This window comes from Curtobacterium sp. 'Ferrero' (genome assembly GCF_002412165.1).
Lineage (GTDB): Bacteria > Actinomycetota > Actinomycetes > Actinomycetales > Microbacteriaceae > Curtobacterium.
On the sequence record NZ_NXIA01000008.1, the window covers coordinates 1 to 55767 of the forward strand.

Consider the following 55767-nt stretch of genomic DNA (forward strand, 5'->3'; position numbering starts at 1 on the left):
CGACCGTGCCGGCGCCGTGCCGGGTCGGCATCGCCTTGCCGCGGTCACCGAAGTAGAGGACGGCGCGCCAGTCCTCGACGACGGTCTCCGGCTCGGGCTGCAGCCCCTTGCGGGCACGCCGGCGGTCCTGCTTCGCCTGCTTCCGGGCACTCCGGCGGGCGGCCCGCGCGGACGGGTCGTAGTACATCCACGCCGTCGCCCACAGCCAGACGTCCACCACCGAGTTCCAGATGCCGATGTAGGCGACGATGGCGTACATCGCGAGCAGGGCGTTGAAGGCGGCGAAGACCGCGTTGCCCCAGTTCTGCGCCTGGTAGTCGCGGACGAACGTGAAGACCGAGAACGCGACCATCGCGTACGGCGCCAGGACGTACAGCGCCGGCGAGGCGGTCCGGTCGCGGACCTTCGGCGTGCGGGCGAACGGGATCTTCTTCGCGGTCAGTGCCTGCTGGATGCTCTTCAGCACGCCCGCCACGTTGACGGGCATGAGGATGAGGTTGAAGCCGTAGATCCGGAAGATGTCCGTGCGCTTGTAGCCGCAGTACTTCAGGTCGGAGGCGAACAGCCAGAAGTAGGGCAGCGCTGCGAGGAGCACCATCGGGCTGAGCAGCCGCGAGTCGTACGGGTAGGCCAGCAGGAAGATCAGGCCGAGCGAACCCCACGCGATCGACGCCATGTAGTTGACGCGCAGCGACATCTCGACGATGCCGACCCGCTCCCCCCGCTGCCGACGCTCGCGCACCTGGCGCAGGTACTTCGGCAGGATGAGCAGGCCACCGTTCGCCCAGCGTCGGCGCTGCACGATCAGCGAGCCGAAGTCCGGCGGCGTGGCGCTGTAGGACAGGCGTTCCGGGTAGTTCACGAGGGTCCAGCCGTGCATGCCGAGGTCGACGCTGGACTCGGTGTCCTCGATGACGGTGCGGTCCTGCACGTAGCGCTTCACCTCGAAGCCGCCGACGGTCTCGACCTCCTCGATGTCCTGCAGCGCCCGCGTCCGGATGACCGCGTTCGCGCCGACCCAGAAGGTGGCGTTGTGGCGCGACATGCCCTGGTGGAGGATGTGCTGGATGTCGGTCGTCGCACCGGCGAGCCGCTCGATGCGCGTCGCGGCGCCGCGGAACGACGAGTACGGCGTCTGGGTGACGGCGACGTTCGCGTTCTCCGGCTGCTCGAGGAAGTACACGAGCCGCAGGCAGTAGTCGCGGAGCAGCACCGAGTCGGCGTCGAGCGTCAGGACGTAGTCGGACGCCGGGACCACGAGGTCGGCCTCCTCGGACGACGGGACCGTGCGCAGCACCGTGCCGCTCGCGGTCTCCTCGAACGCGTAGGCCCCGCCCAGCAGGCCGATGTACGAGTTGAGGTTCATCGCCTTGTTCGCCTCGTCCGAGAGGTTCACGAAGCGCTTCCGCTCGAACGTGGTGATCTCGGCCGTGAAGGTCCACGCCAGTCGGCGGGTGAGCTCGAGCGCCCGACGGCTCGTCACCTCGGTGAACGCGGCACCGGCGCCGACGGCGTCGACGATCGCGGCCTCGAGCGCCTCGGAGGTCAGGCGGAGCTCGTCGGCGAGGCCGATGAGCACCTGGTCGTGGAAGAAGTGGTCGACGTGGTCGACGACGTCGTGCTCGCGGGCGTGACGCCGGAGCCAGGCGTCGGCCCAGCGGTGGTGCTCGACGAGCGTGCGGAGTGCGTCCACCGAGGCCAGCGGCGAGTGCTCGGCGTCGACCTCGGCGGAGAGCAGGGCCTCCTGGAAGCGGCGCGACGGCGCGGCGAGCTGGTTCTGGATGGTCGACGCGACGGCCCGGGTGCGCTCGAGCTTGTCGAGGACCTCGGGGTCGGTCGGGAACGGGTTGTCGTCGACGAGCAGCACCACGCGCAGCGACGGGTACTCCTGCAGCGCGGCGGACCAGAGCGTGGTCGCGACGACGTCCGGCTCCTCCGCGTAGCTCGGCACCAAGACGGTCATCGGCGCCTCGTGCCCCTCGCCGAAGTGGCGGTCGAGCTCGGCACGCGGGACGCGGACGTGGGTGGCGAACCGCTCCATCGCGCCCTGCCGGGCGATGAGGTGCATGAGGGCCGAGAAGGTCAGGAACGTGACGACGACCAGGTACGAGATCGCCTCGGTCGTGAAGCGGAAGCTCTCGGTGCCGTAGTCGAGGAACTGGCGGATCACCGTGTAGACGACGTAGGCGAGCCAGAACGCGATGGTGAGGATGATGGCGACGCGGCCGGAGACGAGCTTCCGGTCGGACGGGCGTGCGTGGAGGGTGTCGAGCGGGCGGGTACGACGCTCGGAACCCCACTGCCTGCGGCGCGCTGGAGCGCCGTCGAGCTGGTTGGGCATGACGGTCCTTCATCCGCCGGTGCCAGCGCGCCATCGGGTCGGCGCGCTTTCGGGTGGCCCCTGCGGTCGCCTCCGAACCTATGGGGACAGAACGGACGGTGCAGACACCCGGACGGGGGGTCCGGGGCGGGTCGTGCGGGAAACCGCACGATGTTGCGGGAGGGCCGATCCGCGGCGTGTCGCTACCGGGTCGACGGGGCGCTCAGCGACACGCCGTTCACGTTGCGCGGCCGGTGGTCCCGGTGCGCACGTCCGGCGGTCGGGTCACCCCACACCCGGCCTGGAGGCGCGGCCTGTCTCCCCGAGTCGGCTCGCGCCGACGGGGTGGTCGCGTCCGTCCGTTCCGAGGGCGCTCTCGTCCAGCCTGCTCGATCAGGAGTGCTCGATCAGGATCGCTTCGGTGAAGGCGACGATCGCGGCGGTGAGGGCGTCGGGTGCTTCGAGCGGGATGAGGTGCCCGGTGTCCGGCAGCTCGAGGAACTCGCCGTCGGCCAGGTACGAGAGGAGGTTCTCCCGCAGGACGTCGACGGGCTCGACGCGGTCGTGCTGGCCGGCGATGACGAGTGTCCGGACCGTGATCGCTCGAGTGGCTGTGGTGATGTCCTCGGCGATCCCCTGCATCGGCCACGCGGTCCGCGCTTCGACGCTCCCGCTGGCGAGCGAGTCGACGACCACCTGTTCGGCGAGATCGACGGGCAACCGCGTCGCCGTGAGCACGGCATCCCGCGCGCCGATGACCGACTCCGACGAGTCGTAGGCGTGGGACAGCCCTGCCTGGTACTCCGGGGTGACCATCGCGGCAGGCTTCGCCGGGCCGGAACCGACGAGCACGAGGCCGCGCAGTCCGGCGGGTCGGCTCGCGGCGATCAGCTGCGCGACCTTGCCGCCCAGGGAATGTCCGACCAGGACGAAGTCGGTGATCCCCTCCGTCCGGAGGACGGCCGTCGTGTCGGCCGCGAGCTGCGCCAGTGAGAACGGCCCCGGCAGGTCTCGCGAGCGCCCCCACCCACGATGGTCGATGGCGATGCTGTCCCGGCCGGCGAGCCGGTCCCGGACGGGCCCCCACGTGCGGCCGGAACCGCCCCAGTAGTGCAGGAACACCAGGGTCGGGCCGTTCCCGTGTCGGCGGTCGGATGCGGGAAGGACGGTGTCGTGCGGCATGGTGGTGCTGCTCCTCGGTCGGTGGAAGTGGGTCGAGTCCATGCAACTTCCGGACCGGCGGGAACACATCCCGACGAGTGGACGGGTCCTGGTGGATGCTGGACAGGTGGCGACCGTCCAACAGATGACGTACCAGCTGTCGGGTCCAGCGCCGAGGTCGATCGAGCTGATGACGTTCGACGACCTGCGAGTACGGAACGACCGAGGCACGCAGCGAGCCGACTTCACCGTCCTCGGCTTCGTGGACTCGGGTGCGGGGGTGCTCGCCGCCGACTTCGCCGAGCACGCCGTCCGGGCTGGTTCCGTCGTGGTGCTCACACCCGGGGTGGTCCACCGGTGGCAGGACATCGACAGCGTGGAGGGTCTCCTCGTCGTGTTCCTCCCGACGGCGCCTGCGACGGCGTCGACCCGGGCCGTGGCGACCGACCTCGGCGGACGCACGGTGTGGCAGCTCCCCGAGGAGCATCGTCCCTTCATCGACACGGCCCGCGCGCACCTCGTCCTCGAGAGCGGTGCACCACCGTCCCCCGTCTCGGACGAGGCGATCCGACTCGCGCTCACCTTGTTGCTCGTTCGCCTGGAACCCGCGTCCGCCGACCCGGACCCCGGTCAGCCGCTGTTCCGCTCGTTCCGGGAGGCGGTCGAGCGAGATCTCCGGTCGCACCACGATGCGGCGCACTACGCCCGGGTCCTCGGCTACTCCCCTCGGACCCTGACCAGAGCCGTCCAGCAGGCCACCGGCGTGACCCCGAAGACGTTCATCAGCGAGCGGTTGGTCCTGGAAGCCAAGCGACTGCTCGCGCACGACCAGCTGACGGCCACCGCGTGCGCGGCGCGTCTGGGGTTCCTCGATGCCTCCAACTTCAGCGCGATGTTCCGCACGAGGACGGGGCAGACTCCCGGCGCGTGGCAGCGGCAATCCGCGGCGGGGCGTTCCTGACCTGGACCAGACGCGAACATCGGCGTTGGTCTCCTGCTCCTGGTCGGATCGGTCGCGCGACATGCCGCTCGTGTCCACGGCGGTCGCAGAACGTGTCGCCGCTGGGCGCTCCCGACGGCATGTCGTGCGGGGGGCGGTCAGCGACCGCGTGCGAGCAGCCAGAGCAGGTACGGCGCGCCGACCACCCCGGTGACGACGCCGACCGGCAGCGCGGTCCCGGGGATCGCGTACTGGGCGAGGAGGTCCCCGCCGAGCACGATCACCGCGCCGACCGCCGCCGACGGCCCCAGGGCGACCCGACCTCCCCCGACGAGCCGCCGGGCGATCGGTGCCGACATCAGCGCCACGAACGACACCGGTCCGGCGGTCGCGACGGCGGCGGCGGTCAGGCACACGGCGGTGAGCAGGAGCAGCACCTTCGCGCGGTCCGGCCGGAGTCCGAGGGCGGATGCGACCTCGTCACCGAGCGCGAGGATCGTCAGGCGCGGCGACTGCACGAGCGCGAGCACCATGAGCACGACGAAGGCGACGCCGAGCACGACGACGCTGCCCCGGTCGACCGCGTTCAGGGAACCGGAGAGCCAGAGCAGCGCCGTCCCGGCCTGCGTGACCGTGCCGCTCGTGAGCATCCACCCGGTGACGGCGAGGCAGATCGCGGCGACGCCGATGCCGACGAGCACGACACGGTTCCCGGAGATCCCGCGCTGCCACGCGAGGAGCGCGACCGCGAGGGCGACCACCACCGCACCGACGAGCACGGCGCCGAAGAGCGGGCCGCCGGACGCGCCGAACAGCACGATCGCGGTGATCCCCGCCGCCGACGCACCCGACGAGACGCCGATGACGTCGGGGCTCGCGATCGGGTTCCGCACGACGCTCTGCACGATCGCCCCGGCGACGCCGAGCGCCGCGCCGACGAACAGCGCGCCGAACACCCGCGGGCCACGGAGCTGCCCGATGACGAAGTCCGCGATCGCGTCGCCGTGGCCGAACGCCGCGCCGACGACCTGCGCCGGTGTCAGCGGGATCTCGCCGACGCCGAGGCCGGTCAGCACGAGCGCGACGAGCAGCACGAGGACGGCCCCGAGCACGGCGGCCTCGCGGCGAGCGCCGACGAGCCGGCGACGGGTGGGTACGACGGTCACAGTCCCCGCACCGCCCGGGACCGCACGAGGGCGATGAACACCGGTGCGCCGATGAGCGCCGTCACGATGCCGACCTGGAGCTCGCCGGGGTAGGCCACGACGCGGCCGATGACGTCGGCGACGAGCAGGAGCGCCGGGGCGACGATCGCGGAGAGCAGGATCGTCCAGCGGTTGTCGGGTCCGGTCAGGCGTCGGACGGCGTGCGGCACCGCGAGGCCGACGAAGGCGACCGGGCCGGCGGCGGCGACGGCGGAACCGGCGAGCAGCACGGTGACGACCCCGCCGACGACCCGCACCAGGACCACGCGCTGGCCGAGCGAGGCGGCGAGCTCGTCGCCGAGCGCGAGGGTGTTCAGCGAGCGTCCGAGGCCGAGCGCGACGACGAGGCCGACGAGCACGGGCGCGGTGATGACCGCGGCGGTGCCGAGGTCCTTGCCGGCGAGCGCCCCCACCTGCCAGAAGCGCAGCTGGTCGAGCAGGGACTGGTTCGTGACGAGCACCGCGGTGGTGATCGACGACAGCGCGGCCGCGACGACGGCACCGGAGAGCGCGAGGCCGACCGGGGTGAGGCCGCGGCGGGCGACGGCGGCGATGCCGTAGACGAGGAGCGCGGCGAGTCCGGCGCCGACGAACGCGAACGGCAGGTAGGACGCGGTGCCGCTGATCCCGAACACCGCGATGCCGACGACGACCGCGAGGGAGGCGCCGGCGTTCACCCCGAGGATGCTCGGGTCGGCGAGCGGGTTCCGGGTGACCCCTTGCATGACGGCGCCGGCGACCCCGAGCGCCGCCCCGGCGAGGAGCCCGACGACGGTCCGCGGGACCCGGTTGCCGAGCACGATGAGCCCGATCTCGTCGGTGCGTCCCGGGTGCAGCACGGTGTCGAGGACGGTGCCGAGCGGGATGGGCCGCGAGCCGAACGCCACCGACAGGCCGACGGCGACGAGGAGGACCACGACCGCCAGCACGGTTGCCCGGACGAGACGGGCGACGGAGCTGGGCGCGGGCGCGGTGACGGGAGTGGCCATGGGGACTGGGGCAACCCTAACGCGCGGCGTTGCCAGCCTCCCGGGAGCCGGCTGTCGGCGTTCGGCACCCGCCGAGCGAGCCGTGAGCGGACGCAGTGCTCGTTCATAGGGTCTCCTTTGGGAACGGGCCTGTACTGGACTCCGTCGACGCCCCGTCCGGGTCGTCGAGGGACGACCGGAGAGCACCGATGAACGAGACCCCGAACCCCGCCGCCGACGACACGACCGGCGAGGCGCACCGCACCGCCGCCGACGCTGCGCAGGGCCAGGCCCAGCCGCAGCCGCAGGCCGGGACGTCGTGGGAGGCACCGCACGCCGATCCCGCGACGCTGCGTCCCGCCTACGCGTTCGACGGGAGCGGCCCGTACCTGTACGGACCCGACGGCTCCGGCCCCTACGCCTACGCCGCGGACGGCCGCGGTCCGTACCTGATCGGCAGCCCGGCGCTGGCGGGACAGCACTGGGCGCACGGCGCCGCGGCGCTGAACCACCCGGGGTACGCCTCCGCATCGGCGACCACGAAGCGTCCGCGTCGGCTGGGACTCATGATCGGCTCCGGTGTCGCCGCACTGGCGATCCTCGGTGCGGCCGGCGGCACCGCACTCGGGCTGTCGTCGATGCACACCACGACGACGTCGACCCAGTCGCAGGGCACGACCACGCTGCCCGGCTCGGGATCGGGCAGCAGCGACGGCAGCAGCAGCGACGGCAGCGGCACGAACGGATTCACCGTGCCCGGCAGCGGGACCGGCAGCGGCAGCAGCAGCGGCAGCAGCGGGACGGCCACCGAGTCGGCGGCGACCGCGGCCACGGCGGCGCAGAAGAAGGGCGTCGTGACGATCAACACGATCCTGAACTACGACGAGTCGTCCCAGGCGGCCGGGACCGGCATGATCCTGACGTCGAACGGCACCGTCCTCACGAACAACCACGTCATCCAGGGCGCGACGAGCATCACCGTCACGGACGAGACCACCGGCAAGCAGTACAAGGCGGACGTCGTCGGCACGGACGCCACGCACGACGTCGCCGTGCTGAAGCTCGAGGACGCGTCGGGCCTGTCGACGGTGACCCTCGACGACGACGGCGAACCGTCCACGGGCGACACCGTCACCGACGTCGGCAACGCCGAGGGCACGGGCAACCTCGTGGCCGCCGAGGGCACGGTGACCGCCACCGACCAGGACATCCAGGTGCAGAGCGAGTCCGGCACGGGCACCGAGTCGCTGCAGGGCCTCATCGAGGTCGCGGCGGACATCGTCTCGGGCGACTCGGGCGGTCCGGTGCTCGACAGCGAGGGCGAGGTCGTCGGCATGGCCACCGCCGCGTCGTCCGGTTCGGCGCAGGTCACCGGGTACGCGATCCCGATCACGACGGCCAAGTCGATCGCGGACAAGATCCTCGCGGGTGAGTCGTCGAGCACGATCACCATCGGGCTGCCCGCGTTCCTCGGGGTCGAGGTCAGCCAGGACCAGTCCGCGACGACCGGTGTGACGGTGGCCGGGACGGTCGAGGGTTCGGGTGCGGCTGCGGCCGGCCTGGAGTCGGGTGACGTCATCACCGCCGTCGACGGCACCGCGATCGCGTCCTCGGACCAGCTCACCCAGGAGATCCAGGCGCACTCGGTCGGTGAGAAGGTCACCGTGACCTACACCGACAGCGCGGGCACCGCCCACACGGTGACGGTCACGCTGACCGCGGGACCCGCGGCCTAGTCGGGGCGGGCGCTCAGCCGAGCACGGCCCGCACGACCGACCGGTACACGTTGGCCGGGGACTCCGCCGAGAAGGCGGTCTCCCCGGCTTCCGTGCGTCCGACGCGGGCGAACCCGTATCCGTCGGCGTGCACGAACGTGACGGGCTCCGGTCGTCCGGGTCGGCGCAGGTGGGACACGGTCCAGGGTGCGGCCCAGAACCGGGCGAGGCGCGGATCGGCCTCGGCGACGGCCGTCGGCAGGTCGGGTGCGTCGGCGTCGCCGCCGAGCCGGCGCGCGAGCACGTCCGCCCGGAGCGACCCCGTGCGGAAGGGGAACGTCCACTGCGGGCCGACGCCGAGCCTCCCGGCCAGCAGCGCGGTGACGCGCTCCGGCGTCGCCGACGCGACCACCGCGTCGTCCGTCCCGTCGACGACGGTGCGGTCCCAGGCCTGGAGGCGCGTCTCGCGCCCGTCGGGCAGCCGCTGTTCCAGCGTGGTCGGCCTGGTGTCGTCGCCCCAGGGGGCGAGCAGCGCCTGCGTCGACTCGGGCAGGGTGCCGAGTCTGCCGACGAGGCCGGCGTCGATGAGTTCGCGGCCCGCCGGGCTGCGCAGGAGCGACGGGTTCCACCGGCGTCCAGCGAGGCTGCGCAGCGTGGTCGTCGCGGCGGCGCTCAGCCGGGGCCCGTCGAGCTCCGCGGCCGCGGGCGGGTCCGGCAGTGGTTCGAGGTCGCGTGCCGGCCGGCCCGGTGTCGGTTCGGTGGCACGGACGGACTCGAGGACGGTGAGGACGAGGTCGTCGGTGGCGAGCATGCGCGCGAGCGGACGTTCGATCGTGAGGTCGACGCGGTGCCGACCGGTGACGAAGAGCAGGTGGGCGCCGGTGACGTCCCCGCCGTCGTCGTCGGCGTCGGGCCGCACGTACTCGACGAGGCGGGCCGGGGCCCCTGCGGTGGTCCAGACGTCGGCACCGACGAGCAGCAGCCCCTCGACGGCCCCGGGCAGGCGTTCGAGGAGGCTCGTGTGCTCCTCGGCGATCGTGCGGTCGCTCGGGCGGGAGCGGACCGTGAGCACGGCGTCGTCGCCGGCGAGGCGGAGGTCGGCCTGCGGGTCGTCCTCCCGGCGCCAGTGGTCCGGGCGCCGGAGGGTGAGGCGTGCGGTGCGGTCCTCGGTGCCGGGGTGGACTGGGACTGCCATGCTCCGAGGCTACGGCGGCGGTCCCGGGAGCCGGGGTCGGCACGCCGCGCCAGGGTGTTCGTCCCCTCGGCCGTCGCGAGCGCCCGTGGTCAGTGCCGGCGGGGCGGGGCCGGCGGCACGGGCTTCGCGGCGACGACGTCGGCGAGCGCCACCTCCACCGGACCGCGGCGCGTGTCGATCGTCACGGTGTCCGCGCCACGTGCGGTCAGCACGCCGAGGGAGTCCCGGGCACCGTCGCCGTGGTGGGCCCGGACGACGAGCCGGTCGCCGATCGCCGCGGCGCGCAGCACCAGGAGCGCGCGGGTGCGGGCGACGGCGGCGGCGGGGTCGGTGGTCACGGTGTCCAGGCTAGGACCGCCGGACGGCGTCGTAGGGTGTCCGGATGGAGAAGGCACGGGTCGACAGCTGGATCTGGGCCGTCCGGATCACGAAGACCCGGTCGGCGGCGACGGCGGCGTGCAAGGCCGGGCACGTGCGGGTGAACGGCGAGCGCGCCAAGCCCGCGCAGCCGATCGCGCCCGGTGACGAGGTGCGGGTCCGGCAGAACGGGTTCGACCGGATCGTCGTGGTCCGCGGCATCATCCTGAAGCGGACGAGCGCGCCCGAGGCGGCGAAGCACTTCGAGGACCGGACGCCGCCGCGCCTGCCGCGCGAGGAGGCCGGCTTCGTGCCCCAGCGCGACCGCGGTGCGGGGCGCCCGAGCAAGCGGGAGCGCCGCGACCTCGAGAAGCTCCGCGGCTACTGACGCTCCTGGCGGGTCAGACGAAGCGGACGGTCTGCTGCAGGCGGTCGCGGACGTCGAACACGTCGACCGACCCGACCGGCGAGAGCGCCCCGGACAGCACGTACGCCAGGGCGCTGCGCTTGACGATGAACGCCGTGGGCTTCCTCTGGGGTCCGACGAGCTGAACGTCCTCGTCGACGGCGGAGTCCGGCACGACGAGGATCCGTCCGGTGAACCGCACCCGCGTCTGCTTCTGGACGGCCCGGGCGGCGCGGACGAGCTCCTTGACGGGGCGCTCCCCCGGCGCGAGGGTCTCCCCGACGATCTCACCGCCCTCGACCCGGACGGGCCCGCCCCAGTCGATGGACTCGAGCGCCCAGAGCCCCGAGTTCGTGAGCACGGCGTGGTCGAGCTTGCCCTCCGGTCCGGCGTCGAGGTCGTGCCAGACGGTGACGCCGATGCCCATGTCCGCGACGATGCTCGCGGTCGCCTCCTCGGCCAGTGCCTCGCCGAGGAGCCGGCGGATGTGCCGCGGCGCGGACCGGACGAGGGCGGGGTCGTACGGGTCCTCGATGGGGTCCCCGAGGCCGACCCACTCGCGCTCGGCCTGCAGGAAGACCTCCCGCGAGCGTCCACCGGGGTGTCCGTGGGAACGTGCTCGTGGCCGGGAGTCACGGCGTGCGGTCGGTGGCGCGTAGGCGTCGCGCGGCGACCCGTGGCCCCACGCCGAGGAACCGGACGGGGACGCACCGTGCTCCCGCGCGGGCGGCGACGTGGGACGGGACCCGGCGTCGTAGGCGCGCCGAGCGGCCGGTGTGCCGATGCGCTCCCAGGCGAGCTGGACGCGTCGGAAGGACTGTGCGTCGCCGCCGAGGTCGGGGTGGGACTCCCGCGCGGCCCTGCGGTAGGCGCGGCGGAGTTCCTCGTCGTCGGCGGTCGAGGGGACGCCGAGCACCTCGTAGGGGGTGGCGTCGGCCGGGCTGTCGGTCATGGCCCTCCGACGTTACCCGAGGGAGCGTCGGTGTCCGCCGCACGCGGGCTGGACGCGCGCTGGGATCGGCCTGCGCCGCCGACCCGCGGACACACGCATCCGTCCCGCGGACCACCCGTCGGGGCTCCGGTGCCTCGGCCTCACCCGGGGGCTCCGGTGCGGCGCAGCAATGCGGTCAGCGCGCCACCGACGCCCGACGTCCCGCGACCACGGTTCAGCCGATCGCGGCCCGGATCGCGTCCGCGTGCTCCTCGATCCACGCCACGTCCGCCCGGTAGAGCTCGACGTGCCCGTGCGCGAGGTCGCTGACGAACTTCGGGTCGCCGGCGGCCGCCTCGGTCTCGATCGTGGTGACGAGGGCGACGAGCGAGGCGAGCATCGTGTCGACGAGCACCGAACGGGAGCGTTCGTCGAGCCCGTAGGCACGGCAGAACTCGGCCGCGCGGGCGAGCCGCGCGTCGAGCGGCGCCGATCCGCCCTCGACCCCGCCCGTGGTGAAGGGTGCGAAGCGGTAGACCGCACTCGCGACGTCCCAGACCCGCGGACCGGGGTGGGCGGTGTCGAAGTCGATGATGCCGACCGCGGCGATGCCGTCGTACACGCAGTTGTAGGGCGCGAAGTCACCGTGCACGATCGTCTCGACCGGCAGCCGCTCGGCCTGGGACCACACGTCCGTGTCCGAACGGGGGAAGTCGGCGGCGGCGTCGTGGTAGTGCCGGAGCATCCTGGCCGTGGTGACGAGCGCCGCCTCGCTGGCGATGTCCTGGTTCCACGGGTAGTCCCCGGCCGTGCCCGCGACGAACGTGACCGTCTCGACCGTCTCGCCGATCGCGATCGGCTCCGGCACCCCGACGAACCCCCGGCCGTGGACGTGCTCGAGCAGGCGGTGGACCGTGGGCGTCCACGGACCCGCCGGGCGGTGGACCCGGTCGTCTGCCCTGGTGATGCGTTCCATGGTGGAACCTCCTGTTGCCGTCTCCGTTGACGTTCGGCCCAGCGTATCCGTGCACGCTCGGCATCGCCGCACCGGACGACGAGCGTCACACGACCGTCACGTGTGCGAAACCCGTCCTGCGCCGTGTGGACGAGGCTCGCGCCCCTCCCGCCCGTCGGGGGCCGGGCGGGTCCGGTGCGCACCTCCGCACCCGCGCACGGGGAACGAAGACGCCTCCGAGCCGCTGGCCGATCCGGTCGGCGTTCCTCGGCATTCGCGAACCGGATCGGCCACCACGCAGAACGCGGACGTTCTCCGCATCCGCGCACGGGGAACGAAGACGCCTCCGAGCCGCTGGCCGATCCGGTGGGCCTTCCTCGGCATTCGCGAACCGGATCGGCCACCACGCAGAACGCGGACGTGGGGCGGCACGATGGCAGACCCGGCACGCCCGCCGGACCCTGCGCGCGCGCCAGACCCGGCACGCCCGGCAGTCGTGTCCGGGACACGCAGTGCGAGGCGCCCGCAGCAGACGCTCACCGCAGCGCGCGTCCTCCGCCGCACCGGCGCACCTCAGCGCGCAGGTCACCTGCGCACCTCAGCGCGCAGGTCACCTGCGCACCGGCGCACCTCAGCGCCCGGGTCACCTGCGCACCGGCGCACCTCGGCGCGCAGGTCACCGCCGCACCTCGGCGCGCGCGTCACCGCCGCACCCGCGCAGCTCAGCTCGCGAACGCGTCCCGCAGCCACGACGGCCCCCGCACCGCCGCGCCGAGCGCCTCGACCCGTGACCGCAGCTCCCGGTCCGCCGTGATGACCACGACCGGCGCGTCGCCGGAAGCGCGCGCGGAGTCGGCGGCGGCGACGATCGCGTCGTCGCCCGCTCCGGGTGCCCGCACGACATCGATCCCGCGGGCCGACCCGGCGGAGGCGAGCCGGGCCTCCCCCTCGAGCACCACGGTCCAGCGCGGCCACCAGCGGGCGAACGGCAGATCGAGGTCCCTCGCGGGGACCCCGTCCGCGGCGAGCGCCGTGACGCCGCCGACCAGCCGGTCGGCCGCGCCCGGCCGGTCGCGCCACCAGCCGTCGGGCACGCTGCCGACGACGTTCGCGGCGTCGACGACGACGTGCGGGGTGGTCGGGAGCGCGGCGCGGAGCGACGGCCAGGAGGCGCCGAAGCCGGGGTGCAGCGGCAGGTCGTCGACCTGGTCGGCGGGGATCCAGGCCAGCTCGAGACTCTCGCGGTCGGCGATGATCGGCTCGAACGGCCGGGAGGCACGCCCCACGACGGTCGTGTAGGTCCAGAACCCGAGGTCGAGGACCGCGGTGTGGCGCAGGTCGATGCCGTCCTCGGGGACCCCGGCTTCCTCCGCGGACTCGCGGAGGGCTCCGGTGACGGCGTCCTCGCCCTGGTGCCGGGCCCCGCCGGGGATGCCCCAGGTGCCGCCGTGGTGGCTCCACTCGACGCGGTGCTGCAGCAGGACCCGCCCGGCGCCGTCGTCGACGAGCAGGCCGGCCGCGCCGAAGCGTCCCCAGGCCCGGGTGCCGTCGGGACCGACCGCCCATGCGTCGCCGGGGTCGCGCGGTCCGGGCGGCGGACCGGGAGGCGTCGCGCGGTTCACACCAGGGAGGTCGGGCACGGTCCCAGCCTCCCACACCACCCCCGACAGCGACCCGGAGCGGGTCACGGGACGTCGTGTACGGTGACCATCGAGACACGGGGTGCCGCGACCGCGGCTGAGATCACACCCGTCGAACCTGCTCGAGCTCGTACTCGCGAAGGGATCGTCCATGAACACCGCTGCGCCCTCCTCCCCCTGGGTCGACCGCACCGCCGAACTCCTCGAAGCCGTCCGTGCCCGGGCTCCGCTCGTGCAGTGCATCACGAACACGGTCGTGCAGAACGTGACCGCGAACGTGCTGCTCGCCGTCGGTGCCTCGCCGGCGATGGTCGACGTCCGCACGGAGGCCGGACCGTTCGCCCGGGTCGCCGACGCCCTGCTCGTGAACACCGGGACGCCGCACGCCGAGCAGGTCGAGGCCGCGCTCGAGGCGGCCGACGCGGCGGTCGACGCCGGCGCCCCGTGGGTGCTCGACCCCGTCGCCGTCGGCGCGCTCCCCGTCCGGACGGCGCTCGCCGGGGGGCTGCTCGCACGGCGGCCGACGGTGCTCCGCGGCAACGCCTCCGAGGTGCTCGCCCTGCTCAGCGACACGGCCGGTGGCCGTGGCACGGACGCGACGGCGTCGGCCGACGACGCGCGGACGGTCGCGACGGCGGCGGCCGGGAGGCACGTGGGCGCGGTCGCCGTGTCGGGTCCGGTCGACCTGCTGGTCACCCCGGGCGGGGCCGTCGTGCGGGTCGCGAACGGCACGGAGCTGCTGACGCGGATCACCGGCGGCGGGTGCGCCCTCGGAGCGGTCGTCGCCGCGTTCGCCGCCGTGGTGCCGGACGACCCCGGTGCCGCCGCCGTCGCCGCCACGGTCGTGCACACCGTGGCTGCGGAGCTCGCCGCGCAGGAGGCGGGCGGTCCGGGGACGTTCCAGCCGCTGTTCCTCGACCGGCTCGCCGCGCTCGTCCCGGAGGACGTCGTCCGCACGGCACGGGTGCACGTCGAGTCCGCCGCGGACCCGGTGGCGGTGACGGCGTGACGGACCTCGGCGTGTACCTCGTGACCGACCCGGAGCTGTGCGATCGGCACGGCGTCGGCGTGCTCGGCGTGGTCCGCGCAGCCGTCGACGCGGGCGTGCGCCTCGTGCAGGTGCGGGACAAGGAGGCGACGGCACGGGACCTCCTCGCGCTGACGGCGGCGGTGGCCGACGCGGTGGGCGACCGTGCGACGGTGGTGGTCGACGACCGGCTCGACGTCGCCCTCGCCGCTCGGCACGCCGGACACCGGGTCGCCGGGGTGCACCTCGGCCAGTCCGACGTCCCGGCGGCTGCCGCGCGGGCGCTGCTCGGCCCGGCCGCGCACGTCGGACTGACCGCGAACACACCTGAGCACCTCGCCGCCGTCGCCGCGCTGCCCGAGGGCACGGTGGACCTGCTCGGCGTGGGCGTCGTCCGACCGACGTCCACCAAGCCCGACCACCCGGCGCCCCTCGGCGTCGACGGCTTCGCCCGCATCGCCGCGGCCACGACGGTGCCGTGCGTCGCGATCGGCGGCGTCCGGCTCGACGACGTCGGCGCCCTGCGCGCCGCCGGCGCGTCCGGTGTCGCGGTCGTGTCGGGGATCTGCGCGGCGCCCGACCCGGGTGTGGCCGCCGCCGCCCACGTGACCGCCTGGCGGGCCGCGGGTGCCCTGTCACCGGAGCCGCGCCTCCAGGCCGACGCGTCGCGCCGACGGGAGGCGACGCGGTGACCGCCGTGCCCCGCGTGCTGTCCATCGCCGGGACCGACCCCACTGGTGGTGCCGGGATGCAGGCGGACCTCAAGGCGATCGCCGCCCACGACGGCTACGGCATGGGCGTCGTGACCGCGCTCGTCGCCCAGAACACCCGCGGCGTGCGGTCGGTGCACGTGCCGGACACGCGGTTCCTCCGTGCCCAGCTCGACGCGGTGTCCGACGACGTGACGATCGACGCGGTGAAGGTCGGCATGCTCGCCGACGCCGCGGTCGTGCGGACCGTGACGGAATGGCTCGCCGAGCACCGTCCGCCCGTCGTGGTGGTCGACCCGGTGATGGTGGCGACGAGCGGCGACCGGCTGCTCTCCCCCGACGCCGAGGCCGCCCTCACCGGACTGTTCGCGCACGCCGACCTCGTGACCCCGAACCGGGCCGAGCTCGCGGTCCTGGCCGGGCTCGCGGGCGGTGGGTCGTCAGCGGCTCCGGTCGAGCGCGCGGCGGTCGAGCGCGCGGCGGTCGTGGCGCGGGCCTGGGACGTGCACGTCCTCGCGAAGGGTGGACACGACGACGGCCCGGTCGCCGAGGACGTCCTCGTCGCGCCGGACGGGAGCGTCCGGGTGTTCACCGCGCCACGGGTGGCGACGACGAACACGCACGGCACCGGTTGCTCGCTGTCGAGCGCCGTCGCCACCCTCGCCGCGCAGCACGGCGACTGGGAGCTCGCCGTCGGCCGGGCGAAGGCGTGGCTGACGACGGCGCTCGAGCACGCCGACGCCCTCGAGGTCGGCCGCGGACACGGCCCCGTCGACCACGGCGCCGCCCTCCGGGACGCGCTGCCCCCGGTGCGGTGGACCGACGCGTGGTGGGACGACGCCGCCGACACGCTCGAGGCGGTGCTCCGCTGCCGGTTCCTCACCGGGCTCGCCGACGGCACCCTCGACGCCGGTGTGTTCGAGCGCTACCTGGCGCAGGACGTGCACTACCTGCTGGCGTACGAACGGCACCTGTCCGCCCTCGCCGCCGCCACCACCGGCGAGACGTCCCAGGCATGGGCGGCCGCAGCCGCGGGCTGTGCGGTCGAGGCCGAGGCCCTGCACCACCGACGCCTGGCGGGCTCGCACGCCGACGACCCCGTCGACCCCGTGTGCGCCGGCTACCTGGCACACCTGCAGGCGGCAGCCGACAGCGGGTCGCCTGCGGTCCTCGCGGCCGCGGTGCTGCCGTGCTTCCGGGTGTACGCCTGGGTCGGGACCCGGCTCGGCCACGCGCCGGAGGGGCACCCGTTCGCGGACTGGCTCGGGGCGTACGGCGACCCGGGGTTCGCGGCGGCGAGCGCGGCGGCCACCGAGCGGGTGGAGGCGATGGCGGCCGCGGCGGCGCCGAACGAGCGGGGACGGATGGCGCGGGCGTTCCGGACGTCGACGGCGTGGGAGGCGGCGTTCTTCGCGATGCCGTTCGGCTCAGGGGCGAGCGCGGTTGCGGATGCCGGGGCGGGCGCTGCGGCGGTTCCCGGTGACGGCGCTGACGTGCGCACGAGCTGAGCGCGGGCGGGTCGGCTCCGTCAGCGGGGCGGCAGCCGCACCAGCTCGACCGACAGCTCGTCCCCGTCGACGGTGCCGCGCATCCAGGTGTGGTCCGGCTGGCGGCGGCGGTCGGTCGGTGAGCCCGGGTTGAGCAGGCGGAGCCCGTTCCCGGCGACGGTGTCCCAGGGGATGTGCGAGTGGCCGAAGACGAGCACGTCGACGTCGGGGAACGCCGCGGCGGCCCGACGTTCCCGCCCCGTCACCGCCCCGGTCTCGTGCACGGCCGCGAACCGGAGGCCCTCCACGTCGAAGCGCGCCTCGAGCGGCAGCCGGTCGTCGAACTCGGGCCCGTCGTTGTTGCCGCGGACCCCGACGAACCGACGGGCCCGCCCGGACACGGCGTCGAGCGTGGCGAGGTCGACCCAGTCGCCGGCGTGCACCACGAGGTCGGCCGCGTCGATGTCGTCCCAGAGCCCGGGCGGCAGGTCCTTCGCCCGCTTCGGCAGGTGCGTGTCGGACAGCAGGACGAACGACGTCGTCACGGGGTCGTCGTCGCCCGGCCGGGCATCGGCAGACCGGACTCGTCCGCTGCCCCGAGCCGCTCGAGCAGCCCGGCGAGCAGGGCGACGTCGTCGTCGGACCAGGCGGCGAGGCGTTCCTCGAGGGCATCGCGGTGCAGGCGGACGGACCGTTCGAGCGCGGTGCAGCCGGCGGGGGTGGCCTCGAGCGGTTTGGCGTTCCCGGTGCCGCCGTCGGTCGTCCGCACCAGCCCGGCGGCGAGCAGGCCGGACAGCTGCCGCGAGATCGTCGACCGGTTCAACCGCAGGTACCGGGCGATGTCGATGGCCATGCACCCCGGGTGCTGCACCACGAAGTCCACCAGGGACTGGTCGACGACGCTCAGCACCTCGTCCGACCCGCGCGCCCGGATGCTCGCCCGTCGCGTGATCCGCGAGAGCTCGGTGTAGGCACGTCCGATGTCCGCGTTCCGGACGTCGGACCCCGGGTGGTCCATGGTGGCTCCAACCTGTCGTGCCGGACGGTCCCGCTGTGCGGTGGACCGAAGGCGTGTTGACGACCGAGGATACCCACCGGGCTCCCCGGCCGGGGTCAGTGACCCGCGGCCGCCGCTCGCAGCGCGCCGATGTCGAGCTTGACCATGTCCATCATCGCGGCGTACACGCGGGCGTTCGCCCCGGGGTCACCGGAGCCGGACATCAGCTCGCCCATCATCGACGGCGTCACCTGCCAGGCGACGCCCCAGCGGTCGAACAGCCACCCGCACGCGGTCGGCCGGCCCCCGTCGGCGAGCAGGGCGTCCCAGACGCGGTCGAGCTCCTCCTGGGTGTCGACGTCGACCTGGAACGAGACCGCGTCGGTGTGCGGGTGCCCCGGTCCGCCGTTCATGGCGCGGTAGGGCCGGCCGAGCAGCGTGAACTCGACCACCAGGACGGGGCCGTCGGGCATCCGGGCGACGCTGTCGATCCGCGAGTCCGGGAACAGGGAGACGTAGTGCTCGGCCGCCTGCTCAGCCTGGTCGTCGTACCAGAGGAAGGGGGTGATGGTGGACACGGTCTCGCCTCTCTGCTCGGTCGCCCGGTCAGTCCGCGACGCCGCGGCTGAGCAGGCCGGCCCGCTCGGGGTGCTCGTCGAACCACTGGCCGACGAACCAGCACATGGGCACGACGCGCTTGTCGGTCGTGGACTCGACCTCGCCGAGCGCGTGCTCGACGAGGGCGGCCGCGTAGCCGTGCCCGCGGTGCTTCGGCACGGTGTACGTGTGCGGGAACGCGATCGCGTCGTCGTTCTCCCGGTAGTCCAGGACGCTCACCAGCTCGCCGTCGACGTACATCGCGTAGCGGTTCTGGTCGGTCTCGTTGCGGAACTCCTGGGCCATGCCGCCATCATGCTCCGACACGCGGCCGGGCGCGACGGGAATGTCCGCCGACCGGGAGCGTTCCCTCCGGCATGACCACGATCGGCATCATCGGAGCAGGCAACATCGGATCCCAGCTGGCACGCCTCGCCGTGCAGCACGGCCACGAGGTGGTGATCGCCAACTCCCGCGGCCCGGAGACGCTGACCGACCTGGTGTCGGAGCTCGGCACGGCCGCCCGTGCCGGCACGCGTGACGAGGCCGCCGCCGCGGGCGACATCGTCGTGGTGACCGTGCCGCTCGCCGCGATCGAGACCATCCCCGTCGAGCCCCTCGTCGGCAAGGTCGTGATCGACACGGACAACTACTACCCGCAGCGCGACGGGCAGATCGCGGCGCTCGACGACGAGACGACCACGACGGCGGAGATGCTGCAGGACCACCTGCGCGGCGCGAAGGTCGTGAAGGCGTTCAACCACATCGGCGCCGCGGACCTCACCGGGCACGCGACCCCGAGCGGCACGGCGGACCGCCGTGCACTCGTCATCGCCGGCGACGACGAGGACGCCAAGCGCACCGTCGCCGACCTCATCGACGAGTTCGGGTTCGACGTCGTCGACGCGGGCCCGCTCGCCGAGGGCTGGCGCATCCAGCGCGACACCCCCGGGTACGGCCCGCGGCTGACCGCGTCGGAGCTGCGCGACGCGCTGGCCGCGGCGAAGCGCTACCGCGACATGTAGGTCGTCACCAAACGGACGGACGGGAGGCGCGGGACCAGCTGGTCCCGCGCCTCCCGTCCGTCCGTCGTCGCCTACGCGACCGCGGCCGAGACTCGGCCTCGCAGGTTCAGGCAGATTCAGGCGCCGTCGAAGATGACCGTCATCTCGGCGACGTCGTCCTCTGACGGCGTCCACGCCGACCCGGCCTCGGCGTTCTGTGTGATCTGCTCCGGCTTCGTCGCACCCGCGATCACGCTCGACAGTCCGGGCTGCGCGAGGAGCCAGGCGAACGTGGCCTGCAGCATCGTCACGCCACGGTCGTCGCAGAAGCGCTGGAACTCCTCGAGGACGTCCCACGGCGCGTCCTGGAGCAGCTGCGGCTTCGAGGTGGTGATGCGCCCGTCGGCCGGTCCGCCCGCACGCGTGTACTTGCCGGTGAGGAGCCCGTTGTACAGCGGGAAGTACGGCAGGAACCCGAGGGCGTAGGCGCGCACGGCCGGGAGGACCTCCGCCTCGACCCCGCGCGCGAGCGGGCTGTACTCGTTCTGCGCCGACACGAACTGCGTGGTGCCCGCGATCGAGGCGGTGAGCTCGGCCTCGGCGATCTGCCACCCCGCGAAGTTCGAGTGGCCGACGTAGCGGATCTTGCCCTCGCGGACGAGGTCGTCGAGGACCGAGAGCGTCTCCTCGATCGGCGTCACCGTGTCCGGTCGGTGCATCTGGTACAGGTCGATCCAGTCGGTCCCGAGCCGCCGCAGCGACGCCTCCACGGCCAACCGGATGTAGCGGCGTGACCCGCGGACGCCCCAGTCGGGCCCGTTCGTGCCCTGCATGTCGAGGCCGAACTTGGTCGCGAGCACGACCTCGTCCCGACGGCCCGCGATGGCCTTGCCGAGCATCTCCTCGCTGCGCCCGGGCTGACCGCCGTAGACGTCGGCGGTGTCGAAGAGGGTGATCCCGGCGTCGAGCGCCGCGTGCACGACGGCGTCGGTGCCGTCCTGGGTCTCGGAGGCGGTGCCGGCCCGCCCGAAGTTGTTGCAGCCGAGGCCGACGGTCGAGACGACGAGCCCCGAGGGGCCGAGTGGACGGTGTTCGATCACGGTCATGCCCCGACCGTACCCACGCGGTCCTGCCCGCGACCCCGGAACTGGGGCTGCGCAGCTGCTCCGGCGCCCCGGTACAACTGATCGCGGATCAGACCACCGGAGGGAGCCACAGTGGCGTCGCATCGCATGCCGGATTCCGACCGGCCGCGTCGGCCGGTCCCCGCCTGGGTGACGGCTCCGCCGGTGGACGGCCAGGAGGCCCGCCCCGCGTCCGCCTCGTCCCCGGCGGTCGCACCCGTGGCTGAGTCGGTCGCACCGGTGGCCGGGTCGGCCGCGCCGGTGGCCAGCCCCGTCGGGTCCGTCGCCGGGCCCGCCGCCGCGGCTCCCACGCCCACCGTCGCCGGGCCGGCGTCCGCGGCCCCTCCCGTCGCCGGTCCTCCCGTGGCCGGTCCCGTCGCCGGCGGTGCATCCTCCGTCACGGATGCCGCGCTGACGCCCCCGGCCGGCGAGCCCGTCGCCGTCCCGGACCCGGCGGCCGACGTCCTCGTACCGGACTTCCCGCCCGAGGAGCACCTGCTCCCGCCGGCCCCGACCTCGCCAGCCGTGCACACCCTGCCGTTCGACCGCCTCATCGCCGAGGCCATGTCGTCCGCCCCGGCACCGGTGTCCCCGATCGACGCCGCACCGGCGCCGCGGCCGAAGCCCACGGGTCCGGTCGTCCCGGCCGTCGGGCAACCGCGGTTCTCCGTCCCCGGCCTCGAGCACGTCGTCGTGCAGGGCACCGAGCCGGAGCCCTCCGGCCCGGTCGGGTTCCGGACGCCGGCCCGGTTCGCCCAGCACCAGGCGCAGTCCACCCGGCCGCCGGCACCCGCCCCGACGCCGGACGCGGCCGACGCAGCAGCGGCCCTCACCCTGCCGAGCGCACCCACCCCAGCCGCACCGGCACCGACGACTCCCGCAGCGACCGACGCTCCGCCCGCTCCCGTCGACCCGGCGTCCGGCCACGCCGCCACGGAGCCCGGTGCGCGCCCGACGAAGCGTGCGCCGCGGTCCCGGGGCGCAGCGCGGACGAAGCCCGCGCGGCGGACCAGGGGCGCGGCGGGCAGCGGTGTCCTGGCGACCGTCCCGCCGGAGGCGACCGTTCCCACCCAGACCGAGTCGAGCCTCCCGGCCGGCGGTGTGGACGCACCGGAGGCGGGTCGCGCACCCGCGGCGACCACGCGCCGACTCGGCGTGACGCCCGGCGCCGTCCTCGGGGCGGTGGCCGGCGTCGGCACGCTCGGACTCGCGGCGTGGTGGTTCACCGCTCCGGCGACCGTGCACGCGGTCGGGGTCGTGCTGGGACTCCTGGCCCTCGTGCTGTCGATCGCGACGCTGCGGGACCGGGCGGCCACGTGGCAGCGGCCGGTGGCGCTCCTCGGTGCCGTGCTCGGTGCCGTGGGGACGCTCGTGCTGCTGTGGGCGGTCGCGTCGGCGGTGCTGCCCGCCGCCGGGGTCACGCTGCCGGACCTCACCGGGTCGGGCACGGTGTCGACGATCGCTCCGTAGGGGCCGGACGAGCCGCTGGCCGCCCGAGGGGGCGGCCCGTGCTCCCGTGGCGCCGCGGAAGCGCTCCGCGGGTCGCCGGCCGTCAGACAGCGCGGATGACGCCGCGCGAGAGGATGGCGTTCGTCAGCGCGTCGATCGGTTCGCGTTGCACGGTCGGGTTCGCGATGAGCACGTAGTCGACCGCGGGCAGGTCCGGCAGCGCGAGCCGCTGCGAGACCTTCACGAGGTCGGCGGGGATCAGCGAGTGCGGGAACACCGCCACCCCGATGCCCGCCCGTACCGCCGCGAGGACCCCGTTCACGTCGCGGGTGTTGCACGTGATCCGCCACGTGCGGCCGGCGGCCTCGAGGGCGTCGATCGCCATCTGGCGGCTGATGCTCGGCGCCTGGTAGACGATGAGCGGGACGGGCTCCCCCGCTTCGAGCGCGATGCCGTCCTGCGCCATCCACACCATCTGGTCCGTGGCGACCCGGGTGCCCTCGGCCGACTCCCCCGCGGTCTGCTTGATGAACACGAGGTCGAGCTGGCCCGCGTGCACCCGGCGGAGGAGCGGCGCGGACTGGTTCACCGTGAGCTCGAGGTTGACCTGCGGGTGCAGTCGACGGAAGTCCCGGAGGATGCGCGGCAGCTGCGTGATCGCGAGGTCGTCGGCCGCACCGAACCGGAGTCGACCCCGCGTCGCCGCACCCGAGAAGTACGCGTCGGCGGTGGCGTGGGCCGCGAGGATGGTCCGCGCGAACCCGGCCATCGCGTCCCCGTTGTCGGTGAGCGTCACACCTCGGGTGTCGCGGGCGACGAGGGTCCTGGCCACGGCGGTCTCCAGGCGACGGACGTGTTGGGACACCGTCGGCTGACTGATCCCGAGCCGCGCACCGGCCGCGGTGAAGCTCCGGGTCTCGGCGACGGCGAGGAAGGTCTGCAACAGCACCGGGTCGAGCACGTCAGGATCCCTCTCATTCGACATCGCAATGGAGTGATAGCAACCATACGGGGATCGAATGGGCGGCGGAAGACTAGTTTCGAGCGGGTACCGTTCCGCCCCGACGTCCGGAGACCCCCGCAGTGAGTGCGTCATCGACGACCCTCCCCCCGCCCACCGAACCCCTCCCCGTCGTCGCCGAGCGGCCGCCGTGGCGGCACACGCTCATCGCACTGTCGGTGCCGAACTTCCGGATCTTCACCGCGACGAACCTCGTCGCGATGACCGCGGGCTGGATGCAGCGCATCGCCCAGGACTGGCTCGTGCTGCAGCTGACCGGCTCCGTGGCGCAGGTCGGCATCACGGTCGCGTGCCAGTTCGCGCCGATGCTGTTCTTCGGGCTGTTCGGCGGGGTCATCGTCGACCGGTTCTCGAAGCGGGCGCTGATGATGATCACGCAGGGCGCCTTCGCCGTCCTGTCGCTGGTGCTCGCCGTGCTCACGCTGACCGGGGTCGTGCAGGCGTGGCACATCTGGGTGATCGCGTTCCTCGTCGGCATGGTGACCGTGATCGACAACCCGGCGCGGCAGGTCTTCGTCACGGAGATCGTCGGGCACCAGCACCTCCGGAACGCGATCAGCGTGAACTCGAGCGTCTTCCAGCTCGGCGGCATGATCGGTCCGGCCCTGTCCGGTGCCCTGCTCGTCGCGGTCGGCGCCGGCTGGTCGTTCGGGGTCAACGCCGTCGCGTGCGCCGCCGTCGTCGTGACGCTCGGGTTCCTCCGGGTGTCCGAGCTGCACCGGACACCGCCTGCCCCGAGGACCAAGGGACAGCTCGTCGAGGGCCTGCACTACGCGATGCGCAAGCCGACGATCCTGGTGCCGGTCGTGCTCATGGCGTTCTTCTCGGTCTTCGCACTGACCATGCCGGTGCTGCTCTCGGCGTTCGCGTCCGAGGTGTACGACGTCGGCGCGGGCGGCTACGGCGTGTTCAACTCCGCCGTCGCGATCGGGGCGCTCGCGGGCGCGCTGCTGTCGACGCGCCGCGCGGTGGTGCGGCTCCGGACGATCGTCGGCGGGGTGTTCTGGACGGGGGTGCTGCTCGTCGCCACCGGAGCCGTCCCGGTCATCGCGCCCTTCACCGTCGCGCTCGTGGCCGTCGGGATGTCGCAGCTGCTGTTCATGACCGCGTCGAACTCGCTCGTGCAGCTCTCGTCGAACGTCGCGATCCGGGGCCGGGTGATGTCGCTGTACGTCCTCGTGCTGCTCGGCGGGCAGGCGATCGGCGGTCCGGTCATGGGGCAGGTCGTCGACCACTTCGGTGCCCACGTCGGGATGGTCGTCGCCGGGGGCGTGCCCGCGCTCGCGGCTGCGGTCGTCGGGCTCGTGCTCGCGCGGCGCGGCGGGCTGCACCTGGCGGTGCGGATGCGGCACCACGTGCCGGTCCCCGCGATCGTCGGGCACCGCTGACGCGCCGGCGTGACGCCGGAACCAGGTTCCGGACACCGCACCACGCTTTTCCATGGTGCTGTGTCCGGAACCTGGTTCCGCGAGCCGCGCGCGGAACCCGGTGCGCGACGGAGCTTGGTCGCGTCAGTACGCGACGCCGAAGCGCGCCCGGTGGTGCGCCGGGGTGACGATCTCGTCGACGAAGGCGATCGCGAAGTCCTCGCCGGAGATGTCCGAGTTGCCCTCGGCGTCGGTGAGGAGCACGTCGTCCGTGGTGCGGTAGGTGCCCTTCCGCTCGCCCGGGTTGTAGCTGCCGAACGCCGCGGCCGGGCTGACGTAGAACCAGTCGACGTCGGTGTCCGACGCCTGGAGCGCCTCGAGGATCGCCGCGTGGCTCTTCGCCTCGCCCGTGAAGGCGTCCGGGAAGTCCGGGGTGTCGAACAGGCGCGGGCCGCCCTCGGCGACGAACAGCGAGCCGGCACCGCCGACGATGCCGAGCCGGGCGCCCGCAGCCGCCGCGGCGTCGACGAAGTGCTGGAAGCGGTCCTTCAGCTCGGAGCCGTCGGCCTGGACGGCGTGCAGCGCCACGACGACGACGTCCGCGCCCTTCGTGACCTCGGCGACGAACGCCTCGTCGAACGCATCGCCCTGTGCGAGCGTCAGGCCCTCGGCGGGTTCGAGCTTCGACGTGTCGCGCGCGACGGCGGTGACGGCGATGCCGCGGGAGAGCGCCTCGCGGGTGATGGCGGAGCCGGCGTACCCGGTGCCGCCGAAGACGACGATGCTGGTCATGGCAGTCCTTTCGTGGAGGTCGTGGAGCCCGCCGGGCGGTCCCGAGGGCTGCGCTGCTCACTGTACGGGTGTTACTCTCCCTCGGTAAGTAGGCACCTCGCAGTGCGTAGGGAGGTCGACGTGTCGGCTCTGGAGTACACCCCGTACGCGGCGGACTGTCCGTCGCGACAGCTCCTCGACCGGATCGGCGACCGGTGGAGCGTCCTGACGATCGGGTCGCTCGTCGACGGTCCCCAGCGGTACTCGGCCATCGCGCAGCGCATCCAGGGCGTGTCGCAGAAGATGCTCACCCAGACGTTGCGTGCGCTCGAACGGGACGGGCTCGTGACCCGCACCGTGTTCCCGGAGATCCCGCCGCACGTCGAGTACGAGCTCACCGACCGGGGCCGCTCCCTCCGTGCGGTCCTGGAGCCGCTCGAGCACTGGGCCACGGACCACATGGACGACGTCGCCGCGTCCCGGGTGGAGTACGACGCCCGGTGACCCGGTCCTGACGCTCGGCTGGAATCGGGGCGGAGACGCGGTGGTTGCCTGGGGTCATGCGATCTGTCGTCTACTCGAAGCCCGGTGACTCGTCCGTCCTGACCCTCGAGGAGCGCCCGCTCCCCGAACCCGGACCCGGCGAGGTCCGCGTGCGCGTCGTCGTCTCCGGCGTCAACCCGACCGACTGGAAGGCCCGCACCGGCGGGACGTACGGTGACGACCTGCCGTTCCCGGAGATCACCCCGGACCAGGACGGTTCCGGCGTCGTCGACGCCGTCGGCGAAAGGGTGGACGGCCTCGCCCCCGGTGACCGCGTCTGGCTGTTCATGTCCGCGTCCGGTCGACCCACCGGCACCGCTCAGGAGTACACCGTCGTCCCCTCCGAGCGTGCCGTCCGTCTGCCGGACGGGGTCGGGCACGACGTCGGCGCCTCGCTCGGCGTCCCCGCGATGACGGCCCACCGTGCCCTGACGACGCACGAGCACGGGCCCGCGCGACTCTCGCCCGGAGCGCTCGACGGCCGGACCGTGCTCGTCGCGGGCGGCGCGGGGGCGGTCGGCCACGCCGCGATCCAGCTCGCCCGCTGGGCCGGCGCGACGGTCGTGACGACGATCAGCTCGGACGAGAAGGCGGCACTCGCGACGGCCGCGGGCGCGCACCACACCGTGAACTACCGGGACGACGACGCCGCGGAGCAGATCCGGCACATCGCCCCCGACGGCGTCGACATCGTCGTCGAGGTCTCCATCCCGCAGAACGCCGGGCTCGTCGCCGAGGTGCTCGCGAACCACGGGGTGGTGTCGATCTACGCGAACAACGGCGGCGACGAGGCGACCCTGCCGATCCGCCCGAACATGAGCATCAACGCGCGGTACCAGTTCCTGCTGCTCTACACGATCGGCGACGAGGCCCTGTCGGCGGCCGCCGAGGACATCACGGCGGCGCTCCGCGACGGGGCACTGCCGGTCGGCGAGGAGGCCGGACTGCCGCTGACGCGGTTCCCGCTCGAGCAGACCGCGGCCGCGCACGACGCCGTCGAGGGAGATGCGGTCGGCAAGGTGCTCATCGACGTGCAGCCCGAGTGAGCGCCGCGGCGGGGCCGGAGCGGTCCTGCCCGGCGCCGGCCGACCCGGCCCAGTCCGCCACCCACGTTCGGCCGACCACGTTCGGCCGACCACGGGCACCGGCCACGTTCGGCCGACCACGGGCTTCGGCCACCGGCACCGTCCACCGCCCGCCGGCCGCCCGCCCGATCCCAGTGGGCACACCCGCCGCCCACAACAGGCGATCCCGGCACCCGCGTCGGCGTACCGTGCCGACCCGGGACCGGGATCGTGGAGGGTCCGGGCGCGCGCCCGGCGACGGGCTCGGGTCAGCGAGCCAGCACAGCGGCGAGGCGTTGCTCGAACCGGCGTCGGGCCGCGGCCCGCTCGCGCTCGATGTTCGCAGCGATGACCTCGGGGTCGTCGTAGTCGGCGTCGGTGGTGTCGTCGGTCCAGTTCGGGGTGTACACCCGGGACCGACCGAAGGGCTTCGGTTCGGGGGTCACGATGGTCATGTGGGGATCGTACGTCGAGCGTCCGACAAATCGTGCGAGCATCACGGGCCTTTCCTGGGGTTGCGGTCCCGTTCCGGGAACGGTGACGCGAGCGAGAACGCGACGGCCATGAACGACGCCATCAGCGCGACGACCTTGGCGTCGAGTTCGGTGAACGCGTCCGGCGCGGGCGAGTCCACGGTGAGCATCCCGAACGAGTACTCCTCGGACCGGATGACGACGGAGACGTACGACCGGTAGCGCGGCTCGAACCCCGGCACGTCCTGGTCGACGTCGACGTCGGCGGTGCGGTCCCCCACGACCCGGGGCCCGCCGCCGACCAGGACCCAGTCGAGGTTCCGGTCGCCGTAGGGCGTCCCCGCGTGGAAGACGCCGGCGGTGTCGTCGGCCCCGCCGTGCCCGATCGGTTCGAGGGCGCGGAGGTCGTCCGACAACTGGTACACGTTGGCGCGGACGTCCGGCACGTCGGGCAGCAGGTAGAACGCGAGCGCGACGGCGATCCGGTCGGCGAACATCGGCAGCTCACGACGACGCTCCCACCGCCGCAGCTCCGAGAACCGGACGAGCCGCGTGGCGAGCTGACCGAAGGCGTAGCGGACCGCTGTGCCGTGCTCGATCTCGGCCGCACGGGCGACCGCAGCCGCATCGGCCACCGACGACTGCTGCCGCCGTGCCCGGACGATCTGCACGACGACCGCGGCCGCGAGCACGACGAGCCCGAGGACGACGAGCGCCACCCGCACCCCCGGTGCGGCGACGAGGTTCGGCAGCTGGAACGCCGCGGTCGGTGCGGTCGCGACGAGGATCGGCCAGACCACCGCTCCGGCGCGGCGCCGTCTCCGCCCGCCGCGCGTCCGCCCACCGTTCGCGGGACCACCGAGCACGTGCCCGCGCGCGCCGTCGGGCCCACCGCCCGGAGCACCGCCCCGCAGCCCACGGTCCCGGGCAGAGCGGTCACCCGCCGCGCGGTCACGAGCCGCCTGGTCACCGGCCGCCTGGTCACCGGCGCCACGCGCTCCGTCCGAACGGACGTCGGCTCCTCGTTCCCCTGTCATGCCGCCGACGGTAGGGCACCCCACCGACGCCAGGACGGTTGTCCACAGGGCTGCGGACAGGGTACGGATGTTGTCCCCTGCAACGCCGACTTGTCCCCTGAACGGGGGCGGAAGAGCATCGACCCATGAAGCAGCGATCAACGATCAGAGCAACGGCGCTCATCGCGACGGCAGCCCTCGCACTCCTCGGCGGCACCCTCGGCACGACTGCGGCGAACGCGGCCACGGTCTCCCCGCAGGTCATCGGCGGCGAACCCGCACCGAGCACCCCGTGGGAGGTCCAGCTCGTCTTCCAGCAGGGCGGCACCGCGACCTACGGCTGCACGGGCGAGCAGATCAACGCCTCGTGGGTCCTCACCGCGAACCACTGCGTCGACGGCACCACGGCGATGAACGTCTACCACTCGAACAGCACCACGAACCGTGGCACCGCCATCGCCGCGGACCGCCTCTACTCCGCACCCGCGGGCGACATCGCACTCGTCCACATGCGCACCGCGAAGACCCTGTCCTCGTACGCGCCGCTCAACCTGTCGTACACGACGAAGTCGTCCGGCTCCGGCGTCATCATGGGCTACGGCAACCGGGCGAACAGCGTCCCGAGCACGGGCCTCTACCAGGCCACGGTGAACCTCACGGGTCGCTCCTACGACGCGTACGACGGCACCGCCCAGCACGTCACGGGCGTCTCCGGCGCGTCGAACCACGGCGACTCCGGCGGCCCCCTGCTCGTGAACGGGCAGGTCGTGGGCGTCTGCTCCACGGGCGACGTGGCCGACCCGGGCGCGAACACGAACGCCGGGTCGAACTACGCGGTGCTCACGCAGAGCGCGAGCTGGATCCGCTCGACCGCAGGCGTCTGACCGACGCGCCGCCCGCAGGGCGGCCCACCATCCGACGCCCCACAGCGCGGACGGGAGGCCCGTGGCGACCCCGCCACGGGCCTCCCGTCCGTCTCTGCCACCATTCCTGCACAGGCGGCCCGACGCGGCCGCGATCCACAGGACGGGCGCGCCCCGGCGCGGTGTCGGGCACCGGTTGGTAAGCATGGAGCCATGACCGACGTCTCCACGCCCGTTCCCGGTTCCCGAGCACTCGTCCTGGGGGGCGGCGGCGTCGCCGGCATCGCCTGGGAGCTCGGCGTGCTCACCGCCCTGCAGGAAGCCGGGGTCGACCTCGACGCCGCCGACCTCGTGATCGGCTCGAGCGCCGGCAGCGTCGTCGGCGCGTTCGTCCGCGCCGGAGCGGTCGCCGACGCCTACGCACAGCAGCACGACCCGGTGCCCTCCACGTACGAGGAGCCCGCTGCGATCGACCCGGAGGCCTTCCAGGACCGCCTCGTGCAGGCACTCGCGGGCGCGTCGGACGAGCAGGACGCCCGTGCTCGGCTCGGGGCCGCGGCGCAGCGGGTGACGCACGGGCAGACGGACGAGCAGCGCATCGCCACGTTCGAGCACACGCTCCCGAGCACCGAGTGGCCGGAGAAGCCCTTCGGCGTGACGACCATCGACGCCACCGACGGCACCTTCCGGGTCCTCACCGCCTCCACGGGCGTCCCGCTCCCCCGCGCCGTCGCGGCGAGCTGCTCGGTGCCGTTCGTGTGGTCGCCGGTGGCCATCGACGGCGTTCCGCACATCGACGGCGGGCTCCGCTCGTCGACCAACGCCGACGTGGCGGCCGGACACGAGCGTGTGCTCGTCGTCGCGTGCGGGCCGGAGGCGTCGTCGCCGCTCGGCCCCTGGCTCGACCTCGCCGTCGAGCGGCTGCGTGCCGCCGGCAGCTCGGTCGAGACGATCGTCGCGGACAGCTCGTCGCAGCACGCCTTCGGCACGAACTCGCTCGCGCTCTCGACGCAGGCGCCCGCGGCCGACGCCGGGCACCGACAGGGACAGAACGTCGCCGAGCAGATCGCGGCGTTCTGGGCGTGAGGGGCATCCGGCGCGTCCTGGGCGTCGCGCGGCCGGTCGTGTCGGGGGACGCCGGTAGCGTGAGGGCATGACGACGGCGTTCTCGGACCTCCACCAGTACACGGCACTCCCGCGGGTCGACGGCATCGCGATCGCGCCGGACGGCTCGCGCGTGCTGCTCACCGTCAGCGTCCTCGACGAGGACGGCACCGGCTACCGCCGCTCGATCTGGAGCGTCCCCGCCGACGGCTCCGGCGCACCGGTCCGGCTCACTCGCTCCGCCAAGGGCGAGGGCGGCGTCGCCGTCACGCGGGACGGCGACCTGCTGTTCGTCTCGGGCCGGCCGGACGAGTCCGGCAACGACGAGGCACCGCAGCTCTGGCTGCTCCCCGCCGGGGGCGGGGAGGCCCGACCGGTGACGGCCCTGCCAGGAGGCGCGGGCGGCGTCCTCGGGACCGCCTCCGGCAGCGACCTGGTCGCGATCACCGCGTCGCTCCTGCCCGGCGCCGGGACCGACCGTGACACGGTCATCGCCGCGGACGCGGCCCTCCGGAAGCGTCGTAAGGACGGCGGGGTCGCCGCGATCCTGCACGAGTCGTACCCGGTCCGGTACTGGGACCACGACCTCGGCCCCGACGAACCGCACGTGCTGACGCTGGACCTGGGCGACCTCCGCGAGCCCGACCTCTCGGACCGAGCGGCACGGACGCCGGCCACCGAGGCGGGGGCCGACGTGGGCGCCGACGCCCCGTCCTACCCCGCGCACCTGCCGGCCCCGTTCGACCTGACGCCGGCGCCCGGCCGGACGCTCGACCACGTCGACGGCACGCTCACGCCGGACGGCCGGATGCTCGTCGCGTCGGTCGCCGTACCGGAGGCCCGCGGCTCCCGCTCCGCGCTCGTCACGATCGACGTCGCCACCGGTGCGCGCACGGTCGTCCTCGACGAGCCGGAGGTCGACCACGAGCTCCCGCGGGTCAGCCACGACGGACGCACGGTCGCGTGGGTCCGGACGCAGCGGTCGACCCCGGCCGGAGCGCACGAACAGGCGGTCTGGACCGCCCCGATCCGCGAGGACGGCTCGGTGGACGTCGACTCCGCACGACGGATCGCCACGGAGTGGGACCGCTGGCCGACGGAACTCGTGTTCGAGCACGGCGACCGGGCGCTCCTCGCCACCGCCGACCAGGACGGCCGCGCACCGGTCTTCCGCCTGCCGCTCGACGGCGGCGCCGTCGAGCAGCTGACCCACGACGACTGGGCGTACTCCGGCCTGCACGTGGCGGACGCGACCGGCGAGGTCGTGGCGCTCCGTGCCTCCTGGCAGGCGCCGCTCCACCCCGTCCGGATCGACGCCGACGGCACCGTCACCCCGCTCGCGACCCCCGCTCCGCTGCCCGAGGTGCCCAGCCGCATCGAGGACGTCGAGACCACCGCGGCCGCGGCACCCGGGTCCGCGGCTGGCTCGTCCTCCCCGACCGCGACGGTCCGCACCCGCTGCTGCTCTGGATCCACGGCGGTCCGCTGAACTCCTGGAACCAGTGGTCGTGGCGGTGGAACCCACAGCTCGCCGCTGCCCGCGGGTACGCCGTGCTGCTGCCAGACCCCGCGCTCTCGACGGGCTACGGGCTCGACTTCGTCAACCGCGGGTGGAACGCGTGGGGGCAGGCGCCGTACACCGACCTCATGGCGATCACCGACGAGGTGGTCTCCCGCCCGGACATCGACGAGACCCGGACCGCGGCGATGGGCGGCTCGTTCGGCGGGTACATGGCGAACTGGGTCTCCGGGCACACCGACCGGTTCCGCGCGATCGTCACGCACGCCAGCCTCTGGGCGCTCGAGCAGTTCAACGGCACGACCGACGCCTCGCACTACTGGCAGTCGATCTTCGACGCCGAGGGCATGCGCGAGAACGATCCGCACCGGTTCGTGGCGGACATCACGTCACCGATGCTCGTCATCCACGGGGACAAGGACTACCGGGTGCCGATCGGCGAGGGGCTGCGGCTGTGGTCGGAGCTCGCGGAACACCACGCTGCGGCGGACGGCTCGATGCCGCACCGGTTCCTGTACTTCCCGGACGAGAACCACTGGGTGCTGAAGCCGCAGCACGCCGTGGTCTGGTACGAGACCGTGTTCGCGTTCCTCGCGCAGCACGTCCTCGGCGAGGAGTGGCGGCGCCCGGAGCTGCTCGGGTAGCCGCGGCGCGGTCCCGCCCGCCCGCCCGCCCGCCCGGGTCGCGGAAACACCCGCGTTTCGACGAAGCACCCGTCGATCAACGGGTGCTTGGTCGGAACATGCGTCTGGATCGACCGGCACGCATCGAGAGCGACCTTGCACGTGTCGATCGACGCGTGCAAGGTCGCACCTTGCACGCGCAACAGTTGCGTGCGCAACGAACGACGACGCCGCTGTCGCACGACAGCGGCGTCGTCGTCGGACAGCACGCCCGACTACACGAACGCGGCCTGCCCCGTGATCGCCCGCCCGACGATGAGCGTGTTCACCTCGCGCGTGCCCTCGTACGAGTAGATCGCCTCGGCGTCGGCGAAGAACCGCGCGACACCCTTGTCGAGCACGATCCCGTTGCCGCCCTGCACCTCGCGGCACCACGCCACCGTCTCGCGCATCTTCGCGGTCGCGAACGCCTTCGCCATCGCGGAGTGTTCGTCCCCGCCGACTCCGGCGTCCTGCATGGCCGACGCCTGCGTGCACAGCGCGATCGATGCGGTGATGTTCGCGAGCGACTTCACGAGGAGGTCCTGCACCATCTGGTGCGACGCGATGGGCTTCCCGAACTGGATGCGGGTGCGGGCGTAGCCGAGTGCCGCCTCGTAGGCACCGACCGCGATGCCGATCGCCTGCCAGGCCACCTCGGTCCGGGTGAGGCGCAGCACCTCGGCGGTGGCACGGAACGAGTCCGCGCGCTGGAGTCGCCGCGACTCGGGCACCCGGACGCCCGTCATCGTGATGTCGGCGTTCTGCACTCCGCGGAGGGCGATCTTGTCCTCGATCTTCGTGGCGGTGAACCCGAGGCTGTCCGTCGTGACGAGGAAGCCCTTGACCTGCTCATCGGCGACGTCCTTCGCCCAGATGACGACGACGTCGGCGAACGTGGCGTTGCCGATCCAGCGCTTCTCGCCGTCGAGGACCCACTCGTCGCCTTCGCGGCGGGCCGTCGTCCGCAGACCACGGGCCGAGTCGCTGCCGGACAGCGGTTCGGTGAGGCCGAACGCACCGATCAGCTCGCCGGACGCCATCCGCGGCAGCCACTCCTGCTGCTGCTCCTCGCTGCCGGCGACGAAGATCGAGTTCATCGCGAGCCCGGACTGCACCCCGATGAACGTCGCGACGCTGGCGTCGATCCGCCCGAGCTCGAGCGCCGCCCACCCGCGGTACACCGCCGAGTTCTCGAACTGGCGCACGAGCGGGATGCCCGGGCCGTACATGCCGAGTTCGGCGAGCGGCGCGACGGTCTGCCGCGGGAACTCCGCACGTGCCCAGTACTCGTCGGCGATGGGTCGGACCTCGGCCTCGAGGTAGGCCCGGAGCCGCCCGAGCGAGTCACGCTCGCGTTCGGTCAGCCCCTCCTGGAAACGGTAGAAGTCGGACTCGAGGAGCGCTGTGGCGGATGCCGTCGTTGACATACCCCTGATCGTGCATCATTCTCGAAAACGTTGCAAGGGGAGGTCGGCATGTACACATCGGATTCAGCGCTGCGCGCATTCCGGGAGGCCCGCCACACCTTCATCGCCGGCGCACGCATCGACATGGGCACCCTGGCAACGACGCTCGGTGTCGACCGGACGTCGCTGTTCCGCTGGGTCGGCAACCGGGACCGGCTGCTCTCGGAGGTGCTGTGGTCCCTCGCCGTGCCCACCCTCGACGCCGCCGAGGCCGATGCGGCCGCGAGCGGGGCGGCGCGCATCGTCGACGTCCTCGACCGTTTCACCGCGGACCTCATCCGGGCGCCCTACTTCCGTACGTTCCTCACCCGCGAGCCTGCCCGAGCGCTCCGGCTGCTTACCACCACCGAGAGCGACGTGCAGAGCCGCTTCGTCGCCCGCGTGACGGCACTCGTCGCCGCCGAGCAGGACCGCGGCTCGTTCGACCCGGCACCGCTCTCCGCCGAGGAACTCGCACGGCTGCTGGTCCGCATCTCAGAGTCGTTCACCTACGCCGACCTGATCAGCGGCGAGACGCCGGACCCGGTGCGGGCCCGCGCGACGTTCGAGTACGTCCTGCGTCCCGCCGTCGTCCCGGCCTGAACCACCGCCCGAGGAGACGCCGCGCGGTCAAGGTCGGTACTCGTCCCGCGCCGGCCGCTGCGTCCGGATCGCGTGCTCGTCCGTCGCCGGCCGTGCTCCGCCGAACGACCCGACCACCTTCGCCACGACGCCCAGCAACGCTCGGACCAGCCGTCCCGCCACCGTGATCACCCGCATGACGCCTCCCCCGCTCGTGCCGCCAGCGTACGCGTCCGGCCGACGGGAGAGGTGGCTCAGCGGAAGCCGCGCGTCTCGAGCAGGTGGTGCGGGATCCCGTGCCCCTGGCACCGATCTCGTCGTCGCACCCCGCGCATCACGTCGCGGACGTGTTCGCCGCAGCCCGTCCACGAGGACTTGCCGCACACCGGGCACTGCACCGACTCGCACATGCGGCCCACGGTACGGACGCGAGGCTGGACGAACGGGCGCCACGCTGTACCCGTTCGCCACGGTGCCGGGAACGGACAGCCGTGCGAGCTGCAGTGACCGACCGCGCGACCACGGGAGCGACATCGAACCGACCCGAACATCCGGTTCGATGTCGCTGTCGCGGGGAGCCCGTCGTTCGTGGGAGCCCGTCGCGCCCGCCGCCGGAGCGGCCCGCCCGCACGCTAGATCAGGTCGTCGGTGAGGTGGTTCGGCGTGCCGAAGCGGTGCGCCGTGATCGACACCGCCTGCTCCCGGAGGAACGGCAGCACCTCGAGCCGACCGGCCTCGGTCACCGGCTCGGCGTACACGGCGACGTCCGGACGACCCCCGACCGCGCCGTACAGCGCCGATGCATCGCCCCCGATGAGCCGCACGCGCGTCGAGGGACCGCCGGCGACGCGCGCCGCGAACGCCTCGTCGGACTGCCCCTCCCCGAACGACCGGACGACCGTCAGGGACCGGATCGCCGACGCGACCGCTCCCGGGAGCGTCCCGGCGACCGAGACGTCGATCGTGGTGCCGGCCCGGACCGCAGCGGCCACGACCCGCACGAGCGCCTCGACGTCGAGCGAGGAATCGTCGTCGGAGGCCAGTCGGACGTGCACGCCGGGGTAGGGCAGGTACCGCGCGATGTTCCGCTCGGCGCTCAGCCCCGAGACGTCGACGGCGGTGCCGTACAGCGACTCCCACGCCCGTTGGTCGGACGCCACCGCACGGTCGAGCGACGGCGAGGCGACACCGGTTGCCCGAATGAACGACGACACCGGCCCGGAGATGGCGACGCCGTCGACGTCACCAGCGGGAGCAGGCGACCACGATCCGAGCCCGAGCAGGTAGTTCAGCCCACCGGCCTTGGTCCCGGCACCGACGGCCGACTTCTTCCACCCGCCGAACGGCTGGCGACGGACGATGGCCCCGGTGATGCCGCGGTTGACGTAGAGGTTGCCCGCCTCGATCCGGTCGAGCCAGGTGTGGATCTCGTCGGTGTCGAGCGAGTGCAGCCCCGAGGTGAGGCCGTAGTCGACCTCGTTGACGATGTCGATCGCCTCGTCGAGCGACGCCGCGGTCATGATGCCGAGGATCGGCCCGAAGTACTCGGTGCGGTGGAACGCCGAGCCGCGTGCGACCCCGTCGCGGACCCCGGGGCTCCAGAGCTTCCCGGTGTCGTCGAGCTGCTTCGGCTGGACGGCCCAGGTCTCCCCCGCGCCGAGCGTCGTCAGCCCCTCGAGGAGCTTGCCGGCGGCGGGCTCGATGACCGGCCCCATCTGCGTGGTGGCGTCGCTGGGGTAGCCGACGGTGAGCGACGACACGGCGTCGAGCAGCTGCGACCGGAACCGCCTCGATCGGGCCACGGACCCGACGAGCACGACGAGGGAGGCGGCGGAGCACTTCTGTCCCGCGTGCCCGAACGCCGAGGCGACGACGTCCTTCACGGCGAGGTCGAGGTCGGCCGAGGGCGTCACGATGATCGCGTTCTTGCCGGAGGTCTCGGCGAGGAGCGGCAGGTCGGGCCGGAACGACCGGAAGAGCTCGGCCGTCTCGTAGGCACCGGTGAGGATCACCCGGTCGACGAGCGGCGACGCGACGAGCTGCTGCCCGAGGTCGTGCTCGGAGACCTGCAGGAACGCGAGCACGTCAGCAGGGGCGCCCATCGCGTCGAACGCGGTCGACATGACCGACGCGAGCACCGCACCGCTCCGCTCCGCAGGCGGCGCGGGCTTGAGCACCACGGCGGACCCGGCGGCGAGCGCGGCGAGCGTGGACCCGGCCGGGATCGCCACGGGGAAGTTCCACGGCGGGGCGACCAGGGTGAGGGAGGCCGGGGTGAAGGAGGCACCGTCGACGTCGTCGAGCTGCGCCGCGAGCTCGGCGTAGAAGTGGGCGAAGTCGATCGCCTCGGAGACCTCGGGATCGGCCTGGTCGATGGTCTTGCCGGTCTCGGCGGCCATGACCTCGACGAGCGCGGCGCGGTTCGCCTCGAGCGCGTCCCCGACGGCGTGCAGCACGGCGCCGCGCGCCGCACCGGACCACGTCCCCCACTCGGTACCGGCGTTCCGGACGCGCGTGAGCGCGGAGTCGAGGGCCGAGGCGGAGTCGACCCGTGCCTCCCGGACGGCGGCGACGCCGAGCGTGGAGGACGCGACGCGGGCGGTGATGGCCGCTCCCCACTCGCGGTTCGCGGCGACCGAGGGGTCGGTGTCGGGCGTGTTCTCGAAGTGTCCGGGGCCGGGGCGGGTCACGGCCGCGTAGCGGTCGGCGACCCGGTGCGGGGCGGGGGCGTCGAGTCCGCCGGGCAGGGCGAGCGGCGCGAGCGAGTCGCGGAAGCGTGCCTCCTCGCGGGCGAACAGCGCCGGCGACGACGCGAGCGAGAACACCGCGGACATGAAGTTCTCCTGCGAGGCGCCCTCTTCCAGCCGGCGGATCAGGTACGCGATCGCGACGTCGAACTCGCCGGGGTGCACGACGGGCGTGTACAGGAGGAGCGAGCCGACCGTGCGGCGGACGGCCTCGGCCTGCCCCTGCGCCATGCCGAGCAGCATCTCGAACTCGATCCCGTCCCGCACGCCCCGCTCACCGGCCAGCAGCCAGGCGTGCGCGACGTCGAACAGGTTGTGCCCGGCGACCCCGACGCGCACGTTCGCGACGCGGTCCGGCGTGAGTGCCCAGTCGAGCACCCGCTTGTAGTTCGTGTCGGAGTCCTGCTTGGTGTGCCAGGTGGCGAGGGGCCAGCCGTGCACGGACGCCTCGACCTGCTCCATCGGCAGGTTGGCGCCCTTGACGAGCCGGACCTTGATGCCGGCGCCGCCGCGTGCGCGTCGGGCGGCGGACCACTCCTGCAGGTGCTGCATCGCGGCGAGCGCGTCGGGCAGGTAGGCCTGCAGGACGATGCCGGCCTCGAGCGACGTGAACTCGGGCTCGTCGAGGAGCTTCGTGAAGACCGCGATGGTGAGGTCGAGGTCCTTGTACTCCTCCATGTCGAGGTTGATGAACTTGTTCGGGGAGGTCCGGGCCGCCCGGCGGAACAGCGGGCGGAGCTTCTCGATGATGTCCTCGACGGCGTGGTCGAACGCCCACGGCGCGTGCGGGTGGACGGTCGAGGAGACCTTGATCGAGACGTAGTCGACGTCGTCGCGGGCGAGGAGTCGTTCGGTGCCGCGGAGTCGGCGCGCGGCCTCGCCCTCGCCGAGGACGGCCTCGCCGAGCAGGTTGACGTTGAGGCGGACGCCGTCGCGCCGGATCTTCGCGATCGCCGGGCCGAGCTTGGCGTCGGTCGCGTCGACGATGAGGTGTCCGACCATCTGTCGGAGGACGCGCCGGGCGATCGGGACGACGACACCGGGCAGGGCGGGGGCCATCGTCCCGCCGAGCCGGACGAGCCCGCGCAGTGCCGCGGGTAGGAACGACGGCGCGTCGGGCGCGATGGCGCGGAGCTTCCGGGCGGCGACGCCGAGGTCCTCCGGTCGGACGACGCCGTCGACGAACCCGACCGCGAAGTCCAGCCCGGACGGGTCGGCGAGGACCCCGGCGAGCTGCTTCGCGGAGCCGTCGACCGGGTACGACTCGGCCTCGGCGAGCCACTGCCGCACGAGTGCCACGGATGCATCCGCCAGCGGGTCGGTGCCGCCGGTGCGGGTGGTCGCGGAGGGCTCGTGCGTCGTCGTCATGGGATCAGTGTGGAACCCCGGACGATTCAGCGGAAGCAACGAATCGTGACGGGTACCGTGCAGCCCAGCTACTGTTTCGACATGCTCGATGTCCGTCGTCTCGTGCTCCTCCGCGAGCTCTCGATCCGGGGTACCGTCGCGGCCGTCGCCGAGGCGTTGAACTTCACCCCGTCGGCCGTCTCGCAGCAGCTCTCCGCCCTGGAGCGCGAGGCCGGTGTCCCCCTGCTCCGGAAGGCCGGTCGGCGCCTGCAGCTCACCCCGCAGGCGGAGGTGCTCGTGCAGGCCGCGGGGCACGTGCTCGACGTCCTGGAGCAGGCGCAGGCCCAGGTCGAGGGCAGCATGCCGACGGTGCAGGGCCGCGTCCGGGTCGCGGTGTTCCAGTCGGCGGCGCTCGCACTCATGCCGAACGCCCTGCACGCGATGGCGACCGAACACCCGGAGGTGCGCATCGAGATGGTGCAGCGCGAGCCGGAGACCGCCCTGCACGAGACCTGGATCCGCGACTTCGACATGGTGATCGCCGAGCAGTACCCGGCGCACGCGGCACCCCGGTTCCCCGGCCTGCACCGCGAGGACCTGACGACCGACGCCGTCCGCCTGGCCCTGCCCCCGGTCGAGACCGCCCTCGCAGCGGTGTCGTCGATCGCGGACGCCGAGGCGCTGCCGTGGGTGATGGAGCCGCGCGGGACGGCGTCGCGGCACTTCGCCGAGCAGGTGTGTCGCCGGTGGGGGTTCGAACCCGACGTGCGGTACGAGACCGCGGACCTGCAGACGCAGATCCGGCTGGTGGAGTCCGGGAACGCGGTGAGCCTCATGCCGGACCTCATGTGGACCGGACGCACCACGACGTGCCGTCTCGTCGAGCTGCCGGAACGTCCGCGGCGAACCATCTTCACCGTGGTGCGTGCGGCCGGGGCGTCCTCGCCCGCGGTCCGCGCGTTGCGCGGCCAGCTGGAGCGCGCCGCCGCAGCGGTCGGCGACTGAGACCGACCAGACCAGACACCGGACAGGAGGCACGGTGCGGGCCCGCCGCGCTCCTCCCGTCCGACGACGAGCAGCACGCACAACCATGCTGTGGAAAACCCCAGGTCAGCACCTGAACGGACGCGAATGCTTCCGTGATGGAACTGCAACCTGACGGTCGCTCGGGAGTCGCTCCCGAGCCGTAACGTCATCGCCGACGGGTGCGGACGACCGCCCCGCGACCACACTTCCGAGGGGACCCCATGCAGAACCACACCACTCCGTCGCGCCGCCGCGCGGTGCTCATCGCCGCGACCGTCGCCGCGGTCGTGACGACCGGCTCCGGCGCCGCGTTCGGGGTGACCGCCGCGAACGCGGCGACACCGGCGACGACGCAGACCGCACCCGCTTCCGCGACGCCGTCCACCACGACGTCTGGCACGACGACGAGCAGCAGCTCGACGAACGGCGGCACGACGACGGCCGCGACGCCGAGCGACGGCAGCGACCTGGCCTTCACCGAGCCGTCGACGAAGACCGCTCCGCTCGCCCTGACGGCCACGGTCGGCACGCCGTTCAGCCACACGTTCCACACCACCGGGGGCAACGGGACGGTCGCGTACGCGATCCAGGACGCCCCGTCGTCGGACTACACCGTGAACGTCGAGACGGGCGTGCTGAGCGGCACGCCGCCGACCGCGGGGACGTTCGACTTCGAGGTCGTCGCGCTGAGCGGCTCCACCCAGGTCACCGAGTACGTCCGGCTCACCGTCGCCGCGGCGCCGCTGGCGTTCACGGAGCCGTCGAGCGCATCGTCGCCGCTCGAGCTCACGGCCACCGCGGGCACGCCGTTCTCGCACGTGTTCCACGTCACCGGCGGCACGACGACCCCGACCTTCGCCCTCGTCGCACCGGCGGAGAAGGGCCTCGAGGTGAACCTCGACGGGACCCTGACGAGCAGCATCACCACGGCCGGGGTGTACTCCTTCCGCGTCACGGCGCTGTCCGGCTCCACGCAGGTGGACGAGTACGTCCGCCTGACCGTCCGACCCGCGGCACCGGTCGGGGTCCTGGTCCAGGTCACGACCGGCAAGCCCGGCGACACCGCGTACCTGATCGAGCCGAACGGGACGATCGAGGCGTTCAGCGGGACCGGGAAGTCGCTCGGCACCGTGACCTCGATCCCGGCGCGCCAGGGCAGTTCCCTGAACGTGAACGGGCTCGCGGTCGACCGGTACGGCAACGTGACCGTCCCGCTCACCGCGGACGGGCTGCAGCCGGCGACCGTGACGAGCTCGGTCGCGTCGGACCAGATCGTGCCCACCCCCGCGAACGACTCCGCACGCGTCACGTTCGTGCACGCCTCCCAGCACCGCCTGACGGTGACGCAGGACGGGGTGTCGAACACCTTCGTCGTGTCGGTCACCCCGGTGGCCACGGCGGCCGTCGCGACCACGGCGACCGGCACCGGGGCGACGCTCGCCTACACCGGCGCCGACGAGCGCGGTCCGATCGGCTGGGCGCTCGGACTGCTCGCCGCGGGCGGGACGCTGCTCGCGTACCGGCTGCGCCGCCGTCGCAGCTGAGCCGCGACCCACTCGCGGACGGGAGGCCCGGTGCCGGATGGCGCTGTGCCTCCCGTCCGTCGTCTGGCCGATCCACGCGCACCCCGAAGCCGTCGCGCCCGCGCGTTCCCGCACACACCCCCAACCCAGGTCACAATTCGGAATCTGTACATCTGCGCGGTGCACGCGTCCCCTACGATCCGATCAGCGCCGAGGACTCTCGGCAGATTCACACGATCCGGCACCCGACCGGACCTGAACTCCTGGGGGAGAACGTGCGCGAGAGCACTTCCACCGTCCGGCGCGCGTGTGCGCTGGGGACCACCGCCGCACTGGTCGTCCTGACGACCGGCCTCGGCATCGTCACGGCGACCGCGGCGAACGCCGACACCGCGCCGACCACGACCGTCACGGACGCACCGACCGCGACCGCGACGCCCGACCCGACGACGGCGCCGACCGAGCCGGCAGCGTCCGACCCGACGTCCACGCCGTCGCCCTCCGCGACGCCGACCGGCGAGCCGACGGCCGACCCGTCCACGCCCGCCCCGACGTCGGACACGACGCCGGCCCCGACCACGACCACGACCACGACCACGCTGCCGCGCGCGACCCTGGCCGCCCCGCAGGCCCCCGTCGTCGACCCGTCCGTGACGATCACCGGTGACGCCAAGGTCGGCTCGTCGCTCGCCGCGACCTGGGCAGGCTTCGACGGCGACGGCGCCTTCAAGTACGTCTGGACCGACAAGGACACCGGCGCGGTCGTCTCGAAGACCATGTACTACCTGGTCGACGCGACCGAGGCCGGCAAGCAGGTCGTCGTCACCGTGACCGGCGACAAGGCCGACGGTACGGGGCAGGCCACCGTCGAGTCCGACCCCTCCGCCGTGATCACGCAAGACCCGGTCTTCGTCGACGAGTCCGGCAAGCCGATGCCCGAGACGACGCAGGACGAGCCGCTGTACCTCGACACGACGGCCGGCGACGCGTTCTCGTACACGTTCCGCGCGCAGGGCTCCCCCGCGCCGACGTACAAGCTCGACTGGTACTGGTCCGACGAGGCCGACTCCGCCGACTCGATCGTCGCGTCGCGGAGCCAGGCGGACAACACCATCGCCGTCGGCTTCCAGGCCGACGACGCCGGCGACGAGAGCGACTTCACGCCGAAGGACCAGCTGCCCGAGGGCATCACGTTCGACCCGTCCACCGGTGAGCTGAGCGGCACCGCGACGCTCGCCTCGTTCTACGACTTCGCGATCACGGCCACGAGCGGCGACGTCTCCACCACCCAGTACGTCGAGCTGACGGTCGACCACGCCGCCGCGATCGGCATCACGGCCTACACGCTCGACGCCAAGTCGATCACCGCGGACAAGAAGCGTGTCTGGCTGATCCAGCCGGACGGCTCGATCTACACGCTCGACGTCAAGCTCGACTCCGACGGCTTCCCGTCCGAACTCACCCTCACCCCCTCCGGCCGTCCCACGGTCGCCCAGGGCGGCACGCTCGTCGTCCAGGGGTCGCCCGTCGACCGGTTCGGCAACGACGCGACGGACTTCGACGACGACGGCAACCCGACCTTCACGGCGAAGGTCACCTCGGACGTGGCGTCCGACGTCGTGAAGACGTACTCGGAGGACGGTGTCGAGGTCGACGGCGTCTTCGCCGTCACCTTCCCGCACGCCTCGACCCACACGCTGACGGTGTCGAGCGGCGCCCTGCAGCCGGTGTCGTTCGCGGTCGACGTGCAGCCGACGGTCGCCCCGGCGGCCGTGGTCGTCACCCCGACCGCGACCGGTCGCCAGCTCGCCTACACCGGCACCGACGCGACGGGGGCCCTCCCCTGGGCCGCCGGTCTCGTCCTCGCCGGTGTCGGTCTGATCGGCGCCCGCGCCTGGCGCCGCCGCTCCGCGCAGCGCTGACCCGCGCCTCCGGTCCGTCGCGGTCTCCGTGACGGACAGGAGGCACGACACGGCCCCGCCACGTCCCTCCCGGACGCGGCGGGGCCGTTCCCGTCTCCGTGGTCGCGTCGGAGGGCACGGCGGGTCGGTAGCGTGGCCTCCATGCCGACGCTCCTGCACATCGACTCCTCCGCCGACCTCGCGCACTCCCGCTCGCGCGAGCTCACCGCCGCCTTCGCCGACGCGTGGCGGGCGCGGGGACCTGAGTACACCGTCGTCCGGCGCGACCTCCACGTCGACCAGCTGCCGCACCTGGAGACCTCGGCGCTGCACTGGGCGGCCGCTGACCGGACCGCCGACGAGGTGGTCGCTCCCGAGGACGACCAGCGCCGCCAGGAGGTCATCGACGAGCTCCTCGCCGCGGACGTCGTCGTGATCGGTGCGCCGCTGTACAACTACACCGTGCCGTCCACCCTCAAGGCGTGGATCGACCGCGTGCACGTGCCGGGCGTCCTCACCGGGGGCGTCCAGCCCCTCGCGGGCAAGCCGGTCGTCACCGTCGTGAGCCGTGGCGGCACCTACGACGCCGGGACGCCGACGGAGGGGTGGGACCACGGTTCGCCGGTCCTGCAGATCGTGCTCGGCGCGGCGTTCGGCATGAAGCACTACCCGGTGACGGTGAGCGCGACCCTCGCCGACCGCCTGCCCGACCTGGCGCCGCTCGCCGAGCACGCCCGCGCGGAGGTGGCCGACGCCCGCGTGACGCTCGAGCGCCTCGCGACCACGCTCGGCTGATCGCCGGGGGCGGTCCGGCAGCGGTCAGGCCGGCACGATCTCGTCGCCGCGGCCGAGGAGGTCGGCGTGGAACGCGGTCTGCGTCAGGGCGCTGGCGAGCAGGAACCCGGTCATGGTCTCGATGCCGCCGCTGAACGGCACGTGCGTGGCGACGTCGTACAGCGTCGGCCGCTCGAGCGCGTCGAGGGCGTCGGCGACGTGTCGCGACCGCTCCTGGCGGTGCTGCGCCAGCACGTGCGCCCGCGAGAGGACGTCGGCGAACCGGTACTCGTGCCCGGGACAGACCTCGAGGTGGGCGTACGGCTCGAGCCGTCCGAGCGAGGACAGGTAGTCCCCGAGCGGGTTCGTGTCGGTGCGCCCACCCAGTCCGATGCCGGAGTTGATCCGCGGCAACACGTGGTCGCCGGTGAAGAGGAGCCCGTCGGCCTCGTCGACGAAACAGCAGTGTCCGTCGGTGTGCCCGGGGGTCCAGAGCGTCCGCACCGACCGGCCCGCGATCGGCAGGTCGTCGCCGTCCTCCAGGAGCAGGTCGGCGTACGGCTCGGCGAGCCGTCCCATGCCGATCCGTCGGCCGCTCCCCCACGCGGCCACCACGTCCGGCACGAGGGCGTCCGGGAGTCCCCACGAGGCGATGTCCGCATCGGTCGCCGCAGCGTCCACACGCTCGCGGTGGAGCGCCTCGACCTCCCGCCGGTGCATCGCGACCCGCGCACCGCTCGCCCGCCGCACCGCAGCCGCAGCGCCGAGGTGGTCGGCGTGCAGGTGCGTCACGACCACGAGCCCGACGTCGTCGAGCGTTCGCCCCATCACGGCGAGCCCCTCCTGGAGCGCGCCGAGGTCGTCGTCGGCGGACCACCCGGGGTCGACGAGGGTCAGCGAGCCGTCGTCACCCTCGAGGACGTACACGAGCGTGGCGTCGGGCACCCCGAACCGGAACGGCACCGCGAGGGTCCACACGCCCGGACGGAACTCCTCGACCGGCGGGAGCACACCGTCGCGCAGCGCCGCCGCCTGCACGGGACTGGTCGGCACTGGTGCACGCGCCGGCTCTGGTGCACGCGCCGGCACTGGTGCACGCGCCGGCTCTGGTGCACGCGCCGGCTCTGGTGCACGCGCCGGCTCTGGGGGCGGCGCCGGAGGCACGGTCGTCACGCCACCACCCTACTGACGCGCGCCGATGCGCCGGACCCGCACCGACCCTCCCGGACGACCACCTCCCGTCCGCGCACGCCACCCCGCCTGTCCAGGGGCGACCATGCCCGCGATCGGCGCGTTGGCCGATCCGGTTCGCTCGCCGCGGGGATCGCGAACCGGATCGGCCAACGCGAGAACTGGGAACCCGTCCCCGCCGCGGCCGAGCGCCGGACCCGACCCCGCCGCAGTCGAGCGCCGAACCCCGACGTCCCGCCCGACGCCGCCGCCACCACCGGGCGAGTAGACAGGCCGCATGGACATCGCTCCCATGCTCGCGAAGGCCGTGCCGACGGTGCCGGAGCCGGACAGTGTGCGCGGCGGCCTGCGCTACGAGCCGAAGTGGGACGGGTTCCGCGGCGTCGTGACGGTCGACGGCGACCACGTCGAGATCGGCAGTCGCGGCGCCAAGCCGCTGACGCGGTACTTCCCGGAGCTCGTGACCGCGTTCCGCGACCAGCTCGGGGGCCGTGACCACCCGGTCGTCCTCGACGGCGAAGTGGTGGTGCGCTCCGGCGGACCCGGTGCCGAGCACCTCGACTGGGACGCCCTGACGCAGCGGATCCATCCCGCCGAGTCGCGCATCACGAAGCTCTCCCATGAGACGCCGGCGCAGTTCGTCGCGTTCGACCTACTGGCGACCGACGGCGAGGACCTGACCGACCGACCGTTCGACGACCGCCGTGACCGGCTCGAGCGACTCGGGGAAGGACTCGCCGACCCGCTGTTCGTCACGCGGACGACACTCGACGTCGACCTCGCCCGCGAGTGGTTCACCACGTTCGAGGGCGCCGGGCTCGACGGCGTCGTCGCGAAGCCCCGGGCGCGGCCGTACGAACCGGGCAAGCGCACGATGCTCAAGGTCAAGCACCACCGGACCGCCGACGTCGTCGCGATCGGCTACCGGATCCACAAGAGCGGGCACGGGGTGGGATCGCTCCTCGTCGGGTTGTACGACGAGGACGGGGAGCTGCGGCAGGTCGGTGGCGTGTCCGCGTTCTCGGACCGGCGGCGCGCGGAGCTGGTCGAGGAGCTCGAGCCGGTGGTCGTCCGGGACACGGACGGGAGGCCCGTCACCGGTGACGGGGAGCGGTCGCGGTTCTCGTCGGGTCGCGACACGTCGTTCGTCCGGCTGGCGCCGTCGCTCGTGCTGGAGGTCCGCTACGACCAGATGGAGGGCGACCGGTTCCGGCACACGGTCCAGTTCGACCGCTGGCGGCCGGACCGGGACGCCGCGTCGTGCCGGTTCGACCAGCTCGAGGTGCCGGTCGCCTGGGACCTCCGCAACGTCCTCGAATGAGGACCGAGCTGTCCGATCTCCGCTCATGTGCTCGACTTAGTTAGCCTACCTAGTAACCTCGGGGCAGGGAGGAACACATGGTCATCGACGGCATCAGCGAAACCCACCGCGGCACCTGGTCGCGACTGACCCGACTCAACACGGCGAGCATCTCGCTGCCGATGCGGACGACCCGCGTCGACGAAAGCGCGCCCGTGGTCGACGAGCGGAACTAGGCCTTCCTCGCGCGGGACGGCTGGACTCGCGGGGGCTCGCCCGGCATCTTCGGGAAGTCCGGCGGGAACGGCAACTCGCCGAGCCCGTCCGCCAGGTCACGCTCCCACCACGCGAGCAGGGGCCCGACGTCTCCCGGCTCGGCGTGCATGGTCTCCCACGGATCGCCGTGCGCACGCAGCCGGTCGGGCACCGTGCGCACCGTGAACGTGGTCGGGTCGACCGCGTCGAGCTCCTCCCACGTGACCGGCGTCGAGACGCTCGCGTGCGGCAGCGCCCGAGGGCTGTAGGCGCCCGCCATCGTACGGTCGCGGTTCGCCTGGTTGAAGTCGACGAACACCCGCTGCCCGCGCTCCTCCTTCCACCACGCCGTCGTCACCCGGTCCGGCATCCGCCGCTCGAGCTCCCGTGCTGCGGCGATCACCGCGTGCCGCACGTCGAGGAACTCGTGCTCGGGGCGCACCGGCGCGAAGACGTGCAGGCCGCGGTTCCCGCTCGTCTTGATCCACGCGGTGAGCCCGACCTCGGCGAGCACCTCCCGGAGCTCGTGCGCGACCGGCACGGTGTCGCGGAAGTCGGTGCCCGGCTGCGGGTCGAGGTCGATGCGGAGCTGGTCCGGGTGGTCGGGGTCCTCGGCGCGGGAGGCCCACGGGTGGAAGACGACGGTGTTCATCTGCGCCGCCCAAACAGCGACGGCCGGCTCGTCGACCACCAGCTGCGGGTGCCGCCGACCGCTCGGGTAGGTGACCATCACGTCGCGGACGTAGTCGGGCGCGCCCTTGGGCGGGTTCTTCGAGAAGAAGTCCTCGCCGTCGACACCGCCGGGGAACCGTTGCAGCGAGATCGGCCGGTCGCCGTTCGCGCGCACGAACGCGTCACCGACGGCGACCAGGTACTGCGCGAGGTCGAGCTTCGTGATGCCCGACTCGCTCCAGAGCACCCGTGACGGGCTGCTGATCCGGATCTCCCGGTCGCCGTCGGGCCCCGGGACCGTCAGCGTCGTCGCCTCGCTCGCCATGCAGCGGAAGCTACACGTGCGTTCCTGCCACTGCTCCGAGCAGGATGGGTCCGTGACGGCGTACCTCGGGGTGGACCTGGCGTGGGGACTCGGCTCGGAGCGGAAGCCCGCGAACGAGACCGGGCTCGTCGCGATGGCCTCCGACGGGACGATCACCGACGCCGGCTGGGCCCGCGGGGTGGACACGGTGACGACGTGGATCGCGGAGCACCTGGGGCCACGGACACTCATCGCCGTCGACGCCTCCCTCGTCGTGACGAACCCGACGGGCATCCGCGAGGCCGAACGGCAGGTCGGGCAGCGCTACGGCCGGTGGAAGGTCGCGGCCAACCCGACGAACCTCGGCTCCGCGGCGAGCGCCGGTGCCCGGCTGCTGGAGCGGTTGACGGCGCTCGGCGTCGGTTACGTCGACAGCACGGCCGCGATGCGGGAGCGGACGGCTCCGGCGGTGTTCGAGTGCTACCCGTACACGACGCTCGTCGGCGTCGAGGAGCTCGGCCACGACGACGAGCGCCCCCGGTACAAGCGGCTGGACACGCGGATCCCGCCGGCCGAGGCCCGTGCCCGCCGCGCGGTGGCGTTCGACGAGCTCGTGCACCGGATCCGGACGACGCCGCTCGACCCTCCGCTGCTCCTCGACTCGCATCCGCTGACGGCCGGGCTCGCCGAACCCTCCGGGGTGCACGGGCCGACGCACAAGCACCGGGAGGACCTGCTCGACGGCGCCCTGTGCGCCTGGACCGCCGCGTTCTGGGAGCGGCACGGCGACGGACGCGTGCAGGTGCTGGGACGTGATCCGGGCCTCCCGTCCGACCCGGCAGAGCCGCCGGACGAGGCGGGCCGAAGGCCCGTCATCGTGGCTCCTGCCCGACCGTCGCAGCGGCGGCACCTCGGTAGGCTGGACGGGTGACGACGACTACCGATCCCCTGCGCATCGGGCTGGTGTCGCTGCACACCTCCCCCGGCGACGAGCCCGGCTCCGGCGAGGTCGGCGGCATGAACGTCGTCGTCCGCCACCAGGCCGAGGCCTTGGCGGACCGCGGCCACCACGTCGACATCATCACCCGCCGGTCGTCGCCGACGCAGCCGGACTCGGTGTCCCTCGTGCCCGGGGTGTGCCTGCGGTTCGTGTCCGCCGGGCCTGCCCAACCGGTGCCGAAGGGCGAGCACGATGCGTTCATCGCCCCGTTCCGCGACGAACTCGCGCACCTCGGTCCGTTCGACGTCCTGCACTCCCACCACTGGTTCTCCGGCGCGGCGGCCCTGCCGGTCGCACGGGAGCGTGGTGTGCCGCACGTGCAGTCCTTCCACTCGATCGCGGCGGACGACGACACGCCGCTGTCCGAGGGCGAGCGGCCCGAATCGGCGGGGCGGCCTGCGGGCGAACGGCTGCTGGCCCGCGAGTCGGACGCCGTGGTCGTGGTTTCGTCCGCCGAGGCGGAGACCGTCCGGGAGCGCCTGGGCGGTGACCCCTCGCGGGTGTGGATCGTCCCGCCGGGGGTGGACGGCTCGGTGTTCCGCCCGGCGTCCGCCGGCGCGCGGCGCGCGGACGTGCCGTACGTGGTCGCCGCGGCACGGGTGCAGCCGCTCAAGGGCCTCGACCTGGCGATCGAGGCGATCGCCGGCATCGACCGGGAGGCACGACCCACCCTCGTCATCGCCGGGGACGCCTCGAGTGAGGCGGGCGACTACGTGGAAGAACTGCGCCGGCTCGCCGCCGCGCACGGCATCGCCGACCGCGTCACGTTCGTCGGTCCGCAGTCCCGCGCCGACCTGGCGTTCCTGTTCCGTGGCGCGGCAGCCGTGCTCGTCCCGTCGCACTCGGAGACGTACGGGCTCGTCGCGCTCGAGGGCTCCGCTTCCGGTGTGCCCGTCGTCGCCGCTGCCGCCGGTGGGCTGCGCGAGGCCGTGGTCGACGGGGAGACCGGGGTGGTGCTCGAGTCGCGCGACCCGGCTGTCTGGGCCGACGAGATCGCGCACATCCTGACCGACGACGCGTACGCCGCCGGGCTCGCCGCGGCCGGTCGCGAGCACGCCGAGCGGCTGAGCTGGGAACGGTCGGCTGCGGGACTCGAGCAGGTCTACCGTCGAGTCCTCGGCCGGGAGTGACCGGGGCGTGCCCGTGATCGACCTCACCCGGTTCTGGGCAGCGCTCGACGCGGTGCCAGCTGCGGCCGACGCCGAGGCGCTGTACGACGTGTCGACGGCGGCCGGTCGGCTGCGGCGGACGAACCTGTCGCGCTACCTCGACGCCGTCGCGCCCACCGCGGGCATGCTCCTCGTGGCCGAGGCGCCCGGGTGGCGGGGCATGACGAACACGGGCGTGCCGTTCACGAGCATGCGGGAGCTCGGTGCCGGGTACCTCGCGCCGGAGGAGCCGACCGCGCCGTGGGAGGCGTCGTCCCGGGTGGTGCAGGCCGTCCTCGCCGACTGGCGCGGGCCGCTCCCGGTGACGTGGGCGGTGTTCCCGCACCACCCGTTCCGGGCTCCCGACCGGCTGACGAACCGGACGCCCCGGCCGCAGGAGGTGCGCGACGGGGCGCCGGTCGCGCTGGCGTTGCTCGAGGCGCTGCGGACGCGGCGCACGGGTGGCGGTGCCGGGGGTGCCGCGGCCGATGCCGATGCCGATGCCGATGCCGATGTACGGGTCGTCGCGGTCGGGCGCAAGGCGCAGGGTGCGCTGGCGCTCGCGGGGATCGACGCCGTGGCCGTGCGGCATCCGGCTCAGGGTGGCGCGACGCAGTTCACGGCGGAGATGCGTGCGCTCCGCGACGCCTGACGGCCGCACCCGCGGCGCGTGACCGCACGTCAGGCGGAGCGGACCTCGACGCCCTTCGCCGCGAGCCGGTCGGCGACGTGTGCGGGCAGCGGCGCGGCGGCGTACACGACGCGGAGCTCCGGCAGGTCGAGCACGTCGTCCCAGTTCTGCACGTCGTACCGGTCGTCGGAACCGTCCCACCCCGGGTGCACGTCCTGCAGCACCTCGAGATCGCTGTCGACCGTGAGCTCGGTCACGAGCGCCAGCTGCGACGGCAGGAGGTCGAGGTCGTCGTAGTACTCGCGCGCTCGGTCGTCCTGCCCGTCGACGCCGAGGTCCTCGTCGGTCTCGTCGGCGTCCCCGGGGTCGTAGGGCTGCACGACGTCGAGGTCGTAGCAGAGCACGTCGAGCACGAGCAGCTTCGCGGCGAAGTCCGCGAACTCGACGGGCTCCTCGGGGGCGTTGGTCTCGTCGTCCATGGCTCGGAGCGTAGTGATCGGTGCCCGAGCCGGCGTTCGGCTCCTCGGTGTCCGCGGGAGCACGGGCGTGTTGCGAGCAGCAGGGAGAAGCCTGTGAGACTGGACAGCAAGGCGTCCCCCGGAAGAGGGTGGACCATGGCTTCCACCACGAAGGACCGCGCAACCGGCGAGCAGATCGAACTCCGCCGCGTCATCGGACCGAAACTCCTGCTGCTGTTCATCGTCGGGGACATCCTCGGCACGGGTGTGTACGCGCTGACCGGTCAGGTCGCGGCCGAGGTCGGCGGAGCAGCGTGGCTCCCCTTCCTCATCGCGTTCGCGGTCGCCCTGTTGACGGCGTTCTCGTACCTGGAACTGGTGACGAAGTACCCGCAGACGGCCGGTGCCGCGCTCTACGTCCACAAGGCGTTCGGCATCCACTTCCTGACGTTCATCGTGACGTTCATCGTGATGTGCTCGGGCATCACCTCGGCCTCGACGGCGTCACGTGCGTTCGCGGCGAACCTCGGCGCGGGGTTCGGGCTGGAGCTGCCGAACGCCGTCGTGATGCTCATCGCGATGGGCTTCATGCTGGCCGTGATGGCGGTCAACTTCCGCGGGGTGAGCGAGAGCGTGAAGACGAACGTGGTGCTCACCCTCGTCGAACTGTCCGGTCTGGTGATGGTCATCCTCATCGGGTTCTGGGCGATCGCGGGCGGGAACGCGGACTTCTCCCGGGTGGTCATGTTCGACACCCCCGAGGACAAGACCCTGCTGCTGTCGGTCTCGACCGCGACGTCGCTGGCGTTCTTCGCGATGGTCGGCTTCGAGGACTCGGTCAACATGGCGGAGGAGACGAAGGACCCCTCGCGGATCTTCCCGAAGGTGATGCTGACCGGCCTCGGCATCACGGCCGTCATCTACGTGCTCGTGTCGATCTGCGCCGTCGCGGTGGTCCCGATCGGTGAGCTGGCCGGCAACGAGACCCCGCTCGTCACCGTCGTCCAGACGGCCGCACCGGACTTCCCGATCGGTCAGCTCCTGCCGTTCATCTCGATGTTCGCGGTCGCCAACACCGCGCTGATCAACATGATGATGGCATCGCGTCTGCTGTACGGGATGAGCAAGCAGGGCGTCCTGCCCGGGTTCCTCTCGCGGGTCTCCCCGGCCCGTCGCACCCCGTCGACGGCGATCGTCTTCACCACCCTCATCTCGCTGGCGCTCATCGGCTGGGTGTCGCTCAACCCGGACTCCCCGATCGTCGTGGTCCTCGGCGGCACGACCTCGCTCCTGCTCCTCTCGGTGTTCGCCGTGGTCAACGCCGCGGTCCTCGTGCTCCGGCGCGACCACGTCGAGCACAAGCACTTCCGGGCCGGGGTCGTCGTGCCGCTGATCGGCGTCGTGACCTGCGCCTGGCTCGTGCTGCCGTGGTCGTCCGGTCGGGACCCGCAGCAGTACGAGATCGCGGGCGGGCTGCTCGCGCTCGGCATCGTGCTCTGGGTGGTCACGTGGTTCACGCACGGCCGGAAGCGGGCCGAGAAGGCGCCGACCGGCCTCGTGACCGAGCCCACGGCGGTGCAGCACACCGCAGACGACGACCACGCCGAGCACCACCGCGGCTGAGACCCGGCGGCGCACCCGATCGACCAGCCCCGATCGACCAGCCCCGACCGCGCAATCGGCCCCCGATCGGGCGGGAGCGGACCCCCAGGCATGACCCGTACCCTCGTCATGCCCTGAACCGCTCCCACCCGGAAGGACCCGCATGCGCCGAGTCGGCATCACGCTCGCCTCGGTGTTCGGCGCCGGGGTCCTCGCCGCGGTGGTGGGCGTCGTCGTGCTCGTCGTGGTCGCCGTGAACTCGCTGTCCGGTTCCGCCCGGACCGCCGCGGACGCCGCCCCCACCTGCCCGGCGGCCGCCACGAGGACCGTCAGCGGCATCGCGGTGCCCGCCGGCCCGGTCGCCGGGTTCTGCCAGGACCGGCTCGTGAACGCGGCAGCGGTCATCGCCGCCGCGAAGGCCCTCGGCATCGGCCCGCACACGCAGGCCGTCGGGGTGATGACCGCGATCGGCGAGTCGAGCCTGGTGAACCTCGACCACGGCGACGCCGCCGGCCCCGACAGCCGCGGACTGTTCCAGCAGCGGGACAACGGCGCCTGGGGCACGTACGCACAGCGCATGGACCCGTACACGGCCGCCTCGATGTTCTACGCGAAGCTCGTCAAGGTCCCCGGCTGGAAGACGATGACCCCGACGCAGCTCGCGCACGCGGTGCAGATCAACTCGGACCCGGACCACTACGCGAAGTTCTGGCCCGAGGCGAAGGCCGTCGTCGAGGGACTGACCGGCGAGACCGTGCCCGACGTGGCTCCGCAGGGCTGAGCACCGCCGGCCCGACCGCTGCCGGGACGCCCGGCGCACGCTCGAGCGGCGCACGGCCGCCCACCGGTCAGGCCGCCAGCTCGTCGAGCTCGAGCATCTCCGCGCCGCGCTCGTGCACGATCACCTGGCCGCGGAGTCGGACCCGGCGCTCGTCGAACGCGCATGCACAGGCGTCCACCCACTCCCAGTCCATCAGGTGGGCGTCGTCCACCCCGGGCCGTTCCCACCCGAGGACCACCTCCTCCGCACCGATCTGCTCGACGACGTCGGCGATCAGCGCGGCGAAGTCCTCCACCCGTTCGTCGGGCTGGTACGGCAGGTCGGACACGGGGAGCAGGAGCGGGATCGGCTGCCCGCGCCCGGCGAGGAACACCACCCAGCACTGCCGGATCTGCGGGCGGCCGACGAGCTCGTGGACGAGGCTGACGACGTCGGCGTCGGTGCGGACGGGTTCGGACGGGAGGCGAGTGGTCTTCTCGGTGTCTGGCATGCCTCCAGCGTCGCGGCCGCCCCGGTCACGCGGGCGTTCCCAACCGAAGCTGTGGACAACCGGACCCCGCGGCCTTCCTGTGCAGGACAAGCTTCCAGCGCCGAGCGGACCGAGCGGAGCGGACGGACCGGTCAGAACGGACGGACCGGTCAGATCCCCCGCGTGATCGCCGCGTCCACCAGCAGCCGGCAGGCGAAGAACACGACGACGACCGCCGTGATGCCGACCACCGGGATCGGCCACGCGAGCCGACGCCGCACCATCCGCGACAGCGCGACCACCAGCGCCAGCACGAGCACGACGCCGCCGAGCACGGGACCGACGGACACGACCGCTCCCCCGAGCGCCGCGTTGCAGCTGTTGCCGGGGGCGGCGCACGAGGAGAACTGCAGCGACAGCAGCCGGATGGCCCACCCCGCGGCGAGCGCCTCGAGCGCGAGCACGACCAGCAGGACGACCGTGGCGACCACGTCCGCGACGCGACGGCCGCCGGTCAACGGGTGCCGCGCCTCCCGTCCGGTGCGCGGTGGGACGCCGCTCGCCGACACCGACGACCCGGCCGACCGGCCACCCGCGCCGTCACCGGTCCCGCCGTCCACCGGCCCGCGTGCCCGCGCCGCCGTCCGCACGTCGATCACGCTCCCGACCGCGGCCCACGGGTCGACCACAGGGCAGCGGCGACGAGGAGCGGTTGTCCGAACAGGCGGGCGAACCGCTTGCCGTCGGTGTCGAGCCCGAACGCCGACCGCTGGTTCATCCACTGCGCGATGTTGCCGGGGAACACGGCCACGAAGAACCACGCCGCGACCGTGCCGACCGTGCGGCGTGCCGACCGGGGCGCGAGCAGCAGCGCCGAGCCGAGGCCGATCTCCGCGACGCCCGAACCGAGCACCACGGCGTCGGTGTCCAGGGGCAGCGACTCCGGCACCTGCGCCCGGAAGTCCTGGCGGGCGAACGTCAGGTGCGACGTGCCGGCGAAGACGAGGGCCAGTCCGAGCAGGATCCGGAGGAAGGAGCGCATGACCCCATGGTGCTCGTCACGGTGGACGCGCGTCCGGCGACCCTCGGGAGTCGGACACATCCGCCGGGCGGTCGCTAGGTTCGGACGCATGGGAGCAGTCGCCCGGGACCACGAGCCGCCCGCCGCCCCGGCCACCGTCGCCGTCCTGCTGGCACCGGTGTCGTTCTACCTGGGCCTGTACCTGCCGGTCTCGTCGACCGTGCGGCACGTGCTCCTCGGCACGGTGTTCGGCGCCGTCGGTGTCCTCTGCGGCTGGCGGGCGACCCGCATCGCCGGGCGTCGGATCGCGGTGCGCGTGTGGTCGTGGGTCGGGATCGTGATCGGCGGAATCGGACTCGTGATGCTCTGGTGGCAGGTGCTCTCGCTGCTCACCGGCAACGCGTTCCCACCGCCGTTCTGGTCGCCCTACGCCCACCCGTGAGGTGCGGCGGCGCCGGCCGCCGCCCCGGGAGGGTGCCGCTGAAGCGACAGCCTGTTGGCGCACGGCCCGAGCGGACTGTCGCTTTGGCGGAGGTGTCGGGTCGCGAGGGCGTGGGTCGAGACGGCGCGGTCGCGACGGCGCGGGTCGCGACCGGCCGCCGGACGGGAGGCACGGTGCGGGCCCGCCACGCGCCTCCCGACCGGCAGGTGGTCACCAGCCGAACGTGCCGGCTCCGCCCTTGAACGGGCCGACGACGCGCGACGTGATCCACCCGCCGTAGAAGTCGCCCTCCTGGGCCTGCACGACCTCGCCGCCGACCTCGCACGAGTCCATCGCCGACGGGTAGACCGCGACGCGCTCGCGCAGCTGCTCGTAGCCCGGCTCCGGGGTCGGGTAGTTCCACGCAGCGCGCGGAGCCGTGACGCCGCCGCCGCGGACGTCGAAGTACCGGGCACGTCCCTTGAACTCGCACATGCTCGAGCCCTCGGCGGGTTCGAGCGTGCCGGGGGCCAGGTCCGCCACCGGCAGGTAGTACACCGGCGGGTGGGAGGTCT

Annotated in this window: 53 protein-coding genes, 1 pseudogene and 1 riboswitch (1 of these 55 only partly in view); of the genes and pseudogenes, 27 read left to right on the forward strand and 27 right to left on the reverse strand. The window is 73.3% G+C overall.

Annotated features, from left to right (window positions below; genetic code table 11):
* Nucleotides 1-2341 (reverse strand): glycosyltransferase family 2 protein (locus tag Csp2054_RS08700; RefSeq protein ID WP_141399190.1); only part of this gene is annotated, 2341 nt, incomplete at its 3' end.
* Nucleotides 2342-2713: 372 nt separating this feature from the next.
* Nucleotides 2714-3502 carry an alpha/beta fold hydrolase gene (locus Csp2054_RS08705; RefSeq protein WP_096898917.1) on the reverse strand — a complete coding sequence of 263 codons (789 nt, stop codon included), beginning with the start codon at nt 3500-3502 and terminating at the stop codon, nt 2714-2716.
* Nucleotides 3503-3626: 124 nt separating this feature from the next.
* Here Csp2054_RS08705 and Csp2054_RS08710 point away from each other — a divergent pair, with 124 nt between their 5' ends.
* Nucleotides 3627-4442, forward strand: a complete 816-nt coding sequence (locus tag Csp2054_RS08710; RefSeq protein WP_217990898.1) for a helix-turn-helix domain-containing protein — start codon at nt 3627-3629, stop codon at nt 4440-4442.
* 137 nt (nt 4443-4579) lie between these two features.
* Here Csp2054_RS08710 and Csp2054_RS08715 read toward each other — a convergent pair whose 3' ends face one another.
* Nucleotides 4580-5587, reverse strand: a complete 1008-nt coding sequence (locus tag Csp2054_RS08715; RefSeq protein ID WP_096898918.1) for a FecCD family ABC transporter permease — start codon at nt 5585-5587, stop codon at nt 4580-4582.
* Nucleotides 5584-6615 carry a FecCD family ABC transporter permease gene (locus Csp2054_RS08720; RefSeq protein WP_096898919.1) on the reverse strand — a complete coding sequence of 344 codons (1032 nt, stop codon included), beginning with the start codon at nt 6613-6615 and terminating at the stop codon, nt 5584-5586. Before Csp2054_RS08720 ends, Csp2054_RS08715 begins: the two co-directional genes overlap by 4 nt.
* A gap of 188 nt (nt 6616-6803) precedes the next feature.
* Between Csp2054_RS08720 and Csp2054_RS08725 the strand changes: the two genes are divergently transcribed.
* Nucleotides 6804-8330 carry a S1C family serine protease gene (locus Csp2054_RS08725; protein ID WP_255252675.1) on the forward strand — a complete coding sequence of 509 codons (1527 nt, stop codon included), beginning with the start codon at nt 6804-6806 and terminating at the stop codon, nt 8328-8330.
* A gap of 13 nt (nt 8331-8343) precedes the next feature.
* Here Csp2054_RS08725 and Csp2054_RS08730 read toward each other — a convergent pair whose 3' ends face one another.
* Nucleotides 8344-9504: a hypothetical protein gene (locus Csp2054_RS08730; RefSeq protein ID WP_096898920.1), complete on the reverse strand. Its 1161-nt coding sequence runs from the start codon at nt 9502-9504 to the stop codon at nt 8344-8346.
* A gap of 89 nt (nt 9505-9593) precedes the next feature.
* A complete protein-coding gene (locus tag Csp2054_RS08735; RefSeq protein ID WP_255252676.1) occupies nt 9594-9842 on the reverse strand; it encodes a hypothetical protein in 249 nt (82 codons plus the stop codon).
* 44 nt (nt 9843-9886) lie between these two features.
* On the opposite strand from Csp2054_RS08735, the gene Csp2054_RS08740 reads away from it, so the two are divergent.
* Nucleotides 9887-10249: an RNA-binding S4 domain-containing protein gene (locus Csp2054_RS08740; protein ID WP_096898921.1), complete on the forward strand. Its 363-nt coding sequence runs from the start codon at nt 9887-9889 to the stop codon at nt 10247-10249.
* Between the two features lie 13 nt (nt 10250-10262).
* Here Csp2054_RS08740 and Csp2054_RS08745 read toward each other — a convergent pair whose 3' ends face one another.
* The 3 genes from Csp2054_RS08745 to Csp2054_RS08755 all read right to left on the reverse strand — a co-directional run bounded on the left by Csp2054_RS08745 (nt 10263) and on the right by Csp2054_RS08755 (nt 13793).
* Nucleotides 10263-11219, reverse strand: a complete 957-nt coding sequence (locus Csp2054_RS08745; RefSeq protein ID WP_096898922.1) for a J domain-containing protein — start codon at nt 11217-11219, stop codon at nt 10263-10265.
* A gap of 214 nt (nt 11220-11433) precedes the next feature.
* Complete coding sequence (locus tag Csp2054_RS08750; RefSeq protein ID WP_096898923.1) at nt 11434-12174, reverse strand: phosphotransferase enzyme family protein; 741 nt, start codon at nt 12172-12174, stop codon at nt 11434-11436.
* Between the two features lie 701 nt (nt 12175-12875).
* Complete coding sequence (locus tag Csp2054_RS08755) at nt 12876-13793, reverse strand: NUDIX hydrolase (protein WP_255252677.1); 918 nt, start codon at nt 13791-13793, stop codon at nt 12876-12878.
* A gap of 68 nt (nt 13794-13861) precedes the next feature.
* A riboswitch (TPP riboswitch) is annotated at nt 13862-13956 on the forward strand.
* Between Csp2054_RS08755 and thiM the strand changes: the two genes are divergently transcribed.
* The 3 genes from thiM (at nt 13945) to thiD (ending at nt 17038) form a co-directional block, all read left to right on the forward strand.
* Complete coding sequence (thiM, locus tag Csp2054_RS08760; RefSeq protein ID WP_096899053.1) at nt 13945-14802, forward strand: hydroxyethylthiazole kinase; 858 nt, start codon at nt 13945-13947, stop codon at nt 14800-14802. Its footprint overlaps the riboswitch before it by 12 nt.
* Entirely contained in the window at nt 14799-15512 is a 714-nt protein-coding gene (gene thiE / locus Csp2054_RS08765) for a thiamine phosphate synthase (RefSeq protein WP_096898924.1), read from the forward strand. Before thiM ends, thiE begins: the two co-directional genes overlap by 4 nt.
* Entirely contained in the window at nt 15509-17038 is a 1530-nt protein-coding gene (thiD, locus tag Csp2054_RS08770) for a bifunctional hydroxymethylpyrimidine kinase/phosphomethylpyrimidine kinase (RefSeq protein WP_096898925.1), read from the forward strand. The genes thiE and thiD overlap by 4 nt, the downstream gene beginning before the upstream one ends.
* A 20-nt stretch (nt 17039-17058) precedes the next feature.
* Here thiD and Csp2054_RS08775 read toward each other — a convergent pair whose 3' ends face one another.
* The 4 genes from Csp2054_RS08775 to Csp2054_RS08790 all read right to left on the reverse strand — a co-directional run bounded on the left by Csp2054_RS08775 (nt 17059) and on the right by Csp2054_RS08790 (nt 18917).
* A complete protein-coding gene (locus Csp2054_RS08775; protein ID WP_096898926.1) occupies nt 17059-17562 on the reverse strand; it encodes a metallophosphoesterase family protein in 504 nt (167 codons plus the stop codon).
* Complete coding sequence (locus Csp2054_RS08780; protein ID WP_096898927.1) at nt 17559-18035, reverse strand: MarR family winged helix-turn-helix transcriptional regulator; 477 nt, start codon at nt 18033-18035, stop codon at nt 17559-17561. The genes Csp2054_RS08775 and Csp2054_RS08780 overlap by 4 nt, the downstream gene beginning before the upstream one ends.
* A 95-nt stretch (nt 18036-18130) precedes the next feature.
* Nucleotides 18131-18592, reverse strand: a complete 462-nt coding sequence (locus Csp2054_RS08785; protein ID WP_096898928.1) for a VOC family protein — start codon at nt 18590-18592, stop codon at nt 18131-18133.
* Between the two features lie 28 nt (nt 18593-18620).
* Nucleotides 18621-18917, reverse strand: a complete 297-nt coding sequence (locus tag Csp2054_RS08790; protein WP_096898929.1) for a GNAT family N-acetyltransferase — start codon at nt 18915-18917, stop codon at nt 18621-18623.
* Between the two features lie 71 nt (nt 18918-18988).
* Between Csp2054_RS08790 and Csp2054_RS08795 the strand changes: the two genes are divergently transcribed.
* A complete protein-coding gene (locus Csp2054_RS08795; RefSeq protein ID WP_096898930.1) occupies nt 18989-19636 on the forward strand; it encodes an NADPH-dependent F420 reductase in 648 nt (215 codons plus the stop codon).
* 116 nt (nt 19637-19752) lie between these two features.
* Here Csp2054_RS08795 and Csp2054_RS08800 read toward each other — a convergent pair whose 3' ends face one another.
* The gene (locus Csp2054_RS08800; protein WP_096898931.1) at nt 19753-20721 is read right to left on the reverse strand and encodes an aldo/keto reductase; all 969 of its coding nucleotides are present in this window, start codon (nt 20719-20721) and stop codon (nt 19753-19755) included.
* A gap of 126 nt (nt 20722-20847) precedes the next feature.
* On the opposite strand from Csp2054_RS08800, the gene Csp2054_RS08805 reads away from it, so the two are divergent.
* Entirely contained in the window at nt 20848-22209 is a 1362-nt protein-coding gene (locus tag Csp2054_RS08805; RefSeq protein ID WP_176491628.1) for a hypothetical protein, read from the forward strand.
* Nucleotides 22210-22291: 82 nt separating this feature from the next.
* On the opposite strand, the gene Csp2054_RS08810 is transcribed toward Csp2054_RS08805, so the two are convergent.
* Nucleotides 22292-23149, reverse strand: a complete 858-nt coding sequence (locus tag Csp2054_RS08810) for a LysR substrate-binding domain-containing protein (protein ID WP_096898933.1) — start codon at nt 23147-23149, stop codon at nt 22292-22294.
* A 122-nt stretch (nt 23150-23271) separates the two neighbouring features.
* Here Csp2054_RS08810 and Csp2054_RS08815 point away from each other — a divergent pair, with 122 nt between their 5' ends.
* Nucleotides 23272-24597 (forward strand): MFS transporter, encoded by a 1326-nt coding sequence (locus Csp2054_RS08815; protein ID WP_096898934.1) that lies wholly within the window; start codon nt 23272-23274, stop codon nt 24595-24597.
* Nucleotides 24598-24720: 123 nt separating this feature from the next.
* Here Csp2054_RS08815 and Csp2054_RS08820 read toward each other — a convergent pair whose 3' ends face one another.
* Nucleotides 24721-25368, reverse strand: coding sequence for an NAD(P)-dependent oxidoreductase (locus Csp2054_RS08820; RefSeq protein WP_096898935.1), 648 nt, complete (start codon nt 25366-25368; stop codon nt 24721-24723).
* Between the two features lie 120 nt (nt 25369-25488).
* On the opposite strand from Csp2054_RS08820, the gene Csp2054_RS08825 reads away from it, so the two are divergent.
* On the forward strand, nt 25489-25851 hold the full coding sequence (locus Csp2054_RS08825) for a winged helix-turn-helix transcriptional regulator (protein WP_096898936.1): 363 nt from the start codon (nt 25489-25491) through the stop codon (nt 25849-25851).
* Between the two features lie 56 nt (nt 25852-25907).
* Entirely contained in the window at nt 25908-26936 is a 1029-nt protein-coding gene (locus tag Csp2054_RS08830; protein WP_096898937.1) for an NADPH:quinone reductase, read from the forward strand.
* Nucleotides 26937-27223: 287 nt separating this feature from the next.
* Here the strand turns inward: Csp2054_RS08830 and Csp2054_RS08835 are convergent, their stop codons facing one another.
* Nucleotides 27224-27409, reverse strand: a complete 186-nt coding sequence (locus tag Csp2054_RS08835; protein WP_096898938.1) for a hypothetical protein — start codon at nt 27407-27409, stop codon at nt 27224-27226.
* 41 nt (nt 27410-27450) lie between these two features.
* A complete protein-coding gene (locus Csp2054_RS08840; RefSeq protein ID WP_141399192.1) occupies nt 27451-28464 on the reverse strand; it encodes a GAF domain-containing protein in 1014 nt (337 codons plus the stop codon).
* A gap of 125 nt (nt 28465-28589) precedes the next feature.
* Here Csp2054_RS08840 and Csp2054_RS08845 point away from each other — a divergent pair, with 125 nt between their 5' ends.
* From Csp2054_RS08845 to Csp2054_RS08855, 3 genes and pseudogenes are all read left to right on the forward strand, one after another.
* On the forward strand, nt 28590-29327 hold the full coding sequence (locus tag Csp2054_RS08845; RefSeq protein ID WP_096898940.1) for a S1 family peptidase: 738 nt from the start codon (nt 28590-28592) through the stop codon (nt 29325-29327).
* A gap of 192 nt (nt 29328-29519) precedes the next feature.
* Complete coding sequence (locus Csp2054_RS08850) at nt 29520-30392, forward strand: patatin-like phospholipase family protein (protein WP_096898941.1); 873 nt, start codon at nt 29520-29522, stop codon at nt 30390-30392.
* 67 nt (nt 30393-30459) lie between these two features.
* Nucleotides 30460-32573 (forward strand): annotated as a pseudogene (locus Csp2054_RS08855) (S9 family peptidase).
* A gap of 254 nt (nt 32574-32827) precedes the next feature.
* Here the strand turns inward: Csp2054_RS08855 and Csp2054_RS08860 are convergent.
* On the reverse strand, nt 32828-34021 hold the full coding sequence (locus Csp2054_RS08860) for an acyl-CoA dehydrogenase family protein (protein ID WP_096898942.1): 1194 nt from the start codon (nt 34019-34021) through the stop codon (nt 32828-32830).
* A 48-nt stretch (nt 34022-34069) separates the two neighbouring features.
* Between Csp2054_RS08860 and Csp2054_RS08865 the strand changes: the two genes are divergently transcribed.
* Nucleotides 34070-34642 carry a QsdR family transcriptional regulator gene (locus Csp2054_RS08865; RefSeq protein ID WP_096898943.1) on the forward strand — a complete coding sequence of 191 codons (573 nt, stop codon included), beginning with the start codon at nt 34070-34072 and terminating at the stop codon, nt 34640-34642.
* A 611-nt stretch (nt 34643-35253) separates the two neighbouring features.
* Here the strand turns inward: Csp2054_RS08865 and Csp2054_RS08875 are convergent.
* Complete coding sequence (locus tag Csp2054_RS08875; RefSeq protein ID WP_096898945.1) at nt 35254-38736, reverse strand: proline dehydrogenase family protein; 3483 nt, start codon at nt 38734-38736, stop codon at nt 35254-35256.
* Nucleotides 38737-38817: 81 nt separating this feature from the next.
* Between Csp2054_RS08875 and Csp2054_RS08880 the strand changes: the two genes are divergently transcribed.
* The 4 genes from Csp2054_RS08880 (at nt 38818) to Csp2054_RS08895 (ending at nt 43960) form a co-directional block, all read left to right on the forward strand.
* Nucleotides 38818-39720, forward strand: a complete 903-nt coding sequence (locus tag Csp2054_RS08880) for a LysR family transcriptional regulator (RefSeq protein ID WP_096898946.1) — start codon at nt 38818-38820, stop codon at nt 39718-39720.
* 242 nt (nt 39721-39962) lie between these two features.
* Complete coding sequence (locus Csp2054_RS08885; protein WP_096898947.1) at nt 39963-41285, forward strand: hypothetical protein; 1323 nt, start codon at nt 39963-39965, stop codon at nt 41283-41285.
* A gap of 254 nt (nt 41286-41539) precedes the next feature.
* Nucleotides 41540-43186 carry a putative Ig domain-containing protein gene (locus tag Csp2054_RS08890; RefSeq protein WP_096898948.1) on the forward strand — a complete coding sequence of 549 codons (1647 nt, stop codon included), beginning with the start codon at nt 41540-41542 and terminating at the stop codon, nt 43184-43186.
* 141 nt (nt 43187-43327) lie between these two features.
* Entirely contained in the window at nt 43328-43960 is a 633-nt protein-coding gene (locus Csp2054_RS08895) for an FMN-dependent NADH-azoreductase (protein WP_096898949.1), read from the forward strand.
* 24 nt (nt 43961-43984) lie between these two features.
* On the opposite strand, the gene Csp2054_RS08900 is transcribed toward Csp2054_RS08895, so the two are convergent.
* The gene (locus Csp2054_RS08900) at nt 43985-44992 is read right to left on the reverse strand and encodes an MBL fold metallo-hydrolase (RefSeq protein WP_176491629.1); all 1008 of its coding nucleotides are present in this window, start codon (nt 44990-44992) and stop codon (nt 43985-43987) included.
* A 415-nt stretch (nt 44993-45407) separates the two neighbouring features.
* Here Csp2054_RS08900 and Csp2054_RS08905 point away from each other — a divergent pair, with 415 nt between their 5' ends.
* Together Csp2054_RS08905 and Csp2054_RS18075 are read left to right on the forward strand one after the other, a co-directional pair.
* A complete protein-coding gene (locus Csp2054_RS08905; RefSeq protein WP_096898951.1) occupies nt 45408-46451 on the forward strand; it encodes an ATP-dependent DNA ligase in 1044 nt (347 codons plus the stop codon).
* Nucleotides 46452-46528: 77 nt separating this feature from the next.
* A complete protein-coding gene (locus Csp2054_RS18075; RefSeq protein WP_176491630.1) occupies nt 46529-46666 on the forward strand; it encodes a hypothetical protein in 138 nt (45 codons plus the stop codon).
* Here Csp2054_RS18075 and ligD read toward each other — a convergent pair.
* The gene (ligD, locus tag Csp2054_RS08910) at nt 46663-47682 is read right to left on the reverse strand and encodes a non-homologous end-joining DNA ligase (protein ID WP_176491631.1); all 1020 of its coding nucleotides are present in this window, start codon (nt 47680-47682) and stop codon (nt 46663-46665) included. The two genes, Csp2054_RS18075 and ligD, sit on opposite strands and share 4 nt — an antisense overlap.
* Nucleotides 47683-47734: 52 nt before the next feature.
* Here ligD and Csp2054_RS08915 point away from each other — a divergent pair, with 52 nt between their 5' ends.
* Genes Csp2054_RS08915 through Csp2054_RS08925 form a run of 3 tightly spaced genes read left to right on the forward strand, consistent with a single transcriptional unit; the run spans nt 47735 to nt 50461 of the window.
* Entirely contained in the window at nt 47735-48592 is an 858-nt protein-coding gene (locus Csp2054_RS08915; protein WP_176491632.1) for a DUF429 domain-containing protein, read from the forward strand.
* Nucleotides 48589-49791 (forward strand): glycosyltransferase, encoded by a 1203-nt coding sequence (locus tag Csp2054_RS08920; protein WP_096898952.1) that lies wholly within the window; start codon nt 48589-48591, stop codon nt 49789-49791. The genes Csp2054_RS08915 and Csp2054_RS08920 overlap by 4 nt, the downstream gene beginning before the upstream one ends.
* A 7-nt stretch (nt 49792-49798) precedes the next feature.
* Nucleotides 49799-50461 (forward strand): uracil-DNA glycosylase, encoded by a 663-nt coding sequence (locus tag Csp2054_RS08925; protein ID WP_255252678.1) that lies wholly within the window; start codon nt 49799-49801, stop codon nt 50459-50461.
* 29 nt (nt 50462-50490) lie between these two features.
* On the opposite strand, the gene Csp2054_RS08930 is transcribed toward Csp2054_RS08925, so the two are convergent.
* Nucleotides 50491-50919: a DUF6892 domain-containing protein gene (locus Csp2054_RS08930; RefSeq protein WP_096898953.1), complete on the reverse strand. Its 429-nt coding sequence runs from the start codon at nt 50917-50919 to the stop codon at nt 50491-50493.
* A 135-nt stretch (nt 50920-51054) separates the two neighbouring features.
* On the opposite strand from Csp2054_RS08930, the gene Csp2054_RS08935 reads away from it, so the two are divergent.
* A complete protein-coding gene (locus tag Csp2054_RS08935; RefSeq protein WP_096898954.1) occupies nt 51055-52521 on the forward strand; it encodes an APC family permease in 1467 nt (488 codons plus the stop codon).
* A 142-nt stretch (nt 52522-52663) separates the two neighbouring features.
* On the forward strand, nt 52664-53281 hold the full coding sequence (locus tag Csp2054_RS08940) for a hypothetical protein (RefSeq protein WP_096898955.1): 618 nt from the start codon (nt 52664-52666) through the stop codon (nt 53279-53281).
* 67 nt (nt 53282-53348) lie between these two features.
* Here Csp2054_RS08940 and Csp2054_RS08945 read toward each other — a convergent pair whose 3' ends face one another.
* The 3 genes from Csp2054_RS08945 to Csp2054_RS08955 all read right to left on the reverse strand — a co-directional run bounded on the left by Csp2054_RS08945 (nt 53349) and on the right by Csp2054_RS08955 (nt 54792).
* A complete protein-coding gene (locus Csp2054_RS08945; RefSeq protein WP_096898956.1) occupies nt 53349-53771 on the reverse strand; it encodes a hypothetical protein in 423 nt (140 codons plus the stop codon).
* Between the two features lie 149 nt (nt 53772-53920).
* Nucleotides 53921-54409 carry a DUF6264 family protein gene (locus tag Csp2054_RS08950; RefSeq protein WP_141399193.1) on the reverse strand — a complete coding sequence of 163 codons (489 nt, stop codon included), beginning with the start codon at nt 54407-54409 and terminating at the stop codon, nt 53921-53923.
* A complete protein-coding gene (locus Csp2054_RS08955) occupies nt 54406-54792 on the reverse strand; it encodes a hypothetical protein (protein ID WP_096898958.1) in 387 nt (128 codons plus the stop codon). The genes Csp2054_RS08950 and Csp2054_RS08955 overlap by 4 nt, the downstream gene beginning before the upstream one ends.
* 88 nt (nt 54793-54880) lie before the next feature.
* On the opposite strand from Csp2054_RS08955, the gene Csp2054_RS08960 reads away from it, so the two are divergent.
* Nucleotides 54881-55213 (forward strand): hypothetical protein, encoded by a 333-nt coding sequence (locus Csp2054_RS08960; RefSeq protein ID WP_096898959.1) that lies wholly within the window; start codon nt 54881-54883, stop codon nt 55211-55213.
* Between the two features lie 210 nt (nt 55214-55423).
* Here the strand turns inward: Csp2054_RS08960 and Csp2054_RS08965 are convergent, their stop codons facing one another.
* Nucleotides 55424-55767 carry the 3' portion of a DUF427 domain-containing protein gene (locus Csp2054_RS08965; RefSeq protein ID WP_096898960.1) on the reverse strand. It continues 154 nt past the right edge of the window, so 344 of the gene's 498 nt are visible here — the last part of the coding sequence; the start codon falls outside the window, past its right edge — the gene reads right to left on this strand; its stop codon occupies nt 55424-55426.

Bases quoted from the DNA above. Each gene is read 5' to 3' on its own strand.
- Csp2054_RS08960 (WP_096898959.1), top strand. From the start codon at position 54,881: ATGGGAGCAGTCGCCCGGGACCACGAGCCGCCCGCCGCCCCGGCCACC.
- Csp2054_RS08945 (WP_096898956.1), bottom strand. From the start codon at position 53,771: ATGCCAGACACCGAGAAGACCACTCGCCTCCCGTCCGAACCCGTCCGC.
- thiM (WP_096899053.1), top strand. From the start codon at position 13,945: ATGAACACCGCTGCGCCCTCCTCCCCCTGGGTCGACCGCACCGCCGAA.
- Csp2054_RS08835 (WP_096898938.1), bottom strand. From the start codon at position 27,409: ATGACCATCGTGACCCCCGAACCGAAGCCCTTCGGTCGGTCCCGGGTG.
- Csp2054_RS08850 (WP_096898941.1), top strand. From the start codon at position 29,520: ATGACCGACGTCTCCACGCCCGTTCCCGGTTCCCGAGCACTCGTCCTG.
- Csp2054_RS08930 (WP_096898953.1), bottom strand. From the start codon at position 50,919: ATGGACGACGAGACCAACGCCCCCGAGGAGCCCGTCGAGTTCGCGGAC.
- Csp2054_RS08840 (WP_141399192.1), bottom strand. From the start codon at position 28,464: ATGACAGGGGAACGAGGAGCCGACGTCCGTTCGGACGGAGCGCGTGGC.
- Csp2054_RS08705 (WP_096898917.1), bottom strand. From the start codon at position 3,502: ATGCCGCACGACACCGTCCTTCCCGCATCCGACCGCCGACACGGGAAC.
- ligD (WP_176491631.1), bottom strand. From the start codon at position 47,682: ATGGCGAGCGAGGCGACGACGCTGACGGTCCCGGGGCCCGACGGCGAC.
- Csp2054_RS08860 (WP_096898942.1), bottom strand. From the start codon at position 34,021: ATGTCAACGACGGCATCCGCCACAGCGCTCCTCGAGTCCGACTTCTAC.
- Csp2054_RS08935 (WP_096898954.1), top strand. From the start codon at position 51,055: ATGGCTTCCACCACGAAGGACCGCGCAACCGGCGAGCAGATCGAACTC.
- Csp2054_RS18075 (WP_176491630.1), top strand. From the start codon at position 46,529: ATGGTCATCGACGGCATCAGCGAAACCCACCGCGGCACCTGGTCGCGA.
- Csp2054_RS08940 (WP_096898955.1), top strand. From the start codon at position 52,664: ATGCGCCGAGTCGGCATCACGCTCGCCTCGGTGTTCGGCGCCGGGGTC.
- Csp2054_RS08895 (WP_096898949.1), top strand. From the start codon at position 43,328: ATGCCGACGCTCCTGCACATCGACTCCTCCGCCGACCTCGCGCACTCC.
- Csp2054_RS08780 (WP_096898927.1), bottom strand. From the start codon at position 18,035: ATGGACCACCCGGGGTCCGACGTCCGGAACGCGGACATCGGACGTGCC.
- Csp2054_RS08830 (WP_096898937.1), top strand. From the start codon at position 25,908: ATGCGATCTGTCGTCTACTCGAAGCCCGGTGACTCGTCCGTCCTGACC.
- Csp2054_RS08845 (WP_096898940.1), top strand. From the start codon at position 28,590: ATGAAGCAGCGATCAACGATCAGAGCAACGGCGCTCATCGCGACGGCA.
- Csp2054_RS08710 (WP_217990898.1), top strand. From the start codon at position 3,627: ATGACGTACCAGCTGTCGGGTCCAGCGCCGAGGTCGATCGAGCTGATG.
- Csp2054_RS08800 (WP_096898931.1), bottom strand. From the start codon at position 20,721: ATGACCGTGATCGAACACCGTCCACTCGGCCCCTCGGGGCTCGTCGTC.
- Csp2054_RS08725 (WP_255252675.1), top strand. From the start codon at position 6,804: ATGAACGAGACCCCGAACCCCGCCGCCGACGACACGACCGGCGAGGCG.
- Csp2054_RS08955 (WP_096898958.1), bottom strand. From the start codon at position 54,792: ATGCGCTCCTTCCTCCGGATCCTGCTCGGACTGGCCCTCGTCTTCGCC.
- Csp2054_RS08885 (WP_096898947.1), top strand. From the start codon at position 39,963: ATGCAGAACCACACCACTCCGTCGCGCCGCCGCGCGGTGCTCATCGCC.
- Csp2054_RS08880 (WP_096898946.1), top strand. From the start codon at position 38,818: ATGCTCGATGTCCGTCGTCTCGTGCTCCTCCGCGAGCTCTCGATCCGG.
- Csp2054_RS08740 (WP_096898921.1), top strand. From the start codon at position 9,887: ATGGAGAAGGCACGGGTCGACAGCTGGATCTGGGCCGTCCGGATCACG.
- Csp2054_RS08865 (WP_096898943.1), top strand. From the start codon at position 34,070: ATGTACACATCGGATTCAGCGCTGCGCGCATTCCGGGAGGCCCGCCAC.
- Csp2054_RS08820 (WP_096898935.1), bottom strand. From the start codon at position 25,368: ATGACCAGCATCGTCGTCTTCGGCGGCACCGGGTACGCCGGCTCCGCC.
- Csp2054_RS08720 (WP_096898919.1), bottom strand. From the start codon at position 6,615: ATGGCCACTCCCGTCACCGCGCCCGCGCCCAGCTCCGTCGCCCGTCTC.
- Csp2054_RS08805 (WP_176491628.1), top strand. From the start codon at position 20,848: ATGCCGGATTCCGACCGGCCGCGTCGGCCGGTCCCCGCCTGGGTGACG.
- Csp2054_RS08795 (WP_096898930.1), top strand. From the start codon at position 18,989: ATGACCACGATCGGCATCATCGGAGCAGGCAACATCGGATCCCAGCTG.
- Csp2054_RS08875 (WP_096898945.1), bottom strand. From the start codon at position 38,736: ATGACGACGACGCACGAGCCCTCCGCGACCACCCGCACCGGCGGCACC.
- Csp2054_RS08745 (WP_096898922.1), bottom strand. From the start codon at position 11,219: ATGACCGACAGCCCGGCCGACGCCACCCCCTACGAGGTGCTCGGCGTC.
- Csp2054_RS08730 (WP_096898920.1), bottom strand. From the start codon at position 9,504: ATGGCAGTCCCAGTCCACCCCGGCACCGAGGACCGCACCGCACGCCTC.
- Csp2054_RS08905 (WP_096898951.1), top strand. From the start codon at position 45,408: ATGGACATCGCTCCCATGCTCGCGAAGGCCGTGCCGACGGTGCCGGAG.
- Csp2054_RS08750 (WP_096898923.1), bottom strand. From the start codon at position 12,174: ATGGAACGCATCACCAGGGCAGACGACCGGGTCCACCGCCCGGCGGGT.
- Csp2054_RS08790 (WP_096898929.1), bottom strand. From the start codon at position 18,917: ATGGCCCAGGAGTTCCGCAACGAGACCGACCAGAACCGCTACGCGATG.